Raw genomic sequence first — 57,671 nt, 5'->3', positions numbered from 1 at the left:
AACTGGTGAAGCGGACCTCGCTGACCGAGGACGAGATCGGCGAGTACAGCGGTACGAAGAAGGAGATCCGGCCGGTCACCATCGCCACGTACCAGGTGCTCACCACCAAGCGGAAGGGTGTCTACCCGCACCTGGAGCTGTTCGACTCCCGCGACTGGGGCCTGGTGATCTACGACGAGGTGCACCTGTTGCCCGCGCCGGTCTTCAAGTTCACCGCCGACCTCCAGGCGCGCCGCCGGCTCGGGCTGACCGCGACGCTCGTACGGGAGGACGGCCGTGAGTCGGACGTGTTCTCGCTGATCGGGCCGAAGCGGTTCGACGCGCCGTGGAAGGAGATCGAGGCGCAGGGCTACATCGCGCCGGCCGACTGCGTCGAGGTCCGGGTCAATCTCACCGACTCCGAGCGGCTCGCGTACGCCACCGCCGAGGCCGAGGAGAAGTACCGGTTCTGCGCGACGACGGCCACCAAGCGCAAGGTGACCGAGGCGCTGGTGAAGAAGCACGCGGGGGAGCAGACTCTCGTCATCGGCCAGTACATCGACCAGCTCGACGAACTGGGCGCCCACCTCGACGCCCCCGTCATCAAGGGCGAGACGACGAACGCCGTGCGCGAGAAGCTGTTCGACGCGTTCCGCGAGGGCGAGATCAGCGTTCTGGTGGTGTCCAAGGTCGCGAACTTCTCCATCGACCTGCCGGAGGCGACGGTCGCGATCCAGGTCTCGGGCACGTTCGGCTCGCGGCAGGAGGAGGCGCAGCGCCTCGGCCGCGTCCTGCGGCCGAAGGCGGACGGGCACGAGGCCCGCTTCTACTCGGTCGTCGCCCGCGACACCATCGACCAGGACTTCGCCGCGCACCGGCAGCGGTTCCTGGCCGAGCAGGGTTACGCGTACCGGATCGTCGACGCCGACGAACTCCTCGCCGAGAGCTGACCCCAGGCGGCGATCAGGACCAGGCCGAGCAGCGGGTACGGCGCCGCGAGCGGCTGCTGCCACCAGGGCAGGGCCAGGTCCAGGTCGCCCTGGTGCGGCAGCAGCCACATCGTGCGGGCGGTGAAGACGACGGCCACCGCCACGGCCGTACGGCGTTGTCCGCGCGCCCACAGCAGCGCGAGCAGCGGCACGCACCACACCCAGTGGTGCGACCAGCTGATCGGGGAGACGAGGAGCGCGGTGACGGCCGTGACGACGATGCCCTGCGGGGTGGGCAGGCGGGTCGCCGCGTACAGCCCGGCGACCGCCACGAGGGCCGTCGGGAGCGCCCAGAGCAGGCCCGGTTCGGTGGTGTGCAGGGTGCGGGCGACGAGCCCTTGGAGCGACTGGTTGTCCACGATCCACGCCTTGCCGACCCGGCCGGTCTCGTAGAGCGTTCCGGTCCAGAACTGGCCGCTGGCGTACGGCAGTACGAGCGCGCCGACGGCCGCCGTGCCCGCGAATCCGGCGGTCGCGTACGTGGCTTCGCGGCGCTTTCCCGTCAGGAACAGGTACGCGATGAAGACGGCCGGGGTCAGCTTGATCCCGGCGGCGACGCCGAGTGCGAGGCCCTTGGCGGGGGCGCCGTCCTCGCGGGTCAGGTCCCAGAGGATCAGGCAGGCCAGGGCGAGGTTGATCTGGCCGAACACGGCTGTCTGGAAGACGGGTTCGAGCCAGAGGGCGAGCGCCGTCGCCGTGCAGAGGGTGCCGGCCCGGGCGGGGAGGCCGGCCAGGCGGTGCCAGGAGAGGTGGACCAGGGCCGCGGTGAGGGCGATGTTGGCCAGGAGGAAGGCGGCCTTCAGGGCGGGGAGGGGGAGCCAGGTGGTGGGGATGAAGAGCAGCGCGGCGAACGGGGGGTAGGTCGCCGGGAGTTGCCACTCCGTGACGGTGAAGTCGTAGAGGTGCCTTCCGCCGGCCGCGGCGGCGGCGCCTTCTGCTCGGTAGACCAGGACGTCGGACATGGGGGTGTGCTGGGTGAGGCAGAGGGTGATGAGGGCGGCGGCTGAGGTGACGGGGAGCAGGTAGGGGGCTGCTTTGTGTGTGCGGGGAATCACGGAGGGTGAGCCTATGTGCTGCGGGGGTTGATGGTGCGCGGGCGAGCGCGGGTGCGTCGCGGCTGATCGCGCAGTTCCCCGCGCCCCTGTCGGGTTGTCTTTCGTCTGCGGCCCGGTGGCCGCTTCTCGCGCAGTTCCCCGCGCCCCTGAGATGCGCACTGCGTGCGCCATCTCATCAACGACAGAGGCGCGGCGGAGTCGCAGCCTCTGAAGGGGAGGCTGCGCGTAGCGCATGCCTCAGGGGCGCGGGGAACTGCGCGAGAAGCGGCCACCGGGCCGCAGGTCGCACCGGGCCTCGTGGGGCAGACGCGGATCTCAAGCTGCGGAGGGGTGCCAGGGGGAGGCGGGGACGATCAGAGGGGAGCCCGTTACCGGGTCGGGGATGACTATGCAGGTCAGGCCGAAGACCTCTTCGACCAGGGATGCCGTGATGACCTGGGACGGAGGGCCCTCGGCCACGATGCGGCCGGACTTCATCGCGACCAGGTGGTCGGCATAGCGCGCGGCCTGGTTCAGATCGTGGAGGACGACCGCGACCGTACGCCCCTTGTCGTGGTTCAACTGCCGCACCAGATCGAGGACTTCGACCTGGTGCGCGATGTCCAGATATGTCGTCGGCTCGTCGAGGAGGAGGATGTCGGTCTCCTGCGCGAGCGCCATGGCGATCCAGACGCGCTGCCGCTGGCCCCCGGAGAGTTCGTCGACGCTGCGCTCGGCGAGGGCGGCGACATCGGTGCGCTCCATGGCCTCGGTGACAGCGCGCTCGTCGGCGTCCGACCACTGCTGCCACCAGTGCTGATGCGGCTGCCGCCCGCGCGACACCAGGTCGCCGACGGTGATCGCCTCGGGCGCCACCGGCGTCTGCGGCAGCAGCCCGATCTGCTGGGCGATCTTCTTGGTGGGCAGCTCGGCGAGCGCCCGCCCGTCGAGCACCACGGACCCGCCGGCCGGCTTGAGGAGCCGCCCGAGCGCCCGCAACGTCGTCGACTTGCCGCACGCGTTGGGCCCCACGATGACCGTGACCTGCCCGTCGGGCACGCTGAGATCGAGCTCGTGCACGACCTCACGGTCGTCGTAGGCGAGCGTCAGATCGCGGGCCGTCAGCCGGCTCATGCGGTACCTCCGGAACGGGCGGAACTCGTGCGGACAGCACGGCTGCGGACGATCAGCCAGATCAAGTAGGGGGCGCCGACGGCCGCCGTCAGGACACCCACCGGCAGCTCGGTCGGCGAGAAGAGGCGGCGGGCCAGCAGATCCCCGACGACGACGATCAGCGCGCCGAGCAGCGCCGAGGTGACCAGCGGGATCTGCGCCGTGCGCGTGACGCGGCGGGCGATCTGCGGGGCGAGCAGCGCCACGAAGTCGACGGGCCCGGCCGCCCCGGTGGCCAGCGACGCCAGTACGACGCCCAGCGCGACGAGCCCGAGCCGCACACGGCCCAGCCGCACCCCGAGCGCGGTCGCGGTGTCGTCGTCGAGGGAGACGGTGCGCTGCGCGCGGGCCGCCCACGCGACGCAGGGCAGCAGGACGAGGAGCGCCCAGGCGAGCGGGCGCGCCTCGGCCCAGCCGCGCCCGTTGAGGGAGCCCGTCATCCAGATCTGGGCCTGCTGGGCGACGAGATAGTCGCCCTTGGTCATGAACAGCGTCGTCACCGAGCGCAGCGCGATCGCGAAGCCGATGCCGATCAGCACGAAGCGGGTGGCGTGCAGGCCGCCCCGCCACGCGAACAGGTAGACGAGCGCGGCGGCGACGACTCCGCCGGCCACGGACACGTACGGCAGATACGCGTAACTGGTGAGGCCGAACGTCATCGCGGCGACCGTCACCGCGCTCGCGCCCTGGCTGATGCCGATGATGTCGGGGCTCGCGAGGGGGTTGCGGGCGACGGTCTGGATCAGCGCGCCCGCGATCCCGAACGCCGCGCCGACGAGCAGCCCGACCACCATGCGCGGCTCGCGGAGCGTGCCGACGACCAGCTCGTCCGGCGACGGCTGCCCGGTGAGGACCTTGAACACCTCGGCGGGGCTGGTGAACGTCTCCCCGACGCACAGGTACGCCACACAGGACGCGGCCAGCAGCACGGCGCAGACCGCCGCCACGACACTCGCCCTGCGATGAACGAGGAACCGGGCCCGGCCCGCCCGCAGCACGGCGTACCCGGCGGGACGTATGGAGGTCTTCACCGCGCTCACGCGGGCACCGCCTTCCGGCGCACCAGGGTCACCAGGAACGGCACCCCGAGCAGCGCCGTCATCACCCCGGCGGGCACCTCGCTGGGCGGGAAGACGATCCGGCCCACCGTGTCGGACACCAGCAGCATCACGGGCCCGATGAGCGCGGCCATCGGCAGCAGCCAGCGGTGGTCGGAGCCGACCACGGCGCGCGCGATGTGCGGCACGGCGAGCCCGATGAACGCGATCGGCCCGGCGGCGGCGACCCCGACGCCGGTCAGCACCGTCGCGCCGAGCCCGCCCACGATCCGTACGGTCGCCACCCGCTGCCCGAGCCCCTTCGCCACGTCCTCGCCGAGTGCGAGCGCGTCGAGGCCGCGTGCGACGGAGAGCACGAGGATCACGCCGACCAGCAGGAACGGCCAGATCTGGCCGATCAGACCGGCGTCCCGGCCGGACAGCGAACCGACCTGCCAGAACCGGAACTCGTCCAGCGCGGACGCCTTCGTCGTCAGCACGGCCGTCGTCACGGACACCAGGAGCGCGTTGATCGCGGCGCCGCCGAGCGCCAGCTTCACCGGGGTCGCGCCGCCCCGCCCGGACGCGGCGATCGCGTACACGGCGACGGCCGCGATCCCGGCCCCGGCGAACGCGAACCACACGTACCCGGTGAGCGTGTGGATGCCCAGGTAGGCGATGGCGAGCACGACGCCGACCGAGGCGCCCTGGCTGATGCCGAGGATGCCGGGGTCGGCGATGGGGTTGCGGGTGATGCCCTGGAGCACGGTTCCCGCCAGCGCGAGGGCCGCGCCGACCATCACGCCGACCACGGTGCGCGGCACCCGCAGGCCCCGGACCACCTCGGCGGCGTCGCTGTGCCCGCCGTGCAGCAGGGCGTCGATCACGTCCGAGGGCGCGATCGCGCGGGCGCCCACCGCGAGGCTGAGCAGCACCGCCAGGGCCAGGGCCACGGCGGCCACCACGAGCGCGCCCACCCTGGCGGCACCGGGTCTGACGGGCATGGGCGTGCTCTCCGAGGGGCTCGATCAAGCACGAGGCTTGGTAAGGCTTGGCTAAGTGCGGGCTGTGCGAGGTCATCGTATGCCCGGGCACAATGGCGCCCATGGCTGCCCTCACAGATCCCCAGAACCCCGCCCCCACCAGCACGTCCGGCCCCGTCGTCGGCTTCGACCTCGACATGACCCTGATCGACTCGCGCCCCGGGATCCGCGCGACCTGGGTGGCCCTGGCCGAGCGGACGGGCGCGTACATCGACGCCGACCTGGTCGTCACCCGGCTCGGCCCGCCGCTCACCGAGGAGATGGCGAACTGGTTCCCGGCGGAGCGGATTCCGGCCATGACCGCGCTCTACCGTGAGATGTATCCCACATACGCGATCGAGCCGACGCTGCCGATGCCGGGCGTCCACGAGACGATCGCCGCCGTGCACGCGGCGGGCGGCCGGGCGATCGTCGTCACGGCGAAGTACGAGCCCAACGCCAAGCTGCACCTGTCGCACCTGGGCATCGACGCGGACGCCGTCGTCGGCGACCTGTGGGCCGAGGGCAAGGGCGAGGCGCTGCGCGAGCACGGCGCGAGCGTCTACGTCGGCGACCACATCGGTGACGTACGCGGCGCACGCACCGTCGGCGCGCTGTCCGTGGCGGTGCCGACCGGCCCGTGCGACGCCGACACGCTCCGCACCGCGGGCGCGGACGTGATCCTCCCGGACCTCACCGCGTTCCCCGCGTGGCTGGAGGGCTACGTCGCCGAGCGCGCCTGACGGCGCTGGACGGCGATGCCGCGCAGCACCCCGGCCGCGGCCAGCAGAAAACCGACGCCCATCAGCATGCACACCGCGTAGGCGACGGACGGGAACGGGTCGGTGCCGAGGAACAGCGGGGCCATCGTGACCAGGGTGGCGATCGCCCCCACGACGAAGACGATGCCGCCCGCTTTCACGAGGCCGTCACCGGGGCCGCTCACGGCTGCCCGGGAATTGAGTTGGGTTTTGTCACGCACCCAGCCAGGGTAGTTCCCAGCCCAGAGGGGCCCATAGTCTAGGTGGCGGCGGGTCGGTCGCGGCCCGCCGTATTGCTGTCCAGAGCTGTCCAGAGCGTTTTCTTTCTAGTACGAGGACGAGGACTTCACGTGCCTACCGGCAAGGTCAAGTGGTTCAACAGCGAGAAGGGCTTCGGCTTCCTCTCCCGCGACGACGGCGGCGACGTCTTCGTGCACTCCTCCGTACTTCCGGCCGGCGTCGACTCCCTCAAGCCCGGTCAGCGGGTCGAGTTCGGGGTGGTCGCGGGGCAGCGCGGCGATCAGGCGCTCTCGGTCACGATTCTCGATCCGACGCCGTCCGTGGCGGCCGCCCAGCGGCGCAAGCCGGACGAACTGGCGTCGATCGTGCAGGATCTGACGACGCTGCTGGAGAACATCACGCCGATGCTGGAACGGGGCCGGTACCCCGACAAGGCCGCCGGCGCCAAAATCGCGGGCCTCCTCCGCGCGGTCGCCGACCAACTGGACGTCTGACCTCCGGTCGGCCTGTCCGTGTCGGGGTTGCCCGGGCTCCTTCTCGGTCGTCTTTCGCCCGCGGCCCGGTGGGGCTTCTCGCGCAGTTCCCCGCGCCCCTGAGATGCGCACTTCGTGCGCCATCTCATCACCAGAGGCGCGGCGGAGCCGCAGCCTCAGAAGGGGAGGCGGCGCGAAGCGCATGCCTCAGGGGCGCGGGGAACTGCGCGAGAAGCCCCACCGGCCGTCAGCCGACGTACGACCCAGGGGCGCGGGGAACTGCGCGAGAAGCCCCACCGGCCGTCAGCCGACGTACGACCCAGGGGCGCGGGGAACTGCGCGAGAAGAGGCCGCCGGGCCGCAGACGGAGACGAGACCTTTTACTTGGCGGCCTCGGTGCGGAGCCACTCCTCGATGGTCGGGCCCACGATGCGGGCCCCGGCGGGGGCCAGCTGGACGCCCTCCGAGAGTTCCGGGATCGCCGCGGGGACGGAGACGACCGGGCGGGCGTCGCCCCGGACCGACAGCAGGCGGGCCGTGAGGTCAGGGAGACGGACGGTCTCCGGACCGGACAGCTCCACAAGCTCCGGCGCATCGTCGGCGACGACCAGCTCGGCCACGACATCGGCCACGGCATCGGCGGCGACCGGCTGAATCAGCCAGTCCCCGACGGTCACCTCGGAATCGCCGAAGGCGACGGCGGCGGGATTGGTCGCGAACTCGTGCCACTGCGTGGTCTTCACGACCGTCCCGCGCAGCCCGCTCGCCGCCACCGCCTTCTCCTGCTCCCGCTTGGCGACGTAGTACGGGTTCCGGTCGAACACCGGGTTCTCGATGTTGCAGATGGAGACGAGCACGAACCGCCCGACCCCCAGCTCGCGGGCGGTGTCGAGCAGCAGCCGGGTGGCCCCGGCCACGACCTCGACGACATCGGCGTCCGGGTCGGACGGAAACGCGTTCGCCGCGTCGATCACGGCGTCCGCCCCGGTCAGCGCTTCCTTGAGCCCCGCACCGGTGTGCAGGTCGACCCCGGCGGCGCGGGAGACCGGCACCACGGTGTGACCCGCCGCCGCGAGCCGGGCGGTGATCTTCGTGCCGACCGTTCCGGTGGCACCCGCGACGGCGATTCTGCTCATGTTCCGCACCCTCTTCTGTGACGTCCGCTCGGTACGTCATCGAATCTACGGCGCGAAAAGACCCGCCGCATGGTGCATTGAGGGGCCGGAAATCCGGGTCAATTACGGGAACGAGAGTGCGTCCGGCGCCAGTGCCGGGACCAGGCCCTCGGCGGCGGCCCGGGTGAGCAGCCCGCGGATCGCCGCGTAACCGTCGTCGCCGAGGTCGGCGGTGAACTCGTTGACGTAGAGCCCGATGTGCTGGTCGGCGACGGCCGGGTCCATCTCCTGGGCGTGCTCCATGACGTACGCCCGCGAGGCCTCGGGCGCCTCCCAGGCCAGCCGGACCGAGGTGCGCACGGCCTCCGCGTACGAGCGCAGCTTCTCGGCGCCGAGGTCGCGCCGCGCGATGATCGCGCCGAGGGGGATCGGCAGGCCGGTCGTGGCCTCCCAGTGCTCGCCCATGTCGGCGAGCTTGTGCAGGCCGTAGTTCTGGTAGGTGAAGCGGGCCTCGTGGATGACGAGCCCGGCGTCGACCTTCCCGTCGCGCACGGCGGGCATGATCTCGTGGAACGGCATCACGACGATCTCGCCGACCCCGCCGCCGGGCACGACATCGGCCGCCCACAGCCGGAAGAGCAGATACGCGGTCGAGGTCTCGCTCGGCACCGCGACGCGCTTGTCGGAGAGGTCCACGCCCGCATCCCGCGTGAGGACCAGCGGCCCGCAGCCACGGCCGAGGGCGCCGCCGCAGGGCAGCAGCGCGTAGTCGTCGAGGACGTAGGGCAGAACCGCGTAGCTGACCTTCAGGAGGTCGAACGCGGGGTCGCGGCGCTCGGCGACGCCGTTGGTGATGTCGATGTCCGCGAAGGTCACGTCCAGCGCGGGGGCGCCGGGGACGCGGCCGTGGGCCCAGGCGTCGAAGACGAAGGTGTCGTTCGGGCAGGGCGAGAACGCGATGCGCGTGCTGTCAGTCATGTGTTCTTCCAACTCTCCAGTACGGGCGCCGCCTTCCCGAACGCGTCGGCGAGCGCGGCGAGCGCGTCACCGATGCGCCAGGCGGCGCGGTCGCGGGGCCCGACGGCGTTGGAGACGGTACGTATCTCGGCCACGGGAACGCCGTGCGCGGCCGCCGCCTCGGCGACCCCGAAGCCCTCCATGGCCTCCGCCACGGCGCCGGGGTGGCGCTGGGCGAGGAGGGCGGCCCGGTCGGCGGTGCCGGTCACCGTGGAGACGGTGAGCACGGTGCCGACGGTCGCTCCGGTGCGGGCGGCGAGGTCTCGTACGAGGGAAGCCGGCGGACGGTGGGTGACGGTGCCGAAACCGAGTTCGGTGACCGGTACGAAGCCCTCGGGGGTCTCGGCGCCGAGGTCGGCGGCGGTGATCGCGTCGGCGACCAGGACCGCGCCGGGCGGGGCCGTGAAGCCGCCGCCGATGCCGGCCGAGACGACCAGCGTGTACGGGTGTCCGGCGAGCGCCGCCTTCGTCAGGGCGGTCGCGGTGCCGGCCGCCGCGGCCGCCGGGCCGACGCCGACCGCCACGACGTCGATCGGTCCGCCGTCGTGCAGACCGCGTGCCACCGCGTCCCGTTCCGCCGGGACCGCGGTGGCTACGAGGATGTGCGCGGTGTCCGTCAGGAGTCCTTCTTGAGCTTGAACGACCACAGGCCGTACGCCTTCGAGTTGCCGCCCTCCAGGATCGTGACCGTGGTGGCCGAGCCGGTGGCGCCGTACTGCTGGTTGAAGAACACGTTGCCGGGGATGGTGCGGTAGGTCTTCTTGCTGGAGTCGGTCAGGGGTTGGCCGTTCATCAGGATCGTCCAGCCCTTGTCCGCGACCTCGGGGTCGACGCCGAAGCGGACCGTCGCGTCGGGGTCGACCTTGATCGTCTTGGCGTCCTTGTCCTTCAGGCAGCCCTGGAGGGAGGAGGTCTTGAGCGACTTGCCGTCGTTGTAGCAGCTGGCCTCGGAGTTCACCGTGCTGCGGTCCACCGTGACGGTGGCCAGCGGGGTCGGCTTGTCGCAGGCGGAGAGGACGAGCAGTCCGGCGCCTACGGCACCGACGGCGGCCAGGGCGCGGCGGTGGCGCGCGGCGAAACGCTGGGAGGTCATGGCGGAAGGCTATCTGGCGGGTTCGCTGCCGCTCGGGGTGGGGCGTGTGTCGGCGTTTCCGTGCCCTTGGGTGCCGCTTTCGTCGTGGCTGGTCGCGCAGTTCCCCGCGCCCCTGAAGGCTGCGCTTCGCGCGCCTTCCCCTTGAAGCTGCGGCTCCGCCGCGCCTCTGTCGTTGATGAGATGGCGCACGAAGTGCGCATCTCAGGGGCGCGGGGAACTGCGCGACCAGCCACGACGGTGGCGCGCGTGGAGGACTACCCAGGGGCGCGGGGAACTGCGCGAGAAGCGGCCACCGGCCGTCAGGCGACCCGGGACGGGCGTGCGGGGTGGGTGTGGCGGGCTGAGGAGAGGAGGCCTCGGGCTGTGGTGAGCCAGCCGAGGGCCACGATGGCGGCGGCGACGGAGAGACCCAGCGCTCCGACCAGCGGCAGCGCGATCCCGATGGCCCCGCCCAGGACCCAGGCCACCTGCAACAGGGTCTCGGAGCGAGCGAAGGCGGAGGTGCGCACCGCCTCCGGGACATCCCGCTGGATCGTCGCGTCCAGGGACAGTTTCGACAGGGCCTGCGCGAACCCGGCCACGGCCGCCAGACACGCCGTCATCAGCGCCCCGAAGAACACGGCGGAGAGCACCGCGACCCCGAGCACCACGGCCACCACGGTCACGATGATGATCTCGGGCGCCCGCGCCTTGAGCCAGGCCCCGACGGCCGTCCCCAGCGCGTTCCCGGCCCCGGCCGCCACCCCCACGATCCCCAGCGACACGGCCGCGCTCTGCCCGGTCATCGGATGCTCGCGCAGCAGGAAGGCGAGGAAGAAGATCAGGAAGCCGGAGAGGCACTTCAGCGAGGCGTTCGCGGCGAGGGCATGGGTGACGGCGGGCCCGACGGTGCGCAGACCGGGCTTGCGCTGCCGCTTCGCGGGCCCGTGCAGATGTTCCTCGTCGGCGACGAGCAGCGCCCGGCTCTCGCCCTTCGCCGAGTCGACCTTGCGCGGCATCGAGAACGACAGGAACATCCCGGAGACGTAGAGCACGAACGCCCCGAACAGCGGCCAGCGCGGCCCGATCGCCTGGAGCCCGGCGCCGATCGGCGCCGCCACACCGGTGGCGAGCAGCCCGGCGAGGGTGACCCGCGAATTGGCCTTCACCAGGGAGAACCGGGGCGGCAGCAGCCGCGGCACCACGGCCGAGCGCACCACCCCGTACGCCTTCGACGCGACCAGCACACCGAGCGCGGCCGGATACAGCTGGAGGTTCCCGCCCACCACGGCACTGGACAGCACCAGGGCGAGCAGCGCCCGGGCCAGCATCGACCCGGCCATCGCGGCGCGCCGTCCGTGCGGCAGCCGGTCGAGCAGCGGTCCGATCACGGGGGCCAGGAGGGTGAACGGCGCCATGGTGATCGCCAGATACAGGGCCACCCGGCCGCGCGCCTCGTCCGTCGGCACCGAGAAGAACACCGTGGAGGCCAGCGCGACGGTGATCATGACGTCGCCCGCGCCGTTCACCGCATGGAGTTCGATGAGTTTTCCGAGGCCCGACTCGCCCGCGCCGTGCGCGTGTGTCGCCTTCCGGATACCGCGCGCGGTGCCCGTGAACGGCAGTCTCAGGGCACGGCCGACCTTGCGTACGGCCCCGCGCACCGGGCCCGCATCGCTGTATTCGTACCGTGTCGCACCGGACGACGACCTTGCGGCAGCCACCCAGTCATAGTGCCCCCTCATCGCCCTTACAAGTGCCGATACGCGCATGCGGCTCGTACGTCGGTGTGGGCGCAGGGCGTGGAAGGAGGTAGCGTGCGTAGCGCGCCCGCGGCGGTTGTTCTCGGCCGCGCGCCTCTCGGCCATCCCGCAGAATGGATGGCGTAGGTGCGCCCGGAACGTCGGGCGCGGACGTCGACGCGGCCCTCCGGTCCGCTCCGTCCGCGCTCCCGCACACAGGATGGCGCACTCGAGAGACGGCGTAGGAGAGAAGCGATACCTGTGAGCGCAGCGACAACGCGAAGCCGCACCCCCGACCGTCTGTGCGCCGAGGCGGTCGACATCGCCCGGGCGGCAGCGGACGAGGCCGCCGCCCCCGGAGTGGTCGGCGAGCACGTCGAGACGGTCGTCGAGGGCGACCGCGTCGTCACGCATCTCTTCGAGTGCAAGGACTTCGGGTACCGGGGCTGGCGCTGGGCCGTCACGGTCGCCCGCGCCTCCCGTGCCAAGTACGTCACCCTCGACGAGGTCGTCCTGCTGCCGGGCCCCGACGCCCTTCTCGCGCCCGAGTGGGTGCCGTGGAGCGAGCGGCTGCGCCCCGGTGACCTCGGTCCGGGGGACCTGCTGCCCACCGAGTCCGACGATCTGCGCCTGGAGCCCGGGTTCTCCGGTGAGGACGCGCCCGCGCCGAACTCGCCCGTCTCCGAGGAGATGGCCGAGCTGGTCGAGGCCGAGGACGCCGATCTCACCGACGGGCCGGTCGCCGAGCTGCCGATCGTGCCCACCCGCGGGTCGATCTCCTCGGTCGCCGAGGAGCTGGGCCTGGGGCGGGCCCGTGTCCTGTCGCGGTACGGGCTGCATGTCGCGGCCGACCGCTGGGAAGAGGGCTTCGGGGCGAAGACCCCGATGGCGCAGGCGGCGCCGGCTACCTGTGTCTCGTGCGGGTTCCTCTGTCCGATCGGGGGATCGCTCGGGCAGGCGTTCGGGGTCTGCGCCAATGAGTTCTCGCCGGCCGACGGGCGGGTCGTGTCGTTGTCGTACGGGTGCGGGGGGCATTCCGAGGCCGCCGTCATGCCGAAGCCTCCGCGTCGTGCTGAGCCGGTGATCGACGAGACGGTCGTCGATCTCCTTCCGCTGCGGCCGGACGCCGACTCCGGCTCGGTCGACGCCGTCGCGGCCGGCACCGACGACCTGGGCCACTCATAGCACCGGTCCTGGCCCGCGGCTCTCGTCGTGGCCGGCCGCGCAGTTCCCCGCGCCCCTGAGATGCGCACTGCGTGCGCCATCTCATCAACGCCAGAGCCACGGCGAAGCCGCAGCCCCAAGGGGAAGGCGCGCGAAGCGCAGCCTTCAGGGGCGCGGGGAACGGCGCGAGAAGCGGCCACCGGCCCGCGGGCGGGGAACGGCCCAGGGGCGCGGGAAGCGGCCACCGGCCCGCAGGCGAGGAACTGCCCAGGGGCGCGGGGAACTGCGCGACCAGCCGCCCGCCGGGTCGCAGGCGGGGACGTGGCTCGTCGGGGAACCCGGGTGCCGCGATAACGTTCGGGCCGATCGTTCCAGCCGGCCAGAGGAGTGCACCCGTGAGCGTCAGCGAACCCGCGCCGGAGGCCTTCGGCACCGCCAGACTGCGGCGGGGCGTGCTGGACGCCTGGGCCGCCAGCGCGGCAAGGTTCCGGGAGGACGCCAACGCCGAGGAAGACCTCGCGCTCGGCGGCTACCGCGACCGCCTGGTCGTGGAGCTGGCCCAGAACGCCGCCGACGCCGCCGCCCGCGCGGGAGCCGAGGGCCGCCTCGCCCTCACCCTGAAGGACGGCGTCCTCGCCGCCGCGAACACCGGCGCCCCCCTCGACGCGGCCGGCGTCGAGTCCCTGTCCACCCTGCGCGCCTCGGCGAAGCGGGACGACGAGACCGGCGCCGTGGGCCGCTTCGGCGTCGGCTTCGCCGCGGTGCTGGCCGTCTCCGACGAACCCGCCGTGCTCGGCCGCACCGGCGGCGTCCGCTGGTCCCTCACCGAAGCGCGGATCGCCGCCGCCGACACCGCCCGCACCAGCCCCGCGCTCGACGACGAACTGCGCCGCCGCGACGGCCACGTACCGCTGCTCCGGCTGCCGTTCGCGGCCGAGGGCCAGGCCCCGGACCCGTACGACACCGTCGTCGTGCTGCCGCTGCGGGACGCCGCCGCCGAGGCGCTCGCCGCCCGGCTGCTCGACGAGATCGACGACACGCTGCTGCTGGCCCTGCCGGGGCTCGCCGAGGTCACCGTCACCACCGACGCCGGCACCCGCACCCTGCGCCGCACCGCGCCGGACGCCACCACCCCGTACACCGTCATCAGCGACGACGCGCGGGAACCCGCCGACGTGCGCTGGCGCACCGTCGGCCACCAGGGCGCGCTCGGCGCCGAGCTGCTCGCCGACCGGCCCGTCGAGGAACGCCTCCGCCCGCACTGGTCCGTCATGTGGGCGGTTCCCGTGGACGGCGACGGCGCCCCGCGACGCCCGGTCAGCGCCCCCGTGCTGCACGCCCCGACGCCCAGCGACGAGCCGCTGGGCGTGCCCGCGCTGCTCATCGCGTCGTTCCCGCTGGACACCGCGCGCCGGCACGTCGCGCCGGGTCCGCTCACCGACCACCTCGTGCGGCGCGCCGCCGACGCGTACGCCGAACTCCTCGAAACCTGGCGCCCGGTGGGCCCCGGCATCCTCGACCTGGTCCCCGGCCCGCTCGGCAAGAGCGAGCTGGACGGCGCCCTGCGCGCCGCCATCCTGGAGCGCCTGCCCCGCACACCTTTTCTCCCGCCCGCCCACCCGGATTTCCTCCCGCCCGCCCTCGATCCGGACGACGAGGACCGGCCCGAGGCCCTCAAGCCCCGGGACGCCGAAGTCGTCGAAGGGGCGGGCGCCGACACCGTGCGCGTCCTCGCCGACGTCCTGCCGAGCCTGCTCCCCGCCGGACTCGAACGCCGTACCGAACTGCGCACCCTCGGCGTCGCCCGCCTCCCGCTGACCGAGGCCATCGACCGGCTCGCGGGTCTGGAGAAGGAGCCCGGCTGGTGGCGGCGGCTCTACGAGTCCCTGGCCGGCGTCGACCCGGACCGGCTCAGCGGGCTCCCGGTGCCGCTCGCCGGAGGCCGCACCACCATCGGCCCGCGCCAGGTGCTGCTGCCCACCGCCGAGGCCGCCGTCCCCGGCGACGCGCTGGCCCGGCTCGGCCTGAAGGTCGCCCACCCGGACGCCACCCATCCGCTCCTGGAGAAGCTGGGCGCGCTGCCCGCCACGCCCCGCGCGGTCCTCACCACCCCGCAGGTCCGCGCGGCGGTCGCCGCCTCCCTCGACGACGAACCCGCCTGGGACGACGACGGCGCGCTCGGCGCCGACGAACTGGCCGACGTCGTCCTCACCCTGGTCCGCGACGCCCACCTCGACACCGGTGACGAACCCTGGCTCGGCGCCCTCGCCCTGCCCGACGAGGACGGCGAACTCACCCCGGCCGCCGAACTCGTCCTCCCCGGCAGCCCCCTCGCCGGTGTCATCCGTGAGGGTGAACTGCCCTTCGTGGACGACGAATTCGCCGAGCGGTGGGGCGAGGGCCCGCTGGCGGCGTGCGGCGTGCTCGCGACCTTCGCCCTCGTCCGCGCCACCGACGTCGTCCTCGATCCCGACGAACTCGACCCGCGCGACAGCGATTTCCCCGAACCCGACGACGCCGGACTGCTCGACGCCGTCGACGTGTGGTGCGAGGACGTGCTCGACCGGCTGCCCGACACGCCCGTACCGCCGGTCGCCACCGAGCTGGTCGCCGTACGGGACCTGGACCTCGTCGACGAGGACCGCTGGCCGCAGGCGCTCGCGCTCCTCGCCCAGCCGCCCCTGCGCGACGCCCTCACCCAGCCCGTCCGCGTCCTGCTGCCCGACGGCACCCGCGAACTCGTCCGCCCGTACACGGCCTGGTGGCTGCGCGGCAATCCGGTGCTCGACGGCCGCCGCCCCGCCGGACTGCGCGCGGCGGGCGGCGACCCGCTGCTCGAAGGGCTGTACGAGCCCGTGGACGCCGCCGGTTTCGAGGACGAACAGGTGCTGCGCGCCCTCGGGGTGCGCACCTCCGTCGCCGCGCTCCTCGACGAGCCCGGCGGCGCCGCCGAACTCCTCGACCGGCTCGCCGACGAGGACCGCCCGGTCGGGCCCGCCCAACTCCACGCGATCTACGGCCTGCTGGCCGACCTCGACCCCGAGCAGGTCACGCTGCCGGACGAGGTGCGGGCCGTGCGGGACGGCGAGGTCGTCGTGGCCGACGCCGCCGACGCGCTGGTCGCCGACGCCCCCGACCTGATCCCGCTGGCCGGCGGGCTGCCGCTGCTTCCGGTCGCCCCGGCCCGCGCGGCCGAACTCGCCGAGCTGTTCCAGGTGCGGCGGCTCAGCGAGGCCGTCGCCGCCGAACCGACCGGCACCGACGCCACCGAGCACCCCGTGCCCGACTCCGTCCGCACGCTCCTGGGGGCGGCGACCCCGGCCACGTACCTGGAGTACGAGGAGCTGTACGTCGGCGGGACCGAGGCCGACTGGCGGCGCACCGCCGACGGCACCGTGCACGCCGCGACCCTGGAGGGGGTCGCCGCCGGGCTCGCCTGGGCGGCGGGGCAGTGGCCGCGCCGGTTCGAGGTGGCCGCGCTGCTCGAAGACCCGTCGCGGACGGCCGAGTTGGCGCGGGACCGCTGGTTCGACTGACAGGGTGCGGGCCCCCGGAGGGTTTTCGGGGGCCATCGGTTCCGTTCCGGCATGGAGAGTCATGTCACACCGCGTCGGTTGATTCCCGTACAACCAGAACGGGCCGCCACAGGTCTATCCCGCGAGTCAACAGACTCCTAGACCACTTGGGACCCGCGTGATGGCATCCGCACCGCGGGCCCCCTTTCTCCACTGTGGGGAACACATGCGCATTCGTGCCACCGCGGCCGCCCTGACGGTCTCCGGCGCCCTTGCCCTCACCGCGTTCGCCGTCCCGGCGCAGGCCGACAGCGGCTGGGACGGGGCCGCCAACGGCGCCCAGAAGTCCCTGGCCGAGATCGCCAAGAAGCACGCCCCGAGCGCGGCCCCGAAGGCCGGGGCGCGTGCCCTCGCCTCGGACCCGGGCGACGCGTACAAGCTCAACGTCAAGTTCTCCGGCCTCAAGGTCAACAACGGCAAGCCGATCGTCGTCGGCACGACCAACAAGGTCACCGTCCCGGTCACGTACAACGTCTCGTTCGGCTCCGACCCGGGCATCTTCGCCGACGACTTCGGTCTGGGCATCGAGCTGCACTGGGAGAGCTCGACGGACGGCAACTACCTGGACACCAACGGCCCGACCTGCCAGGTCTCCACCTCGACGGCCACCTGCAAGGACACGCTCACCGTCACCCCGAAGGTCGACCTGTTCAACAGCGACGCGGGCGCCAAGTGGAAGGCCATGGGCTTCGCGGTCGCCGCCAACGGCGAGGACCTCTCCCAGGACGTCGACGACATCGACTGGACCAAGGTCGGCATCGCCACCCAGGACGGTCTGGCCAGCAAGATCGCCCTCCAGCGCTACGCCAAGCTGAGCACCAACGCCACGCCGGAGCCCATCAAGAAGGGCAAGACCCTCACGGTCAAGGGCGCCCTCACCCGTGCCAACTGGGACACCAGCAAGTACGCGGGCTACACCGTGCAGAAGGTCACCCTCCAGTACCGGAAGAAGACCTCCAGCACCTACACCACGCTGAAGACGGTCACCTCGGACTCCAAGGGCAACCTGAGCACCACGGTGAAGGCGTCCGCCGACGGCTACTTCCGCTACAAGTTCGCGGGTACGTCCACGACCCCGGCCGTGACGTCCACCAGCGACTTCGTCGACGTCCGCTGACCGGCTAGCCGGTCACACCGGGAAGCGGCGGCCGACCCACCTCCACAGGAGTTCGAGGACGGCCGCCGCCACCACCGAGACACCCACCGCGGTCCACGGCATCACGGCGCCGACCAGCTTCAGGGCGAAGAAGTCCTGGAGCCACGGCACGGCCAGGACCAGCAGGAAGCCGAGACCCATCGCCGCCACCAGGCAGACCCGCCACCAGGTGTAGGGGCGGGCGATGATCGCCAGCACCCACATCGAGATCAGGAACAGGGTCAGCGTGGCGGCGCTGGTCTCGGCGTTCAGCGCTTCGGAGCCCGTGTAGTAGTGCCGGGCCACCATGTACATCACGAACGTCGCGATCCCGGCGACGGCGCCGCCCGGAATCGCGTACCGCATCACGCGTTTCACGAAGTGCGGCTTGGCCCGCTCCTTGTTGGGCGCGAGCGCGAGGAAGAACGCCGGGACACCGATCGTCAGCGTCGACAGCAGCGTCAGGTGCCGGGGCAGGAACGGGTACTCGACCTGGAAGCAGACCACCATCAGCGCGAGCAGCACCGAGTAGACGGTCTTGACCAGGAACAGGGTCGCCACGCGCGTGATGTTGCCGATGACCCGGCGGCCCTCGGCGACGACGGAGGGCAGCGTCGCGAACGAGTTGTCGAGCAGCACGATCTGGGCGACCGCCCGGGTGGCCTCGGAGCCCGACCCCATCGAGACCCCGATGTCGGCGTCCTTCAGGGCCAGTACGTCGTTCACCCCGTCGCCCGTCATCGCGACCGTGTGCCCGTGCGACTGGAGCGCGGCGACCATGTCCCGCTTCTGCTGCGGGGTGACCCGGCCGAACACCGTGCCCTCGTCGAGCTTGTCCGCCATCGCGGACTGCTCGGTGGGGAGGGTACGGGCGTCGACCGTGTTCTCGGCGCCGGGCAGGTCCAGCTTGGCGGCCACGGCGCCGACCGACACCGCGTTGTCCCCGGAGATCACCTTCGCCTTGACGTCCTGCTCGGCGAAGTAGCGCAGGGTGTCGCCGGCGTCGGGGCGCAGCCGCTGCTCCAGGACGACGAGGGCGGCCGGCTCGGCGCCGTCCTTCACCGCCGGGTCGGCGAGGCTGTCGTGGTTCTTGCCGACGCGGGCGAGCAGCAGGACCCGCAGGCCCTGCCGGTTCAGGTCGTCGACCTCCGCGAGGGCCGGGTCCCCGTCCGGGAGCAGCACGTCGGGCGCGCCGAGCAGCCAGGCGCTGGTCGTGCCGTCGCCCTCGCTGAAGGCCGCGCCGCTGTACTTGCGGGCCGACGAGAAGGGCAGCGCCTCGGTGCAGCGCCACTCCTCGGCGGCCGGGTAGGCGTCGATGACGGCCTGGAGGGAGGCGTTGGGGCGCGGGTCGGACTCGCCGAGCGCGCCGAGCACCTGGGTCACGTACGGCTCGTCGGTGCCGTTGAGCGGGCGCAGCTCGGAGACGTCCATGCCGCCCTCGGTGAGCGTGCCCGTCTTGTCGAGGCAGACCGTGTCGACGCGGGCCAGGCCCTCGATGGCCGGAAGTTCCTGTACGAGGCACTGTTTCCGGCCGAGTCGGATCACGCCGATCGCGAAGGCCACCGAGGTCAGCAGCACGAGCCCTTCGGGGACCATGGGGACGATGCCGCCCACGGTGCGCGCGACGGAGTCCTTGAAGCCGTGCTCCTTGACGACCAACTGGCTGATGACCAGGCCGATCGCGGTCGGGATCATCATCCACTGCACGTACTTGAGGATGGTGGAGATGCCGCTGCGCAGCTCGGACTGGACGAGCGTGAACCGGCTCGCCTCCTCGGCCAGCTGCGCCGCGTACGCCTCGCGGCCCACCTTCGTCGCCGTGAACGCGCCGCCGCCCGCGACGACGAACGAGCCCGACATCACCGGGTCGCCCGGCTGCTTCACGACCGGGTCGGCCTCGCCGGTCAGCAGCGACTCGTCGATCTCCAGGCCGTCGGCCTCGGCGCAGGTGCCGTCCACGGGGATCTTGTCGCCGGGGCCGATCTCGATGAGGTCGCCGAGCACGATCTCGGAGGTGGAGACCTCCGTCGCCACGCCGTCGCGGCGGACCGTGGGCTTGGCCTCGCCGATCACCGCGAGGGAGTCGAGGGTCTTCTTCGCCCGCCACTCCTGGATGATGCCGATGCCGGTGTTGGCCAGGATCACGTAGCCGAAGAGGCTGTCCTGGAACGGGGCGACGGCCAGCATGATCAGCCAGAGCACACCGATGATCGCGTTGAACCGGGTGAAGACGTTGGCCCGGACGATCTCGCTGAGCGAGCGGGAGCTGCGGACCGGGACGTCGTTGACCTCGCCGCGGTTTCGGCGCTCCTCGACCTCGGCGCCGGTCAGGCCCGTCGCCCTCGTCGGCAGGGGGACCGGGTGCACCGGGTCCAGTTCGGGGCCGGCGTCGATGTGCGTCATGTCTCCGACGGTACGGGGGGATCGGGGGGTTCACCCCTTGGGCGGTGCTTTATCCGACCTGGGGAGGACCCTCGTCGTCCGGGGGGTGTAGGGGTGCGTGGGCGGGCGCGGCGCCGTCGTGGTCGCTCGCGTCGCGCAGTTCCCCGCGCCCCTGGGTCGTTTTTCGTGCGCGGCCCGGTGGCCGCTTCTCGCGCAGTTCCCCGCGCCCCTGAGGCAGGCGCTGCGCGCAGCCTCCCCTTGAGGCTGCGGCTTCGCCGCGCCTCTCAGATCAGCCGCCGATGAGATGCCGCACGAAGTGCGCATCTCAGGGGCGCGGGGAACTGCGCGACCAGCCACGACGGTGGCGCGGGTGGAGAGCTGCCCGGTGTCAGTCGGAGACGGTGGCGGCTGCGCGCTTCAGTGCGGCGTCGCGGCCGCGTACGTACCAGATGCCGATCAGGCCCAGGCCGGCCCCGGCCAGGCACGTCCAGACCCACCACGTGTGCCCGTGATCGTCGAACCAGCCGTAGAACGGCAGCTGGACCAGGAAGAGGACGAACCACAGGATCGTGCCGCCGGTGATGGTGGCGACGATCGGGCCCTCCAGGGGCTCCGGCGCCTCGTGCTCGGGTGTCCACTTCGCCATGAGCACAGCTTAACGACACCTCCGAAACCCCTCGCAGCCCCCGTCCCCCATGGGTCTACGCGCGGAGATAGCGATTTCCGGCTCATATGTTCATACTGAAACCGCCTAAGAATGGCTACTTCTGTTCGTACGAAACACCAATGGGAGCAACGGGGAACCCCACTGGTGGCCACGCGTAGACCAGACTTGATCACATCCTGCCCACTGGGCACCGCTGAAAATCGCTGAGGTCAACCATGTCCACTTCGGCCACCGCCCCGGTCGATGTCAACGAGCAGCCGCCTGAGCCCAAGAACGGGCTCGACCGCTACTTCAAGATCTCCGAGCGCGGCTCGACCGTCCCCCGTGAGATCCGTGGTGGCCTCGCCACGTTCTTCGCGATGGCCTACATCATCGTGCTGAACCCGATCATCCTCGGCAGCGCGAAGGACATGTACGGGCACCAGCTCGACAACGGCCAGCTGGTCACCGCGACCGCGCTGACCGCCGCCTTCACCACGCTGCTCATGGGCGTCATCGGCAACGTGCCGATCGCGCTGGCGGCCGGCCTCGGCGTGAACACGGTCGTCGCGCTCCAGCTCGCCCCGCGCATGTCGTGGCCGGACGCGATGGGCATGGTCGTCCTGGCGGGCTTCGTGGTGATGATCCTGGTCGCCACCGGCCTGCGCGAGCGCGTGATGAACGCGGTGCCGCTCAGCCTGCGCAAGGGCATCGCGATCGGCATCGGCCTGTTCATCATGCTGATCGGTCTGGTCGACTCCGGCTTCGTGAGCCGTATCCCGGACGCCGCGCACACCACCGTGCCGCTCCAGCTCGGCGCCGACGGTCACCTGAACGGGTGGCCGGTCCTCATCTTCGTCCTCGGTGTGCTGCTGACCCTGGCGCTGCTGGTCCGCAAGGTGCCGGGCGCGATCCTCATCTCGATCGTCGTGATGACCGTCGCCGCGGTGATCGTCAACGCCGTCGCCAAGATCCCGTCCTGGGGTCTGACCACGCCGAAGTGGCCGGGCAACCCGGTCGCCACCCCCGACTTCGGGCTCGTCGGCAAGGTCAGCCTGTTCGGCGGCTTCGAGAAGGTCGGCATCCTCACCGGTGTCCTCTTCGTCTTCACCGTGCTGCTGTCCTGCTTCTTCGACGCCATGGGCACGATCATGGGCATCAGCGACGAGGCGCACCTGACCGACGAGAACGGTCAGATGCCGGGCATGAACAAGGTGCTCTTCATCGACGGCATCGCGGTCGCCGCCGGCGGCGCCTCGTCCTCCTCCGCCACCACCTGCTTCGTGGAGTCCACGGCCGGTGTCGGCGAGGGCGCCCGCACGGGTCTCGCCAACGTCGTCACCGGCGCGCTCTTCGCCGTCGCGCTGTTCCTCACGCCGATCGCCACGATGGTCCCGTCCCAGGCGGCCACCCCCGCGCTGCTCGCGGTGGGCTTCCTGATCCTGTCGGGCGGCATCCGCGCGATCGACTGGGACGACTGGACGGTCGCCATCCCGGCCTTCATCACGATGCTGATGATGCCGTTCACGTACTCGATCACCAACGGCATCGGCATGGGCTTCATCGCCTTCACCGTGCTGCGGGTGGTCGCGGGCCGGGCCAAGGAGGTGCCGGTCGCGATGTACGCCGTGTCGGCCGTGTTCGCCTTCTACTACCTCATGCCGGCTCTCGGCCTGACCTGATCCCCCTGCTGCGGGGCGGCTCAGGCCGCCCCGTAGAACCTCTCCGTCTCCTCGACCGACGTCTTGAAGCGTTCGTCGAAGTCGTCCCGAATGAGCGTCCGGACCACGTAGTCCTGGACGCTCATTCCCCTTTTCGCGGCATGCCCCTTGAGACGGTCGAGCAGCTCACCGTCTATCCGCAGGCTGAGCACTGTCGATCCCATGCGAACAGCGTCGCGGGGCGCCGCGCCCGGGCGTGTCGCTTTTCGGCTGCGGCTCACTCGTTTGAGTGACCTGAGGTTTCCCGGCCCGCGTGTGCGTGGTGCGGATGCGTGGTGGGGATCACGGGCAGGAGAGTACGCCCGGGTGGTAGTTAGACACAGTAATGAGTTACGCTAACGAACATGCCGGACCTCTCCCATGGCGACGATGCCGCCGCCGTGAACTCTTTGCGCTCCGCCGTGATGCGCCTGTCACGCCGACTCAAGCACCAGCGGGTCGACGAATCGCTGAGCCCCACCGAGATGTCGGTGCTCGGCACCCTCGCCGGATGCGGCTCCGCCACCCCGGGTGAGCTGGCCCGCAAGGAGCATGTGCAGCCGCCGTCGATGACCCGCATCGTCGCGCTCCTGGAGGCCAAGGGGCTGGTCCGGCTGGAGCCTCATCCCGAGGACCGCCGGCAGAAGGTCGTCACGTCCACCGAGCAGGCCGAGACGATGCTCCTGGAGTCCCGCCGCAAGCGGAACGCGTGGCTGGCGAACCTGGTCGACGGCCTGGACGAGGACGAGTGGGCCAAGCTCCGCGAGGCCGCGCCCGTCCTGGAGAAGCTGGCCCACCTGTGACCGTCAGCCGCCGCTGAACACCAGCCGCTGAGACACCCCCCACGTCGCTGAGCCGACCGCCGAGGAGGCGAACCCACTTTGAGTACGGGATCCGGAGCAGACTCCGCCCCCGCACCTACCCCTACTCTCCCCGCTTCCCGGGGCAAGCCCTCGATGTTCGCCAGCCTGCGCGTGCGCAACTACCGGCTGTTCGCGACCGGGGCCGTCATCTCCAACACCGGCACCTGGATGGCCCGCATCACCCAGGACTGGCTGGTGCTCTCCCTGACCGGTTCCTCCGCCGCCGTGGGTGTCACCACGGCGATGCAGTTCCTGCCGATGCTGCTCTTCGGGCTGTACGGCGGAGTCATCGCCGACCGGTTCAAGCGGCGCAACCTGCTGTTCTGCACGCAGGGCGCGATGAGCCTGTCGGGCCTGTTCCTGGCCGTCCTGACCCTGTCCGGCCACGTACAGGTCTGGCATGTCTACGCCGCCGCCTTCTTCACCGGGCTCGTCACGGTCGTCGACAACCCCTCGCGGCAGTCCTTCGTCTCCGAGCTGGTGGGACCCGACCAGGTCCGTAACGCCGTCTCGCTGAACTCGGCGAACTTCCAGTCCGCCCGGCTCATCGGCCCCGCCGTCGCGTCCGCGCTGACCGCCGCCGTCGGGCCCGGCTGGGCCTTCCTCGCCAACGGGCTCTCCTTCCTCGCGCCGCTCACCGGGCTGCTGCTGATGCGCACCGGCGAGCTGCACGAGATCAAGCGGACTCCGCGCGGCAAGGGGCAGCTCAAGGAGGGCCTGAACTACGTCTCCAAGCACCCCGAGCTGATCTGGCCGATCGTGCTCGTCGGGTTCGTGGGGACCTTCGGGTTCAACTTCCCGATCTGGCTGAGCGCGTTCGCCGACGACGTGTTCCACGGCGGGGTCGGGCAGTACGGCATGTTCAACACGCTCATGGCGATCGGCTCGCTCGCCGGGGCGCTGCTCGCCGCGCGGCGGCGGTCGGCTCGGCTGCGGGTGCTCGTGGGGGCCGCGATCGGGTTCGGGGTGCTGGAGATCCTGGCCGCGTTCGCGCCCGGCGTCTGGCTGTTCGCGCCGCTCGTCGTGATCCTCGGTGTCCTCGGCATCACGACCAACGTCACCGCCAACTCCTCCGTGCAGATGGCGACCGATCCCGAGATGCGGGGGCGGGTGATGTCCCTGTACTTCATGGTGTTCACCGGGGGTACGCCGCTGGGCGGGCCGTTGTTCGGGTGGCTCGCGGACCAGTACGGGGTGCGGGTCAGTTTCATGCTGGGCGGGCTGATCTGTGCCGGGGCCGCGGTGCTGGTGGGTCTGATGCTGGCCCGGGCCGCCAACCTCCGCCTCAAGGTGGACCTGCGCCGGGGCGAGCGGCATGTGCAGTTCGTTCCCCGCGAGTCCGTCCCGGTGGCGGCGGTGGCCTGACCGTCTGCCGGGTGCCTGTCCGTCCGGCGAGCGCGCCTCTCGTCGTGGCCGGTCGCGCAGTTCCCCGCGCCCCTGAGGCATGCGCTTCGCGCAGCCTCCCCGATGAGATGGCGCACGAAGTGCGCATCTCGAGGGCGCGGGGAACTGCGCGATCGGCTCTCGCCGCCCTAGGTGTGCCCGTGAGACTGGGGGGATGAGACTTTTTGCCGCTGTGTTGCCGCCCGCCGGGGTCGTCGAGGAGCTCGGGGGTGTCGTGGATCGGTTGCCGGGTGGGGACGGGGTGCGGTGGACCGGGCGGGGCGGGTGGCATCTCACCCTCGCCTTCTACGGGGAGGTGCCCGACGGCACCGTGGAGGAGCTGTCGGAGCGGCTGGCCCGGGCCGCCGGGCGGACCGGCGCGTTCACGATCGGGCTGCACGGCGGCGGCCAGTTCGGCGGCCGGGCCCTGTGGGCCGGGGTCCGGGGAGACCTGGCGGCCCTGGGACGGCTCGCGGAGCGGGCCCGGGCGGCGGGAAGGAAGTCCGGGATCGAGGGCGAGCACCGCAGGTACCGCCCGCACCTCACGCTGGCCCGCGCCCGTGACCCGTACGACTTCGGGCCGTACCTCACCGCGCTCGGCACCTTCGCCGGAACCCCGTGGACGGCCGGCGAGCTGACGCTCGTACGCAGCGATCTGCCGAGGTCCGGCGTCCCCGGCGAGCAGCCCCGGTACGAGAAGGTCGGCGGCTGGCCGCTCGCGGCCGCGCGTTAGGCTCGGCACGTGGACCCGAAGACGCGGAACCGGATCATGGCCGGTGTGCTTGTGCTGATGTTCGTCGTGGTGGCGGTGGCGGCGGCCGTCGGAAAGTAGCCGCCGCCCCGCCCGCTCGCCCTACCAGGCGAAGGCCTCCGGCGACGGCCCCGGGCCCGGGAAGATCTCGTCCAGCGACGTCAGGACGTCCTCGCTCAGCTCCAGCTCGACGGCGCGCAGCGCCGAGTCGAGCTGTTCCTGCGTGCGCGGGCCGACGATCGGGCCGGTCACGCCGGGCCGGGTCAGCAGCCAGGCCAGAGCGGCCTCGCCGGGCTCGATGCCGTGCTTGTCGAGCAGGTCCTCGTACGCCTGGACCTGGTCGCGCACCTTGGTGTTCTCCAGGGCGTTCGCGCTGCGGCCGTCCTTGCGGCGCTTGCCCTCGGCCTCCTTCTTGAGCACGCCGCCGAGCAGACCGCCGTGGAGCGGGGACCAGGGGATGACGCCGAGGCCGTACTCCTGCGCGGCCGGGATGACCTCCATCTCGGCGCGCCGCTCGGCGAGGTTGTACAGGCACTGCTCGCTGACCAGGCCGACGCGGCCGTGCCGGGCGGCCGTCTCGTTGGCCTGGGCGATCTTGTAGCCGGGGAAGTTGGACGAACCGGCGTACAGGATCTTGCCCTGCTGGACCAGGACGTCGACGGCCTGCCAGATCTCCTCGAAGGGGGTCCGGCGGTCGATGTGGTGGAACTGGTAGATGTCGATGTAGTCGGTCTGGAGCCGCTTGAGCGAGGCGTCGACGGCCCGGCGGATGTTCACCGCGGAGAGCCGGTCGTGGTTGGGCCAGACGTCCCCGTCGCCCGCCATGTTCCCGTAGACCTTGGTGGCGAGGACGGTCTTGTCGCGCCGGCCGCCGCCCTGCGCGAACCAGGTGCCGATGATCTCCTCGGTACGGCCCTTGTTCTCACCCCAGCCGTACACGTTGGCGGTGTCGAAGTAGTTGATGCCACTGGCCTGGGCCGCGTCCATGATGGCGTGGCTGTCGGCCTCGTCCGTCTGCGGTCCGAAGTTCATGGTGCCGAGGACGAGCCGGCTGACCTTGAGTCCCGTGCGTCCGAGCTGCGTGTACTTCATGCTGCTCAGCCAAGAACGTGGAGTGCGCTCTAGGCAAGTGCCCGGTCCGTCGCGGGGTCCTCGGTGTACGGCCCTCCGACCCCCCACGCCTGGTGCAGCGCGTCCGCGAAGGCGGCGGCCAGTTTGTGTTCGCCGGAGGCGTTCGGGTGGGTGCCGTCGTAGGTGTCGTGGTGGATGTCGTACGTGTCCGGGACCGTCGCGAGGAGGAGCGGGGAGCGGGGTTCGGAGAGGTCCGCGACCGCCTTGGCGAGGAGGGTGTTGAAGTGGGCGACCTCGGTGGCGAAGGGGGCGTCCGTCTCGGCCCTGATGTTCGGGATGACCGGGAGGACGACGATGCGGACCGCCGGGTTCGCGGTGCGGGCCTCGGTGACGAAGCGGCGCATGTTCGCCGCGGTCTGGGCGGCGTCCGTGTAGAAGCCGAGGTCTATCAGGCCCAGGTTGACCAGGAGGACGTCCGGGCCGCAGGCGCGCACGGCGTCGGCGACGACCGGCGCCATGTGCAGCCAGCCCTCGCCCCAGCCGGCGAGGTGCCGGCGCGGGAAGCCCGGGTCCGCGTACGCCAGGGACGTGGGGGCGTCGGCGGTCTTGTCGTAGAGGGTCTCGCGCGGTCCGACGACCGCGACCGTCCCGTCCCCGCAGGCCGACCGCAGGTGGCACCAGAAACGGTGCCGCCAGGTGTGCTCCCCGGCGCTGCCGATGGTCTGGCTGTCGCCGACGAACATGAACCTGAGCATCCGCTCATCATCGTCGATCGGCCGGGCCGCGTGTGTGTGAGCCCTGACACGCCTGGCAAGCTGGGGTCATGCGTTCGTATCTGGGTGCGGCCGGGGCCGCGGTCGTCCTCGTGCTCGGGGGCGCCATCGCGCCTGCCACGGCCGACAGTTCGCCGTCCGTCGGCTCCTCCGGGTTCACCATCAAGGACCCGCGGATCACCGAGTCCAGCGGCCTCGCCGCGTCCCGCGCCCACCCGGGGGTCTACTGGACGCACAACGACAGTTCCGACGGTGCGTACATCTTCGCGATCGACGGCGCCACCGGGAAGACGCTCGCCCGCGTCACCCTCACCGGGGTCGGCGCTCCCCGTGACGTCGAGGCGATCTCGGTCGGGCCCGACGGGAACATCTACGTTGGCGACATCGGCGACAACCTCGGCGGCAAGTGGGACCACGTGTGGATCTACAAGCTGCCCGAACCGAAGAAGCTCGTCGACCAGACCGTGCGGGCCACCCAGTACGTCGTCAAGTACGCGGACGGGCCGCGCAACGCCGAGTCGATGATGGTCCACCCCAAGACGGGCCGGGTGTACATCATCGAGAAGGGCGAGGACGGCGGCGGCCTCTACGAGGGCCCGGCCACGCTGGACTCCGCCGCCACCAACACCTTCCGCCGCATCGGCGACATCGACCTGTGGGCGACCGACGCGGCCTTCTCCCCGGACGGCAAGCAGCTTGCCGTGCGCGGCTACTTCGGCGGTATCTCGTACGCCTGGAACGACGGAAAGCCCAAGCGCCAGGGCCAGTTGCACGTCCCGCTGCAACCGCAGGGCGAGTCGGTGACGTACACCCTCGACGGCAGGACGCTGCTCTACGGCAGCGAGGGCGAGGGCAGTTCCGTGGAGCCCGTGGAGGTCGAAGGGGCCGATTCCTCTGACGGGGGCGGGAGTTCGGCGGCCGGTGACGGTTCCGGGGGCGGTGACGGGGGTGGGTTCACCGGGAAGGCCGGGGCCGTGGGGGCCGCCGTCGTGCTGATCGCCGTCATCGGGATCGGGCGGCTGGTGCGCAAGCCCAAGCAGAAGTGAGCTAGCCGCTACGGCGCGCCGCGACCAGCACGTCGAGGCCGTCCAGGAGGCGCTGGAGACCGAACTCGAAGTGGTCGAAGCCGGGGCCGAAAGTGTCCTCCGACAGGGATGCCATGACGGGGTAGCGCCCGCTCGCCATGGCTGCCTCCAGGGCCGGGCCCTGCGCCGCCCAGAAGTCGGTGTCCGTCATCCCCGTCGTCCGCTCCGCCTCCTGCTCGTGGACCCGGGTGCGGGCGGCCCCTGAGACGTACCCGTCGATCATGATGAGCACGGAGAGCAGTTCGGGGTCGGAGAGTCCCATCGGCCGGATGCGGGACAGCATCTTCTCCATGCCGGCCAGGGCGCCGGGGCCGAGCACGGGGCGGGCCTGGTTGACCTGGAGCAGCCAGGGGTGGCGCTGGTAGAGGGCGAGGGTCTCGCGGGCCGCCGTCTCGACGGCCGCACGCCAACTCCCCTTCTCCCCAAGCGCGTTCGGGTGTTCCCCCGGCTCGTAAGGCGTCTGCACCTTGTCCAGCATCAGATCGAGCAGCTCCGCCTTGCCCGGCACGTACCGGTACAGGGACATCGTGCCGGTGCCGAGCTCCTGCGAGAGGCGGCGCATGGAGACGGCCGCGATGCCCTCGGCGTCGGCGACCGCGACGGCGGTGGTGACGATCCGGTCCAGGGAGAGCGCGGGCCGGGGGCCGCGGCGGGGCGCGTCCCCCGTGCCCCACAGCAGGTCCAGGGTGCGCCGGAGGTCGCCGCTGCCGCTGGTCTCGGTCGTACTGCTGGTGCCGCTCGTCATGGAGTCAGCGTAAACCGCTCGCCAAAAACTGGGTACGCTGTACTCTTATTTGAGTACGGTGTACTCAGTTGGTCGGTCGGAGTGAGGGAGGCGACTGCCGTGGAGGGCGACGGGGACTACGCGGTGCGGGCCGTGGGCCTGCGGAAGACGTACGGGGAGAAGCGGGCGCTCGACGGGTTCGATCTGACGGTGCGCCGCGGCACGGTGCACGGCCTGCTCGGGCCGAACGGAGCGGGGAAGACCACCGCCGTCCGCGTGCTCGGCACCCTGCTGAGGTTCGACGGGGGCCGGGCCGAGGTCGGCGGGGTGGACGTGGTGGTCCGGCCCCGCCTGGTGCGCCGCCGGATCGGGCTCACCGGGCAGTACGCGGCGGTGGACGAAGTGCTCACGGGCCGGCAGAACCTGGAGATGTTCGGCCGGCTCTTCCACCTCGGCGGGCGGCGGGCGAAGGCGCGGGCGGCCGAACTGCTCGACCAGTTCGGGCTCGCCGACGCCGGCGACAAGGGCGTCGGCAAGTACAGCGGCGGCATGCGGCGCAGACTGGACCTGGCCGCGTCCATGATCCTGACCCCCGACGTCCTCTTCCTGGACGAGCCGACGACCGGGCTCGATCCGCGCGGGCGCGGCGAAGTCTGGGAGAGCGTACGGAAGCTGGTCGCGGACGGCACGACGGTGCTGCTCACCACCCAGTACCTGGAGGAGGCCGACCGGCTGGCCTCCCGGGTCACCGTCATCGACCAGGGGCGGACCATCGCCGACGACACCCCCGAAGGGCTGAAGCGGTCCGTCGGCGGGGACCGGATCGAGGTCGTCGTCGCGGACGCGGCGGATCTGCCGCGCGCGGCCAAGATCGTGGCACGGGGCGGCGCCGAGCCCGTGGTCGACGAGACGGAGCGCCGGGTGCACGCCACCGTCGAGGACCGGGTCGCCGCGCTCACCGACGCCGCGCGCACCCTCCAGGACGAGGGCATCGCGGTCGAGGACATCGGGCTGCGCCGGCCGAGCCTGGACGACGTGTTCCTGCGGCTCACGGGGAGGAGTGTGTGATGGGCACGACGGTCTACTGGGCGGTGGCCGACTGCTGGAACGTGGTGCGGCGGGGCCTCACCCACTACCAGCGCCAACCGGTGAACATCGCCTGGCAGTTGGGCTTCCCGATCCTGTCCGTGCTGCTGTACGGGTATGTCTTCGGCTCCGCGATGACGGTGCCGGGCGGTGGCGACTACCGGGACTTCCTGATGCCCGGGATGTTCGCGATGACGATGGCGTTCGGCTTCGTCAACACCGCGACGCTGGTCGTGTACGACGCGACGAAGGGGGTCATCGACCGGTTCCGCTCGATGCCGATGGCGCCGTCGGCGGTGGTCTCCGGACGCGGGGTGACCGATCTGCTCGTCGCCTGTGCCGAGCTGACGATCCTCATGCTGACGGCGTTCGCGATCGGCTGGCGACCGGCCGGGGGAGCCGGGGGCGGGCTCGCGGCGTTCGCGCTGCTGCTGTGGCTGCGGTTCGCCCTGATCTGGCTCGGGGTGTGGCTCGGGCTGCTCGTGCCGAACCCGGAGGCGGCCGGAGGGCTGTTCGCCGTGGCCTTCCCGCTGACGATGATCTCCAGCATTTTCGTCGCACCGCAGCTGATGCCGGACTGGCTGGGGGCCGTGGCGGCCTGGAATCCGCTGTCGTCGACAGTCGCCGCGGTGCGGGGGCTTTTCGGGGCGCCTGTGGGGGCCGGGGATTCGTGGATCGAGCAGCACGCGCTGCTCATGGCGTGGGTGTGGCCGGCCGTGCTGACGCTGGTGTTCTTCCCGCTGGCGGCGCGTAAGTTCGCGTCGTTGGGGCGTTAGCCCCCGGGGCTCAGGCACGGAAAAGCCGCAGAGGCGTCTGCTCAGGTACCTGGCAGATGCGTCTGCGGCTCTCGCCGTGGTCGCTCGCGGGGCTTCCCGCGCGCCTATCGGGACGTCAGAGCTGGCCGATGACGTAGTCGATGCAGGCCGTCAGGGCCTGGACGTCCGTCGGGTCGATGGCCGGGAACATCGCGATGCGGAGCTGGTTGCGGCCCAGCTTGCGGTAGGGCTCGGTGTCGACGATGCCGTTGGCGCGCAGGACCTTGGCGACGGCGGCGGCGTCCACCGAGTCGTCGAAGTCGATCGTGCCGATGACCTGCGAGCGCTTGGCGGCGTCCGTGACGAACGGCGTCGCGTACTTGGAGTCCTCGGCCCACGAGTAGAGGCGGGACGAGCTGTCCTTCGTACGGGCCGTGGACCAGGCCAGACCGCCCTGGCCGTTGATCCAGTCCAGCTGCTCGGCGAGCAGGAAGAGCGTGGACAGGGCCGGGGTGTTGTACGTCTGGTTCTTGCGGGAGTTGTCGATCGCCGTGGGCAGGCTGAAGAACTCCGGGACGTGACGGCCGGACGCGTGGATGCGCTCGGCGCGCTCGATCGCGGCCGGGGAGAAGACACCGATCCACAGGCCGCCGTCGGAGGCGAAGGACTTCTGCGGGGCGAAGTAGTAGACGTCCGTCTCGGCGATGTCGACCGGGAGGCCGCCCGCGCCGGAGGTGGCGTCCACCAGGACGAGGGAGCCGGAGTCGGCGCCCGCCACGCGCTTGATCGGGGCCGCGACACCGGTCGAGGTCTCGTTGTGGGTCAGGCCGTAGACGTCGACGCCGGCCTCGGCCACGGCCTCCGGGTGGGTGCCCGGGTCCGAGGAGATGACGGTCGGCTCGGCCAGCCACGGGGCCAGCTTGGACGCCTTGGCGAACTTGGAGGAGAACTCGCCGAAGTTGAGGTGCTGCGACTTGTTCTCGATCAGGCCGTGCGTCGCCACGTCCCAGAACGCGGTCGAACCGCCGTTGCCGAGGATGACCTCGTAGCCCTCGGGGAGGGAGAAGAGGTCCTTGACACCTTCACGCACACGGCCGACCAGGTTCTTGACCGGGGCCTGGCGGTGCGAGGTGCCGAGCAGAGAGGTACCGGTGGCGGCCAGCGCGTCCAGCGCTTCCGTCCGCACCTTGGAGGGGCCCGCGCCGAAACGTCCGTCGGCGGGCTTGATGTCAGCGGGAATCTGGATCTCAGCCACGAGCCGGAGGGTATCGCCTCGGTGAAACCGGACGGAAACGTGTCCGTTCGATGAGACGACTCCTCCGGCCCGTGGACTTGTGGTGATCTACGGGGCCGGGACGGGTACGGCCCCTGTGATCAGCCGCCGAGCACCACCGGCAGCTCGAACAGGTCGTTCTGCGTCACCACCGGCTTGTTGCGCAGCTCACCCGGCTCGACCGCGAGCCGCAGCCCGGGGAAGCGGGCGTACAGCGCGGGGAGCGCCACCCCGGCCTCCAGACGGGACAGCGCGGCGCCGGGGCAGACGTGCGGGCCGTGGCCGAAGGAGATGTGCCGGGTCGCGGAGTCACGGGTGATGTCGAACGAGTCGGCGGTCGGGCCGTGCGCCTGCTCGTCCCGGCCGATGGCGCCGTAGGACACGATCAGGGCGTCGCCCTGCTTGATGGTCTTCTCGCCGACCTGGACGTCCTCGGCGGCGAACCGGATCAGGACGTGCGAGGTCGGGGTCGAGTAACGCAGGGTCTCCTCGACCACCTGCTCCCAGGTGGTCTTGCCATCGAGGACGAGGGCCAGCTGGTCGGGGTGGGCGGAGAGGTTCACGACCGCGTTGACGATGAGCGAGATCGTCGTCTCGTGACCGGCCGCGACCATCAGCTGGAGCGTGGAGACGATCTCCGCGTCGGTGAGCCGGTCGCCGTTCTCCGAGGCCTGGATGAGGGCGCTGGTCAGGTCGTCGCCCGGCGTCTCGCGGCGGGCCGCCACGACCGCGCCCATCATCGCCGCGAGCTCGCCGAGCGTCGCGATGACCTCCTCGGGCGGGGTCTGCGTGGAGAAGAACTTGTCGAACAGGACCTTCAGGCGCGGGTGGTCCGCCTCGTCTATGCCCATCAGGTCGCTGATCACGTACATGGGCAGCGGGTAGGCGAACTCGGCCTTCAGGTCGACCGTTCCGCCGTCGGCGGGCAGCTTGTCGAGGAGGCCGGTGGTCAGCTCCTCGATGCGCTCGCGCATCCGCTCCACCCGGCGCACGGTCAGCGCCTGGGCGACCAGGGCGCGCAGCCGGCGGTGGTCCTCGCCGTCGACGGTCAGCATCGAGCGGCCGGGGTTGGCCAGGCCGATCAGCGGCCAGTCGGCGGGGATCTCGCCGCGCTGCCAGGCGCCCCACACCTCGATGTCCTTCACGAGGCGTTTGTCGGTGAGGAGTCTGCGGGCCTCCGCGTGGTGCGTGACCGCCCACACGGGGACGCCGCCGGGCAGTTCGACCTCGGCGAGCGGGCCCGCCGCGAGCAGCCGGGCGGTCTCGGCGTCCAGATCCGTGACGAAGGGGTCGAGGGGGATGGGGGCGGCGGACGCGTGGGGGCACGTGGCTGCGGATGTCGTCATGACGAGAGCTCCAGGAGTCCGGGATGCGGGAAGGGGAAGCGGTGGATCGTCACAGGGACGCCGACGGCACGGCGGCCGTCGGCGTGAAGCGGACCGGCAGGTCGGTGAGACCGCGCAGCCACGGCGAGGGGCGGCGGGTCAGCGCGTCGGCCGGGGCCGCCAGATCGATGTCGGGCAGCCGGTCGAGGATCACCTCGATGCCGGTCCGCGCGATGACCTCGGCGACCTCCTGCGCGGGGAACGGGCAGCGGTGCTCGCCGTGCCCGAACGAGAAGTGCGCGTTGTTGCCGCCGGTCAGCACCGAGGCGTCGGTGCGCACCTGCGGGTCGGCGTTGGCCGCCGCGATGCCGAGCAGCACCAGGTCGCCCGCCCGGATGTGGCGGTCGCCGAGCCGGGTGTCGCGGGTGGCCCAGCGCCCGGCGACGTTCTGCGTCGGGCAGTCCTCCCACAGCACCTCGTTCATCGCCTCGGCGACGCTGTGCCGCCCGCCGAACAGCGACGCGGCGAACCGGTCGTCGGTCAGCATCAGGCGCAGCGAGTTGCCGATCCAGTCGGCGGTGGGCTGGTGCCCGGCCGCCATCATCACCATCAGGTCCTGGGCGATCTCCTCGTGCGTGAAGCCCGAGGGGTCCTGGAGCATGTACGAGGCGACGTCCTCGCCCGGCCGCGCCTGCTTCTCGGCGATCAGCCCGACCATGGACCCGCCCAGGTGCTGCTGGCCCGCGAGCGCCCGCTCCCGGCCGTCGATCATGTCGTTCATCGCCGTGACGAGGGCGGGGCCCGCCTCGTCGGAGAAGCCGTAGATCCGGGCCAGGACGCGGACCGGCAGCATCATCGCGTAGTCGGCGATGATGTCCACCTCGCCCGCGCCGCAGAACCCGTCGATCAGCTCGTCCGCGAACTGCTCGGCGTGCGCCTTGAGTTCGAACGGGTCGACGGCCTCCAGGGCGTGGCTGATCATCTGGGCGCGCTCGCGGTGCCGCTCGCCGACCGTGTAGAGGATCGACGGCTGCTTGTGGCCGATCATCGGCAGCAGCGGCCAGTCGGCGGGGATGTTGTCCCACTGGTTCCACAGGTCGGAGTCGCGGCTGAACAGCGCCGGATCACCGGTCACCTGGTGCAGCTCGCGGTAGCCGACGACGAGCCAGGCCGGGATGTCGCCGTCGAGGACGACGGGCGCGACCGAACCGTGGTCGCGGCGCATCTCCCGGTACAGCGTGGCGGGTTCGGTGGCGAACCGGGGTCCCGACAGCGGCACGGGGACGGCGCCGTGCGCGGACGCGGGGCAGCCGGGGCTTGTCACGGGGCGGCCTCCTGGGGCACGGGCGGTGAACTGGCTCTGGTCGAGGCGGCGTACAGGGTCCTGAGGTGCTCCACGAGCGCGATCAGGACGTTCTTGCTGGACGCGCGGTCACGCGCGTCGCAGCGGACCAGCGGCACCTCGGGGTCGAGGTCGAGGGCCTCGCGCAGCTGTTCCAGGGTGTGCGGCGGGCCGCCGAAGTCGTTGTGGGCGACGATGAACGGCGTCCCGTGGTGCTCCAGGCGGTCGATCGCGTAGAAGGAGTCCTCCAGGCGGCGGGTGTCGACGAGGACGACCGCGCCGAGCGTGCCGGAGAACAGGCGGTCCCACAGGAACCAGAAGCGTTCCTGGCCGGGGGCGCCGAACAGGTAGAGGACGTTGCGGGCGTCGAGCGTGATGCGGCCGAAGTCGAAGGCGACCGTCGTCGACGTCTTGCCGCGGACGCCGTCCAGGTCGGCCAGTTCGTCGACGCCCGCTCCGGCCTGCGTCATCGTCTCCTCGGTGTTGAGGGGACGTATCTCGCTCACGGAACGGACCAGGGTGGTCTTGCCCGCGCCGAAGCCGCCGACGATGACGATCTTCAGACCGTTGTCGGCTCCGGCCGCCAACTCGGCGCGGCCGCCCGGCGATTCAGAGGTTGCGGAGTCCAACGAGCACCTGCTCCAGGATGTCGGGATCGGGAAGGCGATGCGGGGTGTCGGCGGTGCGCGGGTGCCGGGCGCCGATGCGGCCCTGCACCAGGAGGTCGGAGAGCAGGACGCGCACGATGCTCACCGGCAGGCCGAGTTCGGCCGCGACCTCCACCACGGCCGTCGGCCGGGCGCACATCCGCAGGATCGCGGCGTGCTCGGACGGCATGCCGGGCGCCGGGTCCGACTCGGCGACGACGAGCGACACCAGGTCGAACGCGACGTCGGAGGCGGGCCGGCTGCGCCCTCCGGTGAGGGTGTACAGCCGGTCGGGGGCGTCGTCCCGGCCGGGCCGGCTCATGACGCCGGGGGCGTGCTGATGGCGGGGTCGGGGTCGCGGGGCAGGGCGCGCAGGTGCTCGCCGAGCTGCTCGACGAGCTCCACCATGGTGTGGCCGACGAGGCCCGCGTCGGCGTCCTCGGCGGCGAGCACCGCGAGATGGGCGCCCTCGCCGGCCTCGACGATGAACAGGGTGCCGCCGTGGAACTCGGTCATCGACGAGCGGACGCCGCCGCTGCCGTCGCCGAACTCGGCGGACGCGCCGTGCGCGAGCGCCTGGATCCCGGCGGAGATCGCGGCGAGCTGGTCCGCCTTGTCCGGGGTGAGTTCGGGGGTGTGGCACAGCTTGAGGCCGTCGCGCGACAGGACCAGGGCGCTCCGGGTGCCCGGGGTGCGCGTGAGGAGGCCTTCGAGCAGCCAGGCCAGGCCGGCGCCGGTGGTGGTCGTCCCGGTCATTGGGGGGTGTCGCCTTCTTCCTGCGTGGGTGTGTCGGTGTGCGGGGTGGTTCGGGCGTCGGCCGCGGCGGGTTCCGGTACGGCCGGGGCAGTGCGGACCGCCTGGCTGAAGCTGCTGAAGCGGGCGGCGGCCGATACGGCGGAGGAGGTTCGCGGTGGCTCGGCGGGGGCCTCGGCGGCGCGGGCGCGGCCGTGCTGGGCGGCGGCCAGGGTGCGGCCGCGGGTCCGCTTGGGGAGGGCGCCGTCGGGGCTCGCGGCCGCGACCGGCTCGGCCGCGACGGGCTCCGGTTCGGCGGTGTCCCGCTCGCGGGCCGACGGGCCGGGGACCGTGTCGTCGGCGGTCTCGTGCGCCGGGGCGGGCACCTCCTCGGCCGAGGCGGCCGAGGTGGCCGGGATGCCGGTTCCGGTCGGGCGTACGGGCGTCGAGTCGGCGGTACGGGACAGCAGCTCCTGCGGGACGAGCAGCAGGACGCCGGTGCCGCCGCGCGCCGACGGACGGAACGACACGGTCAGGCCGTGCTTGCGGGCCAGCCGCCCGACGACGGCGAGGCCGAGCCGGGTGCCGGACAGCCCGCCGAGGCCCGTCGAGCCCGCCGCGCCCGTCGTGTCACCGGAGACCGCGTGCTCGGCGCGGCGCAGCTGCACCGGGCCCATCACCAGGCCCGAGTCCTCGACGGAGACGATGACGCCGGCCGGGACCTCCTCGACGTAGACGTGCACCTCGGCGGTGGGCGGCGAGAAGTTCGCGGCGTTGTCGAGGAGTTCGGCGAGCGCGTGCATGACGCCCTCGGCGGCGTGGCCCGCGACGGCGACGGAGGTGTTCGCGTGCACCCGCACCCGCTGGTAGCCGCCGATGCGGCCCATCGCGCCGCGCAGGATCGACTCCATGGCGATCGGGCGGGCCCAGCGGCGGCCCGAGCGGGCGCCGGTGAGCACGGCCACCGAGTCGGCGAGCCGGCCCGCCTGGGCGGTGCGGTGGTCGAGGTGGAGCAGATCGGCGAGCACGTCCTCGTCGGAGTGCCGGTGCTCCATCTCGCGCAGGTCGGCGAGCATGCCGGTGGCGAGGGCCTGCATCCGGCCCGCGGCGTTGGCGCAGGCCGCGATGGCGGCGGCGCGCTCGGCCCGGGCGGTGCGCAGCCGGCCGGTCAGCTCGGCGGCCTGTTCGGCTCTGGCGTCCCGTTCCCGGGACAGCTCGGCGGTGATGCGGGCCTGCTCGGCGGCGCCGCGCTCGGCGGTGTGCCGCGTCTCCTCGGCGCGCCGGCGCAGCAGGGCGACGGTCTGGCGGGCGTACGCGGCGTAACAGGCCGCCGCGCTCAGCACGAGGGCGGTGGCGGCGACGCCCCAGGCGAGCGGGGTGCGCACCGAGCCGGGCGCGAGGGCGACTGCCCCCGCGCCGAGCGCTCCGGTGACGACGAGAGCGGCCAGCAGGGTGAGCGCGGCCGGGCGTGCAGGGGGCCGGATGGGCGCGGTCATCGGTCGGGTTCCTCGGGGGAGAGGGGGCTACGGAAGACAGGTCTCAGTCAATTCGCGGTCACTATAGGAGAGTTGATGATCGGTTTGGGAATGTTCTGGTCCGGATCGTGAAAAAATGGGCATCGACCTGTGGCGTAAGGGCCCCTGTGGGGCTGCATCCTGGACGGCATGGATGATCTGCACGGGCTGGAACGGGAGCTGCGGACGGCCGTGCGCGGCGGGGTCGACTTCTCCGTCACCGCGCGGGCCCTCAACACGATGGACGCGTCCAACTACCGCCGGGTGCCGCTCGGCGTGCTGACCCCGAGAGACGGCGCCGACGTGGCCGCCGCCCTGGAGATCTGCCGCAGGCGCGAGGTGCCGGTCGTGGGCCGCGGCGGCGGCACCTCCATCGCGGGCCAGGCGACCGGCACCGGGCTCGTCGTCGACTTCACCCGCCACATGAACGGCGTCGTCGCCCTCGACGCCGAGGCCCGCACGGCCGTCGTGCAGCCGGGTCTCGTGCTCGACCGGCTCCAGGCGGCGGCCGCCCCGCACGGCCTGCGCTTCGGCCCCGACCCGTCCACGCACAGCCGCTGCACCCTCGGCGGCATGATCGGCAACAACTCGTGCGGCTCGCACTCGGTGGCCTGGGGGACGACCGCCGACAGCGTCACGGCGCTCGACGTGCTCACCTCCGACGGCACGGCCCACCGGCTCGGGCAGGGCTGGCAGGGCGCCCCGGACGGCCTGCGCGCGCTGCTGGAACGGGAACGGGCGACGGTCCGCACCGGCTTCGCCCCGTACGCGGGACTGCCGCGCCGCATCTCCGGCTACGCGGTGGACGCGCTGCTCCCCGAGCGCGGCACCGACCTCGCCCGCTTCTTCTGCGGCACCGAGGGCACCCTCGGCCTGGTCACGGAGGCGACGGTCCGGCTCGTCGAGGCGCCGCCCGCGACGGCCCTGGCCGTCCTGGCGTACGCGGACGAGAGCGCCGCCGCCGAGGCCGCGGCGGGCCTGCTGCCGTACGGGCCGCTGACCGTCGAGGGCATGGCCGCCGACCTGGTCCCGGCCGGGTCGGGCCTGCCCAAGGGCGGCGCCTGGCTGTTCGTGGAGACCGGGGGCGCGACGGCGGCCGAGGCGCGGGCCGCCGCCGACCGGATCGTGCGGGCCGCGGACGTCGTCGACGCGCTGGTGGTCGCCGATCCGGCCGGGCAGCGGGCGCTGTGGCGGATCCGGGAGGACGCCTCCGGCACCGCGACCCGGATGCCCGACGGCAGCGAGGCCTGGCCCGGCTGGGAGGACTGCGCGGTGCCGCCCGCACAACTGGGCGCCTACCTACGGGACTTCAGGGGCCTGCTCGGCGAGCACGGCCTGCGCGGCACCCCGTACGGGCATTTCGGCGACGGCTGCATCCACGTCCGCATCGACTTCGATCTGCTGACCGAGGCCGGGGTGGCCCGGTTCCGCCGCTTCTCCGAGGACCTCGCCGGTCTCGTCGTCGCGCACGGCGGTTCGCTGTCCGGGGAGCACGGCGACGGGCAGGCGCGGGCCGAGTTCCTCCCGAAGATGTACGGGACCGAACTCGTCGGCCTCTTCGAACGGGTCAAGGGGGTCTGGGACCCGGCGGACCTCCTCAACCCGGGGACGCTGGTGCGGCCCGCGCGCGTCGACGAGAACCTGCGGTTCGCGCCGCTGCCGCGCGAGCCCGTCGACGTCGTCTTCGGGTACCCGCAGGACGGCGGCGACTTCTCGGCGGCCGTGCGGCGCTGTGTGGGCGTCGCCAAGTGCCGGGTGGAGGATGGGGGTTCGGGCAGCGGGGTGATGTGCCCGTCCTTCCGCGCCACCGGCGGCGACGAGACGCACTCCACGCGCGGCCGGGCCCGGCTGCTGCACGAGATGCTCGCCGGGGAGGTCGTCACCGACGGCTGGCGGTCGGCGGAGGTGCGGGACGCGCTCGATCTGTGTCTGTCCTGCAAGGGCTGCAAGAGCGACTGTCCGGTGGGCGTCGACATGGCCACGTACAAGGCGGAGTTCCTCCATCACCATTACGCGGGTCGGCGCCGGCCCGCCGCGCACTACGCGATGGGGTGGCTGCCGCGCTGGCTGCGGGTGGTGGCGGCGACGCGCACGGCTGCTCTCGTCAACGCGCTCGCTTCCGTGCGGCCGTTGGCTTCCCTCGGCAAGCGGCTCGGCGGCATCGCTCCCGAGCGGGAGATTCCTCGGGTGGCGCGGAGGACGTTCAGCGCCGGGTGGCGGGGTAGTGCCGGTGGCGGTGGGCCGCGGGTCGCGCTGTGGCCGGACACCTTTACCGAGCATCTGTCGCCGGAGGTGGGGCATGCCGCGGTACGGGTTCTGGAGGCGGCCGGGGTGGTTCCGCTGCCGGTGCCGCGGGCTCGGGGGCGGGTGTGCTGCGGGCTCACTTACGTGTCCACCGGGCAGCTCGACCGGGCGCGGGCCGTGCTGGAGCGGACGCTGGCGGTGATGGAGCCGGTCCTGGACGCCGGGGTGCCCGTCGTCGTCCTGGAGCCGTCCTGCGCGGCGGCGCTCCGCTCGGACCTGCCCGAACTCCTTCCTGACGATCCGCGGGCCGGGCTGCTCGCTTCCCGGGTGGTCACGTTCGCCGAGGCGCTGGAACGGCTGGCTCCCGACTGGGTTCCGCCGCGCGTCGACCGGCCGGTCGTGGGCCAGACCCATTGTCATCAGCACGCGGTGCTGGGTGACGCGGCGGACCGGCGGCTTCGTGAACGGGTCGGCCTGGTCGGTGATTTGAGCGGTGGGTGTTGCGGCCTGGCCGGCAACTTCGGTTTCGAGGAGGGGCATTACGAGGTGTCGGTGGCCTGCGCCGAGGAACGTCTGCTTCCTTCGGTGCGTGCGGCGGGGTCCGGTGACGTGGTCCTGGCCGACGGCTTCTCGTGCCGCACCCAGCTCGCCCAACTCGGCGACCGCCCCGGCCGGCACATCGCAGAAATCCTCTCGGCCGCGTTGGCCTCCGGCGGGGGGTGACCTTGGGTGCGGGGGGCTGTTTTTGCGCAGTTCCCCGCGCCCCTGATGGGCCGTCTCTCGGGTGCGGCCCGGTGCCCGCTTCTCGCGCAGTTCCCCGCGCCCCTGGGTGGTCTTTCGGGCGCACCACCGTCGTGGCTGGGCGCGCAGTTCCCCGCGCCCCTAAAAGCCTGCCGTTCGTCGTCGTCCGCGGCCCGGTGGCCGCTTCTCGCGCAGTTCCCCGCGCCCCTGAGGCAGGCGCTTCGCGCCGCCTCCCCCTGAGGTTGCGGCTCCGCCGCGCCTCTCTGATGAGACGCCGCGGCAAAGGTGCGCCTCTCTTGATGAGATGGCGCACGAAGTGCGCATCTCAGGGGCGCGGGGAACTGCGCGACCAGCCACGACGGTGGCGCGCGTGGGAGATGGTTTTAGGGGCGCGGGGAACTGCGTGGTCAGCTTTGTGTCAGGTTCAGCGCCAGGGCGATGAGGTCCGGGACGGAGGGGTGGGTGGGGCCTCGGTGGTGGGCCAGGTGGACCTGGAGGGGAGGGGCGTCCGTCAGGGGGACGTAGGTGACCCCGGGGTGGGGGTGGAGGGCGACCGTCGCGGTCGACGTGACGCCCACCGCCCGGTCGGCCGCGATCGCGGCGAGCCAGTCATCCGTATTGGCGACAGTGAGCGTCCGCCCCGGCCGCGCCCCCACCGGCCACAACTCCAGCGTGGTGGTCCCGGACACCGTGTTCAGCGCGATGACCTGATCCGCGAGATCGGCCAGCACGAGAGTGGCCCGGCGCGCCAGGGGACTGTCGGAGGGAAGCGCGGCCACCCGCGCCTCCCGGTGCAGCAACGTGGTCACGAGCTCCGCCGAGTCGACCGGCCCGCGCAGCAACGCCACGTCGACCCGGCTCCCGGCCAGCCCGGCCGTCCGGTCGTCGATGCGCAGCAGTTCCAGCGGCACATCGGGATGCTCCTGCCGCCAGCGCCGCAGCAGCGGAGTCGTATAGGCCCCGGCGGCCGACCAGGCATGCCCGAGCCGCAACGGCCGCCGCGCCCCACGGGCGCCGGCGACCGCGTCCTCGAACGCGGCGACGGCGACCACCGCCCGCGCCCGGAACGCCCGCCCCTCGGCGGTCAGCTCCAGGTGATGCGTGGAACGGTCGACGAGCCGCACCCCGAGCGCCGTCTCCAGCGCGGCGAGGGTGCGCGAGACGGCGGGCTGGGTGATGCCGAGACGGGCCGCGGCGCGGGTGACGTTGGCCTCGTCGGCGACGGCGAGGAAGCAGCGCAGGTGGCGCAGCTCCAGGGACTGGCTCGGATCCCGGGTCATGCTCGCGGAGCATAACGGGAGCGCAGAAGTCATTTCACGCGGCGTGCCGGGCGGTTCTAGCGTGGAGGTTCACGCCCGACGTGCAGTGCAGTACCGTAAACGGGTCAGTCGAAAATATTGCACTTGCTGGGGCAGGTCGCAGACGGAAGAGGAACGAGGCCCGTGAACGGCTCGCGCACCGAACAAGCCCAGGCGCCCACGCCGGAAGCCGCGCTGATCCAGCCGGAGAGCACGGAGAGCACGGAGAGCACGGAGAGCACGGACGTCCCGGCGTCCCGCTGGGGTGCCCTCGGTCCGGTCGGTCTGGTCCTGGCGGGCTGTGTGTCGGTGCAGTTCGGCGGCGCGGTCGCGGTGAGCCTGATGCCGCGCGCGGGCGCGGTCGGCGTGGTCACCCTGCGGCTCGTGGTCGCCGCGGTGATCCTCCTGGTCGTGTGCCGCCCCCGCCTGCGCGGCCACTCGCGCGCCGACTGGGGCACGGTCGTCGCGTTCGGCATCGCCATGGGCGGTATGAACCTGCTCTTCTACCAGGCCGCGGCCCGCATCCCGCTCGGCCTCGCGGTCACCTTCGAGGTGCTGGGCCCGCTGGCGCTGTCGGTCATCGCCTCGCGCCGCGCGATCAATCTGCTGTGGGCGGGCTGCGCGCTCGTCGGTGTCTTCCTGCTGGGCGGCGCGGGCGACGGCCTCGGCGGTCTCGACCCGGTCGGTGTCGCCTTCGCCGTCGCGGCGGGCGGCGCCTGGGCCACGTACATCGTCTTCAGCGCCCGTACGGGCCGTCGCTTCCCGCAGGCCGACGGGCTCGCCCTCGCGATGGCGGTGGCGGCCGTGCTCTGCCTGCCCCTCGGGCTCGCGACGGCCGGGTCCCGGCTCTTCGACCCGACGACGATCCTGCTCGGCTCGGCCGTCGCGGTCATGTCGTCGGTGCTGCCGTACACCCTGGAACTGATCGCCCTGCGCCGCCTGCCCGCGTCCACGTTCGCGGTGATGATGAGCCTGGAGCCGGCCATCGCGGCCCTCGCCGGCTTCCTCGTCCTGAGCCAGGCCCTGTCGTGGGTGGAGGCGGCGGCGATCGCCTTCGTCATCGCGGCGAGCATGGGCGCGGTGCGCACCCAGGTAGGGCGCAAAAAGAAGGGCTGAGCCTGCCAGGATCGGCCCATGGACAAGCTGAGCAAGCTGAGCACGCCCGAGATCCTGGCCGCCATCGCCGACGGCCTCGCCGACTGGCGGCGCATGGCGCAGCCCGTCGTCGCCCGCTACCGCGTCCCCGGCCTCGGCGAAGGGGCCGCCTTCGTGGCCGCCGTCGCCGAGGCGGCGGGGAGCGCCGGACGCGAGCCGGAGCTTCGGCTCGGGCCCGGGTTCGTCGAGGTGGCGCTCTGCACGGTCGGGGCCGACGGCGGCCGCTGGGTCACCGCGGCCGACCTGGACCTCGCCCGCACCGTGAGCGACCTGGCCGCCCGGCACGGCCTGCGAGCCACTCCCGGCGACATCGCCCAGCTCGAACTCGGCCTCGACGCCACCGACTTCGACCGCGTCGCCCCTTTCTGGTCCGCCCTGCTCACCGGCTCCCCGGACCACGTGGTCCACGGCGACGTCATGGACCCCGCCCAGCGCGTCCCCAACGTCTGGTTCCAGCGCACGGACGCCCACGAAACCCCGCGCCAGCGCTGGCACCCCGACCTCTGGCTGGCCCCGGAGGAAGCCGAACCCCGCATCCGCGCGGCCCTCGCGGCAGGCGGCGTCCTCGTCGCGCGCCCCGACGTCTCGTTCACCGTGCTCGCCGACCCCGAGGGCAACCGGGTGTGCGTGTGCACGGCGGAGGGCCGGGAGTAGGACACCGGCAGCCCCCGTCGCCGACAGCGCCGCGGCCACTTTTCATGCAAGCACGCTTGATTGTTTCCTGACCCGCTGCCATGCTCCAGGCACGCCGCCGCACATCGCCCTGCCCCGAGGGGAGCGCACGTGTCCGATCAGCCGCCAGCGCCGTCCGTCTTCGACGATCTGCGCGACGAGAGCACGGAACTCGACCGTCTGGTCGCCGGGTTGGGCCCGGACGGCTGGCGGGCCGGAACCCCCGCGCCGCGCTGGACCGTCGCGCACCAGATCGCCCATCTCGCCTGGACCGACCGCGCGGCGCTGCTCGCCATGACGGACCCGGACGCGTTCGCCGGAGAGGTCGAGAAGGCGATCGCCGCGCCCGAGTCGTTCGTCGACGACGGCGCCGACGAGGGCGCCGCCCTGGCACCGGAGGAGCTGCTCGTCCGGTGGCGCGCGGGGCGGGCCCGGGTGGACGAGGTGCTGCGGGCCGTCGCCGCCGAGAAGCGGAAGTTCCCCTGGTACGGGCCGCCCATGTCCGCCGCGTCCATGGCCACCGGGCGGCTCATGGAGACCTGGGCCCACGGACAGGACGTCGCCGACGCGCTCGGCGTCGTACGGGAACCCACCGACCGGCTGCGGCACATCGCCCGGATCGGCGTCCGCGCCCGGGACTTCGCCTTCGGCGTGCGGGGCATCGACGTACCGAAGGAGGAGTTCCGCGTCGAACTCGCCCTGCCCGGCGGCGAACCCTGGGCGCTCGGGCCCGAGGACGCCGGGCAGCGCGTCACCGGCACCGCGCTCGACTTCTGCCTCCTCGTCACCCAGCGCGCCCACCGCGACGACGTCGACGTCCGCGCCGAGGGCCCCGACGCCGACCGCTGGCTGGACATCGCGCAGGCCTTCGCCGGTCCGCCGGGACCGGGCCGCGCGCCGAAGGGGACCCGCGCATGAGCGCCGCGATACGCCCGCTGCGCATCGGCAACGCCTCCGGTTTCTACGGCGACCGGTTCGACGCGATGCGCGAGATGCTGACCGACGGCCCGCTCGACGTCCTCACCGGCGACTATCTCGCCGAGTTGACCATGCTCATCCTCGGCCGCGACCGGCTGAAGGACCCAGGACGCGGCTATGCCCGTACCTTCGTCCGGCAGTTGGAGGAGTGTCTGGGCCTCGCCGTCGAGCGCGGAGTCAAGATCGTCGCCAACGCCGGAGGGCTCCATCCGGCCGGACTCGCGGACGCCGTGCGGGAGTTGGCCGACCGGCTCGGGATAGCCGTCGCCGTCGCCCACGTCGAGGGCGACGACCTGCTGGCCACCGGCCGGTTCCCGGGCGCGCTCACCGCCAACGCCTACCTCGGCGGCGCCGGCATCACCGCCTGCCTGGAGGCGGGCGCCGACATCGTCGTCACCGGCCGTGTCACCGACGCCGCCCTGGTCAGCGGGCCCGCCGCCTGGCACTTCGGCTGGGCCCACGAGGGGCAGGCCGCGTACGACCGGCTCGCCGGGGCCGTCGTCGCCGGGCACGTCCTGGAGTGCGGCACCCAGGCGACCGGCGGCAACTACGCCCACTTCACGGCCCACGCCCCCGGCGCCTTCCTGCGGCCCGGCTTCCCGCTCGCCGAGATCCACGAGGACGGGTCCGCCGTCATCACCAAGCACCCCGGCACCGGCGGCCTCGTCGACCCGGGCACCGTCACCGCGCAGCTCCTGTACGAGACCGGGGGCGCCCGGTACGCCGGGCCCGACGTCACCGTCCGGCTCGACAGCGTCCGCCTCGACGCCGACGGGCCCGACCGGGTCCGCGTGCACGGCGTGCGCGGCGAGGCGCCGCCGCCCACCCTCAAGGTCGGGCTCAACCGGCTCGGCGGGTTCCGCAACGAGGTCGTGCTCGTGCTCACCGGGCTCGACATCGAGGAGAAGGCCGCGCTGGTGCGGGCGCAGATGGAGGACGCCTTCACCCGCGCCAAATCGGCGCCCGAGCACGTGCGGTGGGAGCTGTCCCGCACGGACAGGCCCGACGCAGGCACCGAGGAGACCGCCAGCGCCCTGCTGCGGCTCGTCGTCCGCGACCGGCGCGAGGAGGCCGTGGGCCGGGCGCTGAGCGGCGCCGCCGTCGAACTGGCCCTCGGCTCCTACCCCGGGTTCCACGTCACCGCGCCGCCCGGCAAGGGCGCCCCGTACGGCGTCTTCGAGGCCGCGCACGTGCCCCGCGCCGACATCCCGCACCTCGCCGTGCTGCCCGACGGCGAACGGCGCCCCGTCCCCGTACCGGACGGGGACACCCGCCCGCTCGCCCCCGTCCCCGCACCGGAGCTGCCCGAGCCGCTGCCGCCGGGCCCCACCCGCCGCGCCCCGCTCGGGCTCGTCGCCGGGGCCCGCAGCGGCGACAAGGGCGGCGACGCCAACATCGGCGTATGGGTCGCGACCGACGACGCGTGGCGCTGGCTCGCGCACACCCTCACCGTCGAGCGGCTGCGCGAACTCCTTCCGGAGACGGCCGACTTGACCGTCGCCCGGCACGTCCTGCCGAACCTCCGCGCCCTGAACTTCACCGTCGAGTCCATCCTCGGCGAGGGCGTCGCCGCGCAGGCCCGCTTCGACCCGCAGGCCAAGGGGCTCGGCGAATGGCTGCGCTCCCGCCACCTCGACATCCCGGAGGCCCTTCTGTGACCGCCCTGGCCAGCGCCCTGGACACCCGGTCCGACGACTACGCCGCGCACCGCGCCGCCCTCCTCGACAAGCTCACCGCGCTCGACGGCGAACACGCGAAGGCGCTCGCGGGCGGCGGCGAGAAGTACGTCCAGCGGCACCGGGGGCGCGGCAAGCTCCTCGCCCGGGAACGCATCGAGCTGCTGCTCGACCCCGACACCCCGTTCCTGGAGCTCTCCCCGCTCGCCGCCTGGGGCAGCGACTACACCGTCGGCGCCTCGCTCGTCACCGGCATCGGGGTGGTGGAGGGCGTCGAGTGCCTGATCACCGCCAACGACCCGACCGTGCGCGGTGGCGCCAGCAACCCCTGGTCGCTGAAGAAGGCCCTGCGGGCGAACGAGATCGCCTTCGCCAACCGGCTGCCCTGCATCTCCCTCGTCGAGTCCGGCGGCGCCGATCTGCCCTCGCAGAAGGAGATCTTCATCCCGGGCGGCGGGATCTTCCGCGACATCACCCGGCTCTCGGCCGCCGGCATCCCGACCGTCGCCGTCGTCTTCGGCAACTCCACGGCCGGCGGCGCGTACATCCCCGGCATGTCCGACCACGTCATCATGGTCAAGGAGAAGGCCAAGGTGTTCCTCGGCGGGCCGCCGCTGGTGAAGATGGCCACCGGCGAGGAGAGCGACGACGAATCGCTCGGCGGCGCCGAGATGCACGCCCGCACCTCGGGCCTCGCCGACTACTTCGCCCACGACGAGCAGGACGCGATCCGGCAGGCCCGCCGCGTCGTCGCCCGCCTCAACCACCGCAAGGCGCACCCGGATCCGGTGGGTCCACAGGCTGTGGAGCCGCCCAAGTACGACCCCGAGGAGCTGCTCGGGATCGTCCCCGAGGACCTGAAGGTGCCGTTCGACCCGCGCGAGGTCATCGCCCGGATCGTCGACGGCTCCGACTTCGACGAGTTCAAGCCGCTGTACGGGGCCTCGCTCGTCACCGGCTGGGCCTCCCTGCACGGCTATCCCGTCGGCATCCTCGCCAACGCGCAGGGTGTGCTGTTCAGCGAGGAGTCGCAGAAGGCCGCCCAGTTCATCCAGTTGGCCAACCAGCGCGACATCCCCCTCCTCTTCCTGCACAACACCACCGGCTACATGGTCGGCAAGGAGTACGAGCAGGGCGGCATCATCAAGCACGGCTCGATGATGATCAACGCGGTCTCCAACAGCCGCGTACCGCACCTCTCCGTCCTGATGGGCGCCTCGTACGGCGCCGGGCACTACGGCATGTGCGGGCGCGCCTACGACCCGCGCTTCCTGTTCGCCTGGCCCAGCGCCAAGTCCGCCGTCATGGGCCCGCAGCAGCTCGCGGGCGTCCTGTCGATCGTCGCCCGCCAGTCCGCCGCCGCGAAGGGACTGCCGTACGACGAAGAGGCCGACGCCGGACTGCGCGCCATGGTGGAGCAGCAGATCGAGACCGAGTCCCTGCCGATGTTCCTGTCCGGGCGGCTCTACGACGACGGGGTCATCGACCCGCGCGACACCCGCACCGTCCTCGGCATCTGCCTGTCCGCGATCCACACCGCACCGTACGAGGGCGCCCGCGGCGGCTTCGGCGTCTTCAGGATGTGAGAACACCAGTGATCTCCTCTGTTCTTGTGGCCAACCGCGGCGAGATCGCCTGCCGTGTCTTCCGCACCTGCCGTGAGCTGGGCATCCGCACCGTCGCCGTGCACTCCGACCCCGACGCGGACGCCCTGCACGTGCGCGAGGCCGACCTCGCCGTACGGCTCCCGGGCGCCACCCCCGCCGACACCTACCTCCGCGCCGACCTCGTCGTGAAGGCCGCCCTCGACGCGGGCGCCGACGCCGTCCACCCCGGCTACGGCTTCCTCTCCGAGAACCCCGACTTCGCGCGGGCCGTCACCGACGCCGGGCTCACCTGGATCGGCCCGCCGCCCGAGGCGATCGAGGCGATGGCGTCCAAGACCCGCGCCAAGGAGCTGATGGGCATCGCCCCGCTCGGCGAGGTCACCGCCGCCGATCTGCCCGTCCTCGTGAAGGCCGCCGCGGGCGGTGGCGGGCGCGGTATGCGCGTCGTACGGGAACTGGCCGAGCTGGAAGCGGAGTTGAAGGCCGCCCAGGCCGAGGCGCTGTCCGCCTTCGGTGACGGCGAGGTCTTCGTCGAGCCGTATGTCGAGGGCGGACGCCATGTCGAGGTGCAGGTCCTCGCCGACACCCACGGCACCGTGTGGGTCCTCGGCACCCGCGACTGCTCGCTCCAGCGCCGCCACCAGAAGGTGATCGAGGAGGCCCCGGCGCCGGGTATCACCCCGGAACTGGGCTCCCGGCTCCATGAGTTGGCCACGCGCGCGGTGCGCTCGGTCCGGTACGTCGGTGCCGGAACCGTCGAATTCCTCGTCGCCGACGGCACCGCGCACTTCCTGGAGATGAACACCCGGCTCCAGGTCGAACACCCCGTCACCGAGGCCGTGTTCGGGCTCGACCTCGTCGCGCTCCAGCTCCGGATCGCCGAGGGAGAGGCGCTGGACCCGGAACCCCCGGCGCCGAGCGGCCACGCCGTCGAGGCCCGCCTGTACGCCGAGGACCCGGCCGCCGGATTCGCCCCGCAGACCGGCACCCTGCACCGGCTCGCCGTCCCCGGCGGCGTCCGCCTCGACACCGGCTACACCGACGGCGACCCCATCGGCGTGCACTACGACGCCATGCTCGCCAAGGTCGTCGCCCACGCGCCCACCCGCGCCGCCGCCGTCCGCGCCCTCGCCGGCGCCCTCGAACGGGCCGCCGTGCACGGCCCCGTCACCAACCGCGACCTGCTCGTCCGCTCGCTGCGCCACCCCGAGTTCACCGCCGCCCGGATGGACACCGGGTTCTACGAGCGCCACCTCGACGACCTCACCACGCCCGAAGAGGACCCGTACGCCCCGCTCGCCGCCGCCCTCGCCCGGGCCGCCACCGGGCGCTCGCGCTTCGGCGGCTTCCGCAACGTGCCCTCGCAGCCGCACGGCAGGAGCTACCGCAGCGTGCCGTACGACACCGCCTACGAGGTGCGGTACCGGCACACCAGGCACGGGCTCGAAGCCGTCTCCGTCACCCGCGAAGGGGCCGCCCCGGACACGGAAACGCCGTACGACATCGCCGGTGTCCGCGTCCTGCACGCCGCACCGCACCGCGTCGTCCTCGACATCGGCGGCGTGCGCCGGACGTTCGACGTCGCCGCGTACGACGACGGCCGGGTGCACGTGAACGGCGCCACCCTCACCGAGCTGCCCCGCTTCACCGACCCCAGCGAGCAGCGCGCCCCCGGCTCCCTGCTCGCCCCCATGCCCGGCACCGTCGTCCGCGTCGCCGAAGGACTCGGCGAGGGCGCGGCCGTCACCGCCGGACAGCCCCTGATCTGGCTGGAGGCCATGAAGATGGAGCACCGCATCGTCGCTCCCGCCTCCGGCACGCTCACCGCCCTGCACGCCCTCGTCGGCCGGCAGGTCGAGGTGGGTGCCCTGCTCGCCGTCGTCCAGGAGGAACAGTCGTGACCGCTCCCGTCCTCGAAACCGAAGAGCACCGCGCCCTGCGCGCCGCCGTCGCCGCCCTCGGCAAGCGGTACGGCCGCGACTACATGACCCGGATCACCAGCTCCGGCGGCCACCCCGAGGAGCTGTGGGCCGAGGCCGCCAAGCTCGGCTACCTCGGCGTGAACCTCCCCGAGGAGTACGGCGGCGGAGGCGGCGGCATCGGCGAACTCTCCATAGTCCTCGAGGAGTTGGGCGCCGCCGGATCGCCGCTGCTCATGATGGTGGTCTCGCCCGCGATCTGCGGCACCGTGATCTCCCGGTTCGGCACCGAGGAGCAGAAGCGCGCCTGGCTGCCCGGGCTCGCCGACGGCAGCCGCACCATGGCGTTCGGCATCACCGAGCCCGACGCCGGTTCCAACTCGCACCGGATCACCACCACCGCCCGCCGCGACGACGACGGCACCTGGGTCCTCAACGGCCGCAAGGTGTTCATCTCCGGCGTCGACATCGCCGACGCCACCCTCATCGTGGGCCGCGCCTCCGACGCCCGTACCGGAAACCTCAAGCCCTGCCTCTTCATCGTGCCGCGCGACGCGGACGGCTTCGGCCGCCGCCAGATCGACATGGAGCTCCAGGCGCCCGAGAAGCAGTGGGAGCTGACCCTCGACGACGTCCGGCTGCCCGCCGACGCGCTCGTCGGCGACGAGGACGCGGGCCTGCTCCAGCTCTTCGCCGGGCTCAACCCCGAGCGCATCATGACGGCCGCCTTCGCGATCGGCATGGGCCGCTACGCGCTCGGCCGCGCCGTCGAGTACGCCCGTGAGCGCACCGTGTGGAAGGCCCCGATCGGCGCCCACCAGGCCATCGCCCACCCCCTTGCCCAGGTCCACATCGAGCTGGAACTGGCCCGCCTGATGATGCAGAAGGCCGCCACCCTGTACGACGCGGGCGACGACATCGGCGCCGGTGAGGCCGCCAACATGGCCAAGTACGCCGCCGCCGAGGCGTGCGTGCGCGCCGTCGACCAGTCCGTGCACACCCTCGGCGGCAACGGCCTGACCCGCGAGTTCGGCCTCGCCTCCCTCATCACCGGCTCCCGCGTGGCCCGGATCGCGCCGGTCAGCCGCGAGATGATCCTCAACTACGTCTCCCACCAGACCCTCGGACTCCCCAAGTCCTACTGAGCGCACACTGAGCGCAATGGGCTGCGACTGAGCACAACTGACCTTCAAAGACGAGGAGTTGGCATGGTGTTCCGGAGTGAGTACGCGGATGTGGACGTCGTCGACGAACCCATCCACGACGCCGTGCTCGGGGGCGCCGCGGCCCGCGGCGACACCCCCGCCCTCGTCGACGGCGTGGCCGGTACGACCCTCACCTACGCGCAGCTCGACCAGTTCCACCGCAAAGTGGCGGCCGGGCTCGCGGCGGCCGGGGTGCGCAAGGGCGACGTCGTCGCGCTGCACAGCCCGAACACCATCGCCTACCCGGTCGCCTTCTACGGCGCCACCCGCGCCGGCGCCTCCGTGACGACCGTGCACCCGCTGGCCACCCCGGAGGAGTTCGCCGGGCAGCTCAAGGACAGCGCGGCGAGCTGGATCGTCACCATCACCCCGTTCGCCGCGGCCGCCCGGCAGGCCGCCGAACTCGCGGGCGGCATAAGGGAGATATTCGTCTGCGACCCGGCGGGCGACTCCGGGCACCGCTCGCTCCTCGACCTGCTCGGCACGGACGCCCCCGAACCCCGTATCGCCGTCGACCCGGCCGAGGACGTCGCCGCGCTCCCGTACTCCTCGGGCACCACGGGCCGCCCCAAGGGCGTCATGCTCACCCACCGCAACATCGCCACCAACCTGGCCCAGCTCACCCCGATGATGCCGATGGGCCCCGGCGACCGCATCCTCGCCGTGCTGCCGTTCTTCCACATCTACGGCCTCACCGCGCTGATGAACGCCCCGCTGCGGCAGGGCGCCACCGTCGTCGTACTGCCACGCTTCGACCTCGACACCTTCCTCGCGGCGATCGAGAAACACCGCATCAACGGCCTCTACGTGGCCCCGCCCATCGTCCTGGCCCTCGCCAAGCACCCGGCCGTGGAGGGCTACGACCTGTCCTCGCTGCGCTACATCATCAGCGCCGCCGCCCCGCTCGACGCCGACCTGGCACGGGCCTGCTCCGACCGGCTCGGCCTGCCGCCGGTCGGCCAGGCCTACGGCATGACCGAACTGTCGCCCGGCACCCACGTCGTCCCGCTGGCCGCCATGGACACCGCCCCGCCGGGCACCGTCGGCAAGCTGATCCCCGCCACCGAGATGCGCCTCGTCTCCCTCGACGACCCGACCGCGGACGTCGCGACCGGCGAACCCGGCGAAGTGGTCGTCCGCGGACCGCAGGTCATGAAGGGCTATCTGGGCAGACCGCAGGCGACCGCCGAGATGATCGACCGCGACGGCTGGCTGCACACCGGCGACGTCGGGACGGTGGACGCCGACGGCTGGCTGTTCGTCGTCGACCGGGTGAAGGAACTCATCAAGTACAAGGGCTTCCAGGTGGCCCCCGCCGACCTGGAGGCGCTGCTCCTCACCCACGACGGCATCGCCGACGCGGCCGTCATCGGCGTCACCGACGACGACGGCAACGAGATCCCGAAGGCGTTCGTCGTCCGCTCCGACCCGGCGCTCACCGAGGACGACGTGCTCTCCTACGTCGCCGGACGCGTCGCCCCGTACAAGAAGGTCCGCCGCGTCGCGTTCATCGACGACGTGCCCCGGGCCGCGTCCGGCAAGATCCTGCGCCGCCAACTCAGGGAAGGGTGAAGGAACCCCACACCATGTCTGCCACGCACCTCGTCCGGCACGACCGCACCCGCGGTGTCACGACCCTCACCCTCGACTCGCCCGCCAACCGCAACGCCCTGTCGTCGGCCCTGGTCGCCGAGGTCACCGAGCTGCTGCGGCGGGCCGGGGACGACGGCGACACCCGCGCCGTCGTCCTCGCCCACACCGGCACCACCTTCTGCGCGGGCGCCGACCTGCGCGACCCGCCGGACCCGGACGCGCTGGTGGGCCTGTTGCGGACGATCGTCGCCCTGGAGAAGCCGGTGGTGGCCCGGGTCGACGGGCACGTACGGGCGGGCGGCCTCGGGCTCGTGGGGGCCTGCGACATCGCGGCGGCCTCCGCCCGCGCCTCCTTCGCCTTCACCGAGGTACGCATCGGAGTGGCGCCCGCCGTCATCTCGATGCCGCTGCTGCCCCGCGTCGACCCGCGCGCGATTGCCCGCTACTACCTGACGGGGGAGCGGTTCGACGCGGCGGAGGCGGCCCGCATCGGTGTCGTGACGGTCGCCGCCGCGGATGATTCCGATGTGGACACCGTGCTCGAACCGGTCCTCGACGGGCTGCGGCGGTCCGCCCCGCACGCCCTGGCCGAGACGAAGCGGCTGCTCACGGTTAAGGTCCTTCAAGCCCTCGACCGGGACGCGGAGGCGCTGACGGCGCTGTCGGCGCGGCTGTTCGCCTCCGACCAGGCCCGGGAAGGGATGACAGCCTTCCTCGAACGACGGGACCCCGCATGGGTGTTGTGACCCCGCCCAAACAGGACCGCTCGCGCGCGACGCGGCGCAGACTCCTGGAGTCGGCGGTGGCGTGCCTGGCCGAACGCGGCTGGTCCGGGTCGACCGTGTCCGTCGTCGCCGAACACGCCGGAGTGTCCCGGGGCGCCGCCCAGCACCACTTCCCGACCCGCGAGGACCTGTTCACGGCGGCCGTCGAGTACGTCGCCGAGGAGCGGTCCACCGCGCTGCGCGCCCTGCGTCCGCGCGGGCGGGCCGAGGCCGTCGCGGCACTGGTCGACCTGTACACCGGGCCGCTGTTCCGGGCGGCGCTGCATCTGTGGGTCGCCGCGTCCAACGAGCCGCAGCTCAGTGGCCGTGTCGTGGACCTGGAGGCCCGGGTCGGCCGCGAGACCCATCGCATCGCGGTGGAACTCCTCGACGCCGACGAGTCGGTCCCCGGGGTGCGGGAGATCGTCCAGGGCCTCCTCGACATGGCCCGGGGCCTCGGCCTCGCCAACCTTCTGACAGACGACGGCGCCCGCCGCCGACGGGTCGTCTCGGAGTGGACGTCGATCGTGGACCGGGCTCTGACTCCATCGTCGTGATCTGCGGCCCGGTGGGGCTTCCCGCGCAGTTCCCCGCGCCCCTGGGTTCGTTCGTCGGGTGCGCCACCGTCGTGGCTGGTCGCGCAGTTCCCCGCGCCCCTGAGATGCGCACTTCGTGCGGCATCTCATCAACGACAGAGGCGCGGCGGAGCCGCAGCCTCAAGGGGAAGGCGCGCGGAGCGCAGCCTTCAGGGGCGCGGGGAACTGCGCGAGAAGCGGCCACCGGCCCGCGCTCGCGGACCGGCCCTAGCCTGCCGGGCTACTGGGCGATGTCGGCGTAACCCCCGATGTCCTGGGGCGAGCGCGACCCGGGGCCGACGTAGCGGGCCGAGGGACGGACCAGGCGGCCCGTGCGCTTCTGCTCCAGGATGTGCGCCGACCACCCCGCCGTACGGGCACACGTGAACATCGACGTGAACATGTGCGCCGGCACCTCGGCGAAGTCGAGCACGATGGCCGCCCAGAACTCCACGTTCGTAGCGAGAACCCGGTCGGGACGGCGCGCGTGCAGCTCGGCCAGCGCGGCCTTCTCCAGCGCCTCCGCGACCTCGAACCGCGGAGCACCCAGCTCCCGGGCCGTCCGGCGGAGCACCCGCGCACGCGGGTCCTCGGCCCGGTACACCCGGTGTCCGAACCCCATCAGCCGCTCACCCTTGTCGAGCGCCCGCCGCACATACGCGTCGGCGTCCCCGGTCCGCTCGATCTCCTCGATCATCCCGAGCACCCGCGACGGAGCACCCCCGTGCAGCGGCCCGGACATGGCCCCGACGGCACCCGAAAGCGCCGCCGCCACATCGGCCCCGGTGGAGGCGATGACCCGCGCCGTGAACGTGGACGCGTTCATGCCGTGCTCGGCGGCGGAGGTCCAGTACGCGTCGACGGCCGCGACATGCTTCGGGTCCGGCTCCCCGCGCCAGCGGATCATGAACCGCTCCACGACCGACTGCGCCTTGTCGATCTCGCTCTGCGGCACCATCGCGACGCCCTGCCCGCGCGCCGACTGGGCGACGTACGACAGCGCCATGACGGCGGCCCGGGCCAGATCGTCGCGGGCCCGCTGCTCGTCGATGTCGAGCAGCGGCTTCAGGCCCCACACGGGCGCCAGCATGGCCAGCGCGGACTGCACGTCGACGCGGATGTCACCGGAGTGGACGGGGATGGGGAACGGTTCGGCGGGCGGCAGTCCGGGATCGAAGGCGCCGTCGACCAGCAGCCCCCACACGTTCCCGAACGACACATGGCCGACCAGATCCTCGATGTCGACGCCCCGGTACCGCAGGGCGCCGCCCTCCTTGTCCGGTTCGGCGATCTCCGTCTCGAACGCCACGACGCCTTCGAGGCCGGGTACGAAGGACGGGTCGAAGTCGGACATCAGGCGGCTCCTCTTGATGCGTGGGCAGGTCTCCCGGTGATGCCCCGTGGGGCGGGCTGCTCAACCGTTTCGGCACTTGGAAGATAGACCTCGGTGCCACAGATGGCGAGAGTTCGCGGCACTCGGTGCCATGTCTCACTCCGCGTGCGGCCGTGTCCCGCCGTCCGGCAGGATGACGCCGTGAACGACACACCCGACCCGGCCGGCATGCGCGAGCAGTACCGCACCCACGACGGCGGCCTGCACGAGTCCGATCTCGCCCCGCACCCCATGCAGCAGTTCACGCGCTGGTTCAAGCAGGCGGCTGCCCCCGGCTCGCCGCTGGCCGAGCCGAACGCCATGGTGGTCTCCACCGCCGACGCCGAGGGGCGCCCCAGCTCGCGCACCGTGCTGTTGAAGTCCTACGACGACGAGGGCTTCGTCTTCTACACCAACTACGGCTCCCGCAAGGCCCGCGAGCTCGCCGTCAACGCCCACATCGCGCTGCTCTTTCCCTGGCACCCGATGAGCAGGCAGGTGCTGGTGACGGGGACGGCGGAGCGGACGTCGCGGGAGGAGACCGAGGCGTACTTCCACTCCCGGCCGCACGGGTCGCAGCTCGGGGCGTGGGCCAGTGAGCAGTCCGCCGTGCTGGCGTCGCGGGCCGAACTGGACGCCGGTTACGCCGCGCTGGTGCGGCGCTATCCGGACGGCACCGAGGTGCCGGTGCCGGACCACTGGGGCGGGTTCCGGGTCCGCCCGGAGACGGTCGAATTCTGGCAGGGCCAGGAAAACCGCCTCCACGACCGACTCCGCTACACCCGGTCCACGCCCTCGTGGCTCCTCGAACGCCTGAGCCCGTGACGAGGGGAGCGCGTCGTCGTCGCCCAGCGCAGCCTCCCCTGGGCGAGCGGAGCTCGCTTCAGGGGCGCGGGGAACTGCGCGAGAAGCGGCCACCGGGCGGCACCCGGCGACGTACCCCTAGAGCCCCGCCAGCACCCCGTCCAGAAACGGCTCGATGGCGGCGCGCCACGCCGCGGGCTGGTCGTAGTGGACGAGGTGACCGGCATCGGCCACCTCGGCGTACTCCCCTCTGGGAAGCACCCGCACCATCTCCTGCGCCTCGGCCCGCCCCAACTGCCCGTCGAGCCCCCGCACCACCAGCGCCGGACACCGCACGGCCGCCAGCTCCTCCCAGTGCGCGTCGTACACCCACGTGGAGCGCGCGGTCAGCATCTGACGGCGCGAGAAGACGGGCCGCCACCCGTCGCCGGACTCGGTCATCACCTCGGCGTAGAACTCCCCGCGCGCCGGATTCGGCCGCTCCACCCAGGGATCGTCCTCCCCGAACCACTTCCGCACGTCCGCGAGCGTCGCGAACGGCAGCGGCCACGCCTTGAACCAGTCCTCCCACTCCCGCTGGGAGGCGGCGCCCAGCGCGGACGCCCGCATGTCGCAGATCACCAGCCCACGGACGAGATCGGGGCGCCGCGCGGCCAGCTGCCAGGCCGTGAGCGCCCCCATCGAGTGCCCGATCAGCACCGCGGGCTCAAGCCCGAGCTGCACCAGCGCCGCCTCCGCGTCCAGCACGTACGCCTCGCGGTCGAAGGGGCCCTGCGTCGGTTTGTCGCTCTGTCCGTGCCCGCGCTGGTCGAGGGCGACCGCCCGATGGCGCTCGGCCAGCCAGCGCGCCGTACCGGCCCAATGGGACGCCCGGCCCATCAGGCCGTGCAGTAAGAGCACTCCCGGACCGCGGCCCGCCTCGGCCGCTTTGGGAGGATCGGCGTACTCCCAGGCCGCCAGGCGGGCCCCACCCGCGCCGGTCACGTCGATGCGCCGTGCCATAGGCCCTGGCACCCCCTTGTGGTCGCGCCTGCAGTCGCGTACCCGCGCACGCTATCGAACCCTTTTTCGAAAGCGTGATGCTCCCCGGTAACACCCCTCGTTCGAGTGACAACACTCAAGGAATGACCGGCGCCACCGAGGGGATCTCTTCCTCGGGGGGCGGACCGCTCGGGGAAAACGGTCCGAAGGGAATGACCCTGGGAGCTCGGGGCTCCGGGTCAGTACAGGGGAGGACAGGCCCCGGCGCCGCAAGGCGCCGGGGCCCTCTGCGTGACGGGCAGGAACATCCGTCGGGCCGGGCCGCTCCCGCTTCCCGCGAGCCCGTCGTGCCCCGAACGGCCGGTCCATCCCAGGCCCCCTCCGGTCATATGCCTCACGCGACAGCCTGGCACGCAGAGCGTCGGAGCGCTGCGATTCCGCACAGTGAATCTTGCTTTCTGCGCAAAGGCGCAGCATGCGCGAATATCAGTCAACTCGCCTCCGTGA

The 57,671-nt window shown here is 72.4% G+C and carries 51 protein-coding genes (1 of these 51 cut by a window edge); 25 read left to right on the top strand and 26 right to left on the bottom strand.

Translation table 11 applies throughout. The features are described 5' to 3' along the window. Positions 1–929, top strand: the 3' portion of a protein-coding gene (locus K377_RS23025; RefSeq protein WP_111665528.1) for a DNA repair helicase XPB. It extends 715 nt beyond the left edge of the window; 929 of the gene's 1,644 nt are visible here — the last part of the coding sequence; the start codon falls outside the window, past its left edge; the stop codon is at positions 927–929. On the opposite strand, the gene K377_RS23020 is transcribed toward K377_RS23025, so the two are convergent. From K377_RS23020 to K377_RS23005, 4 genes are all read right to left on the bottom strand, one after another. Beyond that, the gene (locus K377_RS23020; RefSeq protein ID WP_375605945.1) at positions 881–2,023 is read right to left on the bottom strand and encodes a glycosyltransferase 87 family protein; all 1,143 of its coding nucleotides are present in this window, start codon (positions 2,021–2,023) and stop codon (positions 881–883) included. The genes K377_RS23025 and K377_RS23020 overlap by 49 nt on opposite strands. 315 nt (positions 2,024–2,338) lie before the next feature. Beyond that, positions 2,339–3,136, bottom strand: a complete 798-nt coding sequence (locus K377_RS23015) for an ABC transporter ATP-binding protein (protein ID WP_111665368.1) — start codon at positions 3,134–3,136, stop codon at positions 2,339–2,341. After that, positions 3,133–4,215, bottom strand: a complete 1,083-nt coding sequence (locus K377_RS23010) for an iron chelate uptake ABC transporter family permease subunit (protein WP_111665367.1) — start codon at positions 4,213–4,215, stop codon at positions 3,133–3,135. The genes K377_RS23015 and K377_RS23010 overlap by 4 nt, the downstream gene beginning before the upstream one ends. After that, positions 4,212–5,216, bottom strand: coding sequence for an iron ABC transporter permease (locus K377_RS23005; protein WP_111665366.1), 1,005 nt, complete (start codon positions 5,214–5,216; stop codon positions 4,212–4,214). The genes K377_RS23010 and K377_RS23005 overlap by 4 nt, the downstream gene beginning before the upstream one ends. Positions 5,217–5,317: 101 nt before the next feature. Between K377_RS23005 and K377_RS23000 the strand changes: the two genes are divergently transcribed. Beyond that, positions 5,318–5,977: an HAD family hydrolase gene (locus tag K377_RS23000; RefSeq protein ID WP_237551645.1), complete on the top strand. Its 660-nt coding sequence runs from the start codon at positions 5,318–5,320 to the stop codon at positions 5,975–5,977. Here the strand turns inward: K377_RS23000 and K377_RS22995 are convergent. Next, entirely contained in the window at positions 5,956–6,216 is a 261-nt protein-coding gene (locus K377_RS22995; protein WP_111665364.1) for a hypothetical protein, read from the bottom strand. The two genes, K377_RS23000 and K377_RS22995, sit on opposite strands and share 22 nt — an antisense overlap. 129 nt (positions 6,217–6,345) lie before the next feature. On the opposite strand from K377_RS22995, the gene K377_RS42740 reads away from it, so the two are divergent. Further along, on the top strand, positions 6,346–6,729 hold the full coding sequence (locus tag K377_RS42740) for a cold-shock protein (protein WP_018528058.1): 384 nt from the start codon (positions 6,346–6,348) through the stop codon (positions 6,727–6,729). 359 nt (positions 6,730–7,088) lie between these two features. Here the strand turns inward: K377_RS42740 and K377_RS22985 are convergent, their stop codons facing one another. From K377_RS22985 to K377_RS22965, 5 genes are all read right to left on the bottom strand, one after another. Continuing rightward, a complete protein-coding gene (locus K377_RS22985; RefSeq protein WP_111665363.1) occupies positions 7,089–7,844 on the bottom strand; it encodes an SDR family oxidoreductase in 756 nt (251 codons plus the stop codon). A gap of 102 nt (positions 7,845–7,946) precedes the next feature. Beyond that, positions 7,947–8,801 carry a 1,4-dihydroxy-6-naphthoate synthase gene (locus tag K377_RS22980; protein ID WP_111665362.1) on the bottom strand — a complete coding sequence of 285 codons (855 nt, stop codon included), beginning with the start codon at positions 8,799–8,801 and terminating at the stop codon, positions 7,947–7,949. Then, positions 8,798–9,487 carry a futalosine hydrolase gene (locus K377_RS22975; RefSeq protein ID WP_111665361.1) on the bottom strand — a complete coding sequence of 230 codons (690 nt, stop codon included), beginning with the start codon at positions 9,485–9,487 and terminating at the stop codon, positions 8,798–8,800. The genes K377_RS22980 and K377_RS22975 overlap by 4 nt, the downstream gene beginning before the upstream one ends. Next, positions 9,457–9,933, bottom strand: coding sequence for a DUF2771 domain-containing protein (locus tag K377_RS22970; RefSeq protein ID WP_111665360.1), 477 nt, complete (start codon positions 9,931–9,933; stop codon positions 9,457–9,459). The genes K377_RS22975 and K377_RS22970 overlap by 31 nt, the downstream gene beginning before the upstream one ends. Positions 9,934–10,232: 299 nt before the next feature. Then, positions 10,233–11,576, bottom strand: coding sequence for an MFS transporter (locus K377_RS22965; RefSeq protein WP_111665359.1), 1,344 nt, complete (start codon positions 11,574–11,576; stop codon positions 10,233–10,235). 339 nt (positions 11,577–11,915) lie between these two features. Here K377_RS22965 and K377_RS22955 point away from each other — a divergent pair, with 339 nt between their 5' ends. The 3 genes from K377_RS22955 (at position 11,916) to K377_RS22945 (ending at position 17,510) form a co-directional block, all read left to right on the top strand. Next, the gene (locus K377_RS22955) at positions 11,916–12,839 is read left to right on the top strand and encodes a DUF3027 domain-containing protein (protein ID WP_111665358.1); all 924 of its coding nucleotides are present in this window, start codon (positions 11,916–11,918) and stop codon (positions 12,837–12,839) included. Positions 12,840–13,213: 374 nt separating this feature from the next. After that, the gene (locus tag K377_RS22950; protein ID WP_111665357.1) at positions 13,214–16,354 is read left to right on the top strand and encodes a sacsin N-terminal ATP-binding-like domain-containing protein; all 3,141 of its coding nucleotides are present in this window, start codon (positions 13,214–13,216) and stop codon (positions 16,352–16,354) included. A 205-nt stretch (positions 16,355–16,559) separates the two neighbouring features. Next, positions 16,560–17,510 carry a hypothetical protein gene (locus K377_RS22945; protein WP_111665356.1) on the top strand — a complete coding sequence of 317 codons (951 nt, stop codon included), beginning with the start codon at positions 16,560–16,562 and terminating at the stop codon, positions 17,508–17,510. Between the two features lie 12 nt (positions 17,511–17,522). On the opposite strand, the gene K377_RS22940 is transcribed toward K377_RS22945, so the two are convergent. Both K377_RS22940 and K377_RS22935 read right to left on the bottom strand, forming a co-directional pair. After that, positions 17,523–19,931, bottom strand: coding sequence for an HAD-IC family P-type ATPase (locus K377_RS22940; protein WP_111665355.1), 2,409 nt, complete (start codon positions 19,929–19,931; stop codon positions 17,523–17,525). Between the two features lie 367 nt (positions 19,932–20,298). Further along, entirely contained in the window at positions 20,299–20,556 is a 258-nt protein-coding gene (locus K377_RS22935; RefSeq protein WP_111665527.1) for a DUF2530 domain-containing protein, read from the bottom strand. Between the two features lie 236 nt (positions 20,557–20,792). On the opposite strand from K377_RS22935, the gene K377_RS22930 reads away from it, so the two are divergent. After that, positions 20,793–22,238: an NCS2 family permease gene (locus K377_RS22930; RefSeq protein WP_111665354.1), complete on the top strand. Its 1,446-nt coding sequence runs from the start codon at positions 20,793–20,795 to the stop codon at positions 22,236–22,238. A gap of 20 nt (positions 22,239–22,258) precedes the next feature. On the opposite strand, the gene K377_RS22925 is transcribed toward K377_RS22930, so the two are convergent. Beyond that, positions 22,259–22,441: a ribbon-helix-helix protein, CopG family gene (locus tag K377_RS22925; RefSeq protein WP_078506238.1), complete on the bottom strand. Its 183-nt coding sequence runs from the start codon at positions 22,439–22,441 to the stop codon at positions 22,259–22,261. 180 nt (positions 22,442–22,621) lie between these two features. Between K377_RS22925 and K377_RS22920 the strand changes: the two genes are divergently transcribed. The 3 genes from K377_RS22920 (at position 22,622) to thpR (ending at position 25,235) form a co-directional block, all read left to right on the top strand. Continuing rightward, a complete protein-coding gene (locus K377_RS22920) occupies positions 22,622–23,059 on the top strand; it encodes a MarR family winged helix-turn-helix transcriptional regulator (RefSeq protein ID WP_111665353.1) in 438 nt (145 codons plus the stop codon). A gap of 78 nt (positions 23,060–23,137) precedes the next feature. Further along, a complete protein-coding gene (locus K377_RS22915) occupies positions 23,138–24,484 on the top strand; it encodes an MFS transporter (RefSeq protein WP_111665352.1) in 1,347 nt (448 codons plus the stop codon). Between the two features lie 193 nt (positions 24,485–24,677). Beyond that, entirely contained in the window at positions 24,678–25,235 is a 558-nt protein-coding gene (gene thpR / locus K377_RS22910; RefSeq protein WP_111665351.1) for an RNA 2',3'-cyclic phosphodiesterase, read from the top strand. A gap of 120 nt (positions 25,236–25,355) precedes the next feature. Here thpR and K377_RS22905 read toward each other — a convergent pair whose 3' ends face one another. Both K377_RS22905 and K377_RS22900 read right to left on the bottom strand, forming a co-directional pair. Beyond that, a complete protein-coding gene (locus K377_RS22905) occupies positions 25,356–26,345 on the bottom strand; it encodes an aldo/keto reductase (RefSeq protein ID WP_111665350.1) in 990 nt (329 codons plus the stop codon). 29 nt (positions 26,346–26,374) lie between these two features. After that, positions 26,375–27,079, bottom strand: coding sequence for an SGNH/GDSL hydrolase family protein (locus tag K377_RS22900; protein ID WP_111665349.1), 705 nt, complete (start codon positions 27,077–27,079; stop codon positions 26,375–26,377). Between the two features lie 68 nt (positions 27,080–27,147). Here K377_RS22900 and K377_RS22895 point away from each other — a divergent pair, with 68 nt between their 5' ends. After that, positions 27,148–28,143, top strand: a complete 996-nt coding sequence (locus tag K377_RS22895; protein ID WP_111665348.1) for a WD40 repeat domain-containing protein — start codon at positions 27,148–27,150, stop codon at positions 28,141–28,143. A gap of 1 nt (position 28,144) precedes the next feature. On the opposite strand, the gene K377_RS22890 is transcribed toward K377_RS22895, so the two are convergent. Next, entirely contained in the window at positions 28,145–28,927 is a 783-nt protein-coding gene (locus K377_RS22890; protein ID WP_111665347.1) for a TetR/AcrR family transcriptional regulator, read from the bottom strand. 99 nt (positions 28,928–29,026) lie between these two features. Between K377_RS22890 and K377_RS22885 the strand changes: the two genes are divergently transcribed. Both K377_RS22885 and K377_RS22880 read left to right on the top strand, forming a co-directional pair. Next, positions 29,027–29,974, top strand: coding sequence for an ATP-binding cassette domain-containing protein (locus K377_RS22885; RefSeq protein ID WP_111665346.1), 948 nt, complete (start codon positions 29,027–29,029; stop codon positions 29,972–29,974). Next, positions 29,974–30,768, top strand: a complete 795-nt coding sequence (locus tag K377_RS22880) for an ABC transporter permease (protein ID WP_111665345.1) — start codon at positions 29,974–29,976, stop codon at positions 30,766–30,768. Before K377_RS22885 ends, K377_RS22880 begins: the two co-directional genes overlap by 1 nt. Before the next feature lie 115 nt (positions 30,769–30,883). On the opposite strand, the gene serC is transcribed toward K377_RS22880, so the two are convergent. The 7 genes from serC to K377_RS22845 form a co-directional block, all read right to left on the bottom strand. After that, positions 30,884–32,002, bottom strand: coding sequence for a phosphoserine transaminase (serC, locus tag K377_RS22875; RefSeq protein WP_111665344.1), 1,119 nt, complete (start codon positions 32,000–32,002; stop codon positions 30,884–30,886). A gap of 119 nt (positions 32,003–32,121) precedes the next feature. Then, entirely contained in the window at positions 32,122–33,366 is a 1,245-nt protein-coding gene (locus K377_RS22870; protein ID WP_111665343.1) for a cytochrome P450, read from the bottom strand. Positions 33,367–33,415: 49 nt separating this feature from the next. Further along, complete coding sequence (locus K377_RS22865) at positions 33,416–34,669, bottom strand: cytochrome P450 (RefSeq protein ID WP_111665342.1); 1,254 nt, start codon at positions 34,667–34,669, stop codon at positions 33,416–33,418. Beyond that, complete coding sequence (locus K377_RS22860) at positions 34,666–35,316, bottom strand: ATP/GTP-binding protein (RefSeq protein WP_111665341.1); 651 nt, start codon at positions 35,314–35,316, stop codon at positions 34,666–34,668. The genes K377_RS22865 and K377_RS22860 overlap by 4 nt, the downstream gene beginning before the upstream one ends. Beyond that, a complete protein-coding gene (locus K377_RS22855) occupies positions 35,297–35,656 on the bottom strand; it encodes a DUF742 domain-containing protein (RefSeq protein ID WP_111665340.1) in 360 nt (119 codons plus the stop codon). The genes K377_RS22860 and K377_RS22855 overlap by 20 nt, the downstream gene beginning before the upstream one ends. Beyond that, positions 35,653–36,090, bottom strand: a complete 438-nt coding sequence (locus K377_RS22850) for a roadblock/LC7 domain-containing protein (RefSeq protein ID WP_111665339.1) — start codon at positions 36,088–36,090, stop codon at positions 35,653–35,655. Before K377_RS22850 ends, K377_RS22855 begins: the two co-directional genes overlap by 4 nt. After that, positions 36,087–37,562 (bottom strand): sensor histidine kinase KdpD, encoded by a 1,476-nt coding sequence (locus tag K377_RS22845; RefSeq protein ID WP_111665338.1) that lies wholly within the window; start codon positions 37,560–37,562, stop codon positions 36,087–36,089. Before K377_RS22845 ends, K377_RS22850 begins: the two co-directional genes overlap by 4 nt. A gap of 168 nt (positions 37,563–37,730) precedes the next feature. Here K377_RS22845 and K377_RS22840 point away from each other — a divergent pair, with 168 nt between their 5' ends. After that, positions 37,731–40,547, top strand: coding sequence for an FAD-binding and (Fe-S)-binding domain-containing protein (locus tag K377_RS22840; RefSeq protein WP_237551643.1), 2,817 nt, complete (start codon positions 37,731–37,733; stop codon positions 40,545–40,547). 425 nt (positions 40,548–40,972) lie between these two features. Here the strand turns inward: K377_RS22840 and K377_RS22835 are convergent, their stop codons facing one another. After that, on the bottom strand, positions 40,973–41,845 hold the full coding sequence (locus K377_RS22835) for a LysR family transcriptional regulator (protein WP_111665337.1): 873 nt from the start codon (positions 41,843–41,845) through the stop codon (positions 40,973–40,975). A 216-nt stretch (positions 41,846–42,061) separates the two neighbouring features. Here K377_RS22835 and K377_RS22830 point away from each other — a divergent pair, with 216 nt between their 5' ends. From K377_RS22830 to K377_RS22785, 10 genes are all read left to right on the top strand, one after another. After that, a complete protein-coding gene (locus K377_RS22830; protein ID WP_375605949.1) occupies positions 42,062–42,979 on the top strand; it encodes a DMT family transporter in 918 nt (305 codons plus the stop codon). Positions 42,980–42,997: 18 nt separating this feature from the next. Next, positions 42,998–43,672 carry a VOC family protein gene (locus K377_RS22825; RefSeq protein WP_111665335.1) on the top strand — a complete coding sequence of 225 codons (675 nt, stop codon included), beginning with the start codon at positions 42,998–43,000 and terminating at the stop codon, positions 43,670–43,672. Positions 43,673–43,801: 129 nt separating this feature from the next. After that, on the top strand, positions 43,802–44,608 hold the full coding sequence (locus K377_RS22820; RefSeq protein ID WP_111665334.1) for a TIGR03084 family metal-binding protein: 807 nt from the start codon (positions 43,802–43,804) through the stop codon (positions 44,606–44,608). Beyond that, positions 44,605–46,326: an acyclic terpene utilization AtuA family protein gene (locus K377_RS22815; protein ID WP_111665333.1), complete on the top strand. Its 1,722-nt coding sequence runs from the start codon at positions 44,605–44,607 to the stop codon at positions 46,324–46,326. The genes K377_RS22820 and K377_RS22815 overlap by 4 nt, the downstream gene beginning before the upstream one ends. Next, positions 46,323–47,930 (top strand): acyl-CoA carboxylase subunit beta, encoded by a 1,608-nt coding sequence (locus K377_RS22810; RefSeq protein WP_111665332.1) that lies wholly within the window; start codon positions 46,323–46,325, stop codon positions 47,928–47,930. Before K377_RS22815 ends, K377_RS22810 begins: the two co-directional genes overlap by 4 nt. Before the next feature lie 8 nt (positions 47,931–47,938). Continuing rightward, entirely contained in the window at positions 47,939–49,852 is a 1,914-nt protein-coding gene (locus K377_RS22805) for a biotin carboxylase N-terminal domain-containing protein (protein WP_111665331.1), read from the top strand. Next, the gene (locus K377_RS22800) at positions 49,849–51,015 is read left to right on the top strand and encodes an acyl-CoA dehydrogenase family protein (protein WP_111665330.1); all 1,167 of its coding nucleotides are present in this window, start codon (positions 49,849–49,851) and stop codon (positions 51,013–51,015) included. The genes K377_RS22805 and K377_RS22800 overlap by 4 nt, the downstream gene beginning before the upstream one ends. A 66-nt stretch (positions 51,016–51,081) precedes the next feature. Further along, positions 51,082–52,647 (top strand): AMP-binding protein, encoded by a 1,566-nt coding sequence (locus K377_RS22795; protein WP_111665525.1) that lies wholly within the window; start codon positions 51,082–51,084, stop codon positions 52,645–52,647. Between the two features lie 14 nt (positions 52,648–52,661). Further along, positions 52,662–53,414: an enoyl-CoA hydratase family protein gene (locus K377_RS22790; protein ID WP_111665329.1), complete on the top strand. Its 753-nt coding sequence runs from the start codon at positions 52,662–52,664 to the stop codon at positions 53,412–53,414. Then, positions 53,402–53,989, top strand: a complete 588-nt coding sequence (locus K377_RS22785; RefSeq protein ID WP_111665328.1) for a TetR/AcrR family transcriptional regulator — start codon at positions 53,402–53,404, stop codon at positions 53,987–53,989. Before K377_RS22790 ends, K377_RS22785 begins: the two co-directional genes overlap by 13 nt. Positions 53,990–54,248: 259 nt before the next feature. Here K377_RS22785 and K377_RS22780 read toward each other — a convergent pair whose 3' ends face one another. Continuing rightward, positions 54,249–55,361: a citrate synthase 2 gene (locus tag K377_RS22780; protein WP_111665327.1), complete on the bottom strand. Its 1,113-nt coding sequence runs from the start codon at positions 55,359–55,361 to the stop codon at positions 54,249–54,251. Positions 55,362–55,568: 207 nt separating this feature from the next. Here K377_RS22780 and pdxH point away from each other — a divergent pair, with 207 nt between their 5' ends. Next, entirely contained in the window at positions 55,569–56,204 is a 636-nt protein-coding gene (pdxH, locus tag K377_RS22775; protein WP_237551661.1) for a pyridoxamine 5'-phosphate oxidase, read from the top strand. A gap of 117 nt (positions 56,205–56,321) precedes the next feature. Here pdxH and K377_RS22770 read toward each other — a convergent pair whose 3' ends face one another. Beyond that, positions 56,322–57,185, bottom strand: coding sequence for an alpha/beta fold hydrolase (locus K377_RS22770; protein WP_111665325.1), 864 nt, complete (start codon positions 57,183–57,185; stop codon positions 56,322–56,324). Positions 57,186–57,671: the final 486 nt, after the last annotated feature.

Origin of the sequence: Streptomyces sp. PsTaAH-137, assembly GCF_003259365.1 — a bacterium.
Classification (GTDB): Bacteria; Actinomycetota; Actinomycetes; order Streptomycetales; family Streptomycetaceae; genus Streptomyces.
The sequence above is the reverse complement of the archived record's forward strand: the minus strand, read 5'-3'. Positions and strand labels throughout refer to the sequence as shown.

Coding starts and splice junctions, on each gene's coding strand:
- K377_RS22935 (WP_111665527.1), bottom strand. CDS start 20,556: ATGGCGAAGTGGACACCCGAGCACGAGGCGCCGGAGCCCCTGGAGGGC.
- K377_RS22790 (WP_111665329.1), top strand. CDS start 52,662: ATGTCTGCCACGCACCTCGTCCGGCACGACCGCACCCGCGGTGTCACG.
- K377_RS22880 (WP_111665345.1), top strand. CDS start 29,974: ATGGGCACGACGGTCTACTGGGCGGTGGCCGACTGCTGGAACGTGGTG.
- K377_RS22905 (WP_111665350.1), bottom strand. CDS start 26,345: ATGAAGTACACGCAGCTCGGACGCACGGGACTCAAGGTCAGCCGGCTC.
- K377_RS22840 (WP_237551643.1), top strand. CDS start 37,731: ATGGATGATCTGCACGGGCTGGAACGGGAGCTGCGGACGGCCGTGCGC.
- K377_RS22980 (WP_111665362.1), bottom strand. CDS start 8,801: ATGACTGACAGCACGCGCATCGCGTTCTCGCCCTGCCCGAACGACACC.
- K377_RS22835 (WP_111665337.1), bottom strand. CDS start 41,845: ATGACCCGGGATCCGAGCCAGTCCCTGGAGCTGCGCCACCTGCGCTGC.
- pdxH (WP_237551661.1), top strand. CDS start 55,569: ATGCGCGAGCAGTACCGCACCCACGACGGCGGCCTGCACGAGTCCGAT.
- thpR (WP_111665351.1), top strand. CDS start 24,678: ATGAGACTTTTTGCCGCTGTGTTGCCGCCCGCCGGGGTCGTCGAGGAG.
- K377_RS23000 (WP_237551645.1), top strand. CDS start 5,318: ATGGCTGCCCTCACAGATCCCCAGAACCCCGCCCCCACCAGCACGTCC.
- K377_RS22930 (WP_111665354.1), top strand. CDS start 20,793: ATGTCCACTTCGGCCACCGCCCCGGTCGATGTCAACGAGCAGCCGCCT.
- K377_RS23005 (WP_111665366.1), bottom strand. CDS start 5,216: ATGCCCGTCAGACCCGGTGCCGCCAGGGTGGGCGCGCTCGTGGTGGCC.
- K377_RS23015 (WP_111665368.1), bottom strand. CDS start 3,136: ATGAGCCGGCTGACGGCCCGCGATCTGACGCTCGCCTACGACGACCGT.
- K377_RS22770 (WP_111665325.1), bottom strand. CDS start 57,185: ATGGCACGGCGCATCGACGTGACCGGCGCGGGTGGGGCCCGCCTGGCG.
- K377_RS22845 (WP_111665338.1), bottom strand. CDS start 37,562: ATGACCGCGCCCATCCGGCCCCCTGCACGCCCGGCCGCGCTCACCCTG.
- K377_RS22785 (WP_111665328.1), top strand. CDS start 53,402: ATGGGTGTTGTGACCCCGCCCAAACAGGACCGCTCGCGCGCGACGCGG.
- K377_RS22925 (WP_078506238.1), bottom strand. CDS start 22,441: ATGGGATCGACAGTGCTCAGCCTGCGGATAGACGGTGAGCTGCTCGAC.
- K377_RS22815 (WP_111665333.1), top strand. CDS start 44,605: ATGAGCGCCGCGATACGCCCGCTGCGCATCGGCAACGCCTCCGGTTTC.
- K377_RS22870 (WP_111665343.1), bottom strand. CDS start 33,366: ATGACGACATCCGCAGCCACGTGCCCCCACGCGTCCGCCGCCCCCATC.
- K377_RS22850 (WP_111665339.1), bottom strand. CDS start 36,090: ATGACCGGGACGACCACCACCGGCGCCGGCCTGGCCTGGCTGCTCGAA.
- K377_RS22940 (WP_111665355.1), bottom strand. CDS start 19,931: ATGACGCACATCGACGCCGGCCCCGAACTGGACCCGGTGCACCCGGTC.
- K377_RS22970 (WP_111665360.1), bottom strand. CDS start 9,933: ATGACCTCCCAGCGTTTCGCCGCGCGCCACCGCCGCGCCCTGGCCGCC.
- K377_RS22825 (WP_111665335.1), top strand. CDS start 42,998: ATGGACAAGCTGAGCAAGCTGAGCACGCCCGAGATCCTGGCCGCCATC.
- K377_RS22920 (WP_111665353.1), top strand. CDS start 22,622: ATGCCGGACCTCTCCCATGGCGACGATGCCGCCGCCGTGAACTCTTTG.
- K377_RS22855 (WP_111665340.1), bottom strand. CDS start 35,656: ATGAGCCGGCCCGGCCGGGACGACGCCCCCGACCGGCTGTACACCCTC.
- K377_RS22890 (WP_111665347.1), bottom strand. CDS start 28,927: ATGACGAGCGGCACCAGCAGTACGACCGAGACCAGCGGCAGCGGCGAC.
- K377_RS22985 (WP_111665363.1), bottom strand. CDS start 7,844: ATGAGCAGAATCGCCGTCGCGGGTGCCACCGGAACGGTCGGCACGAAG.
- K377_RS22945 (WP_111665356.1), top strand. CDS start 16,560: ATGCGCATTCGTGCCACCGCGGCCGCCCTGACGGTCTCCGGCGCCCTT.
- K377_RS22900 (WP_111665349.1), bottom strand. CDS start 27,079: ATGCTCAGGTTCATGTTCGTCGGCGACAGCCAGACCATCGGCAGCGCC.
- K377_RS22895 (WP_111665348.1), top strand. CDS start 27,148: ATGCGTTCGTATCTGGGTGCGGCCGGGGCCGCGGTCGTCCTCGTGCTC.
- K377_RS22780 (WP_111665327.1), bottom strand. CDS start 55,361: ATGTCCGACTTCGACCCGTCCTTCGTACCCGGCCTCGAAGGCGTCGTG.